The following is a 41,081-nucleotide window of genomic DNA, read 5'->3' as shown; positions in this document are numbered from 1 at the left end:
GAGGCCTGACTCTGATGCGAGCCCCGCCCGGAAGTCGGGCGGGGCTTTTCCGTGCCGTGATGGGAGCGCTCCCAAGCCTCGCGGATGGGACGAAGAGAGTCGCGTTTTCGCAGCTCATAGCCCCAGGATTGCGCTGATTTTCTCTTGTATATACAAGAGAATGCAAGTATGATGTATATATAGCCAAGCAGGAGGGAGAGGGGCCATGGGACAGCGCATCACCTGGGCACCGCACCAGCGCGAGAAGGCCGCCAAGGTCATTCAGCGCGGCACCATCTACCACATCCACCACGACGTCTACAGCGTGATGTCCAACGACGGCATGACCACCTACGTCACCACGCTCGACACGTGCACCTGCCCGGCCTACGTCAAGGGCGACGGGCTGCGCTGCTACCACCGACTCGCCGTCATCATGTACCGCAACCTTCCCGACGTCCCGGTGTCCGCCCGCGCGACCGAGCGCTACGCGCTGGACTCCGATGGCCTGCTCTTCTCCGTCATGATCTCGCCCCGCGACTCCGGCGATTGGACCGAGCGCCAGTACGTCGGCGGCGACCTCATCACCGCCCGCCACCTCACCGACACCGAGGCCGACTCCCTGCGTCGCCAGCTGGCGACCAAGGGCTTCACCCGTCGCTAACCAGACCAAGGGCGGCCGCACACCGGCCGCCCGGGAGGGACCCCTCAATGACCGCCATCGACGTCAACGCCGCCTTCACCACCGAGCGCGCCGACCAGCTGCGCAAGGCCGCCGACACTCAGGCCTCCGTGGCCCGCCGGGTCGCCGCTGGAGAGCTGTCCAACCTGGGCAACGGCCGCTACCGCGTGAACTCCGGATGGGACGCGGGCGAGATCCTGCACCTGACCCAGACCGGCGAGCTGCTCGCCCTGCACGGTCTGGACGAGACCACCGGACAGGCTGCCCTGTACACCCGCGAGCCCGCCTGGCACGGCCTCGGGGCCGTCGTCCCCGAGGGTGTGAGCGACATCGACGAGGTCCTCGCGCTCGCGCGCATCGACTTCGACGTCAAGCTCACCCCCGCCACCTACACGTGGGAGGGCCAGACCCGTCAGATCCCCGACCGCTTCACCACCGTCCGCGACGACACCGGCGCGCCGCTCGGCGTCGTGGGCAGCAAGTACGTCCCTCTCCAGAACCGGGAGGCGTTCACCTTCCTGGAGGACCTGACCGCCACCTACGGCGTGCTGTGGGAGTCGGCCGGGGCGCTGCGAGACGGCAAGAAGGTCTTCGTCAGCATGAGGCTGCCCGAGTCCATCCGCATCGACGCGGGCGGGGTCAACGACGAGATCGTGCCGTTCATCGCCGTGGTCAACGGCCACGACGGCAACTCGCCGTTCCGCGTCATCACCACCCCGTGGCGGCCGGTGTGCTCCAACACCGAGCGGTTCGCGGTCCGTGACGCGCACACGAGCTGGACGGTGCGCCACACCGCCTCCGCCCGTGAGCGGCTGGACGAGGCCCGCCGGACCCTGGGGCTCACCCTGAACTACTACGGCGAGTGGGCCGAGGAGGAGACCCGTCTCGCACACACCGAGATGGCACTCAGGGAGTTCCACGCCGTCGTGGACGACCTGTGGACGCCGCCCGGGGACGACGCCTCGGTGCGCGCCCGCAACGCTGCCGACAAGCGCCGCGACGAACTGACCGCCCGATTCCACATGGAGTCCGACCGCGTGGGCCGCACCGCCTACGCGGCCGAGCGTGCCATCACCGGGTGGCTGGACTGGGACCGCCCCGTCCGCCCGGGCGGCGCGTTCGCCGGGGACGCCTACGCCGCGCGCGCGACCTCCTTCCTGGAGGGCAGCGCCGACGAGACCAAGTCCCGCGCCCACAAGCGGCTCATGCTGGTGCGCCGCTGACCACCACGGCGGGGCCGGTTCGCTTCCGGCCCCGCCACCTCACCTAGGGTCCGGCCACCAGCCGGGCCCGGAGAGGACAAGCCGTGCCCCACGTGTCCGCCTTCGACGACCCGGGCGGGTTCGAGGCGCTCATCGCCGAGATGAAGCAGCGCGCGGCCCAGGCCCGCGCGCGCGAGCTGCCGCGCCGCCGCCTGGCCGCCACCACCTACCGGTTCCGCCTGCGCCGCACCACCACGCGAGAGAAGGGAGTCCGCCGATGAGTCCGACGTCGGCGCGCATGCGCAAGCTGATCGAGGCATCTAGTCAGGCCCAGCTGGCCGAGGCGCTCATGTCCGTCCTGGATGAGCACCGCCCCGACAAGGACGGCGACTGCGAGGGTTGCTATGAGCCCCTCGCGGAGCACCGACGCGACTACTCCTGGCCGTGTGCGACCGTCTCTACCGCGCTCGGGCACCTCCCCGGCGGCGAGTACGTCGAGGCGCACGCGGCCGAGCTCAGGAAGGCACCATGGTGAACTTCAACATCCCCCTGCCGGGCTCGGCTCGGCAGGTGACGCTGATCGACAGCGACACGGCCAACAACCTCGCCCATGCCTGGGGGCATAGTGACCTGGCGGCCAAGGTCGCTCCAGCTCTGACCTGCACGGAGGCCGACACCTTCGCCGAGATGCTCGCCCAGTGCGGAGACACCGAGAGCGCCCAGGTCTGGATCCTCGAACACGCCCGCTCTGACGAAGAGGGGGATCGCCACTACCACCTGCGCGACGACTCGCATCCCGCGCCGGATCCGGCCGAGGCCCTGTCGCCCACGCTGCGCAAGGCGCTGGCCCTGTTCGTCACCGTATGGGAGTCCGGTGAACTCGCCGAGGAGCTTGGGCCAAGGCTCCAGTGCGAAGAGGTCAAGGCGCTGGCGACCCTGCTGACGGCCGCCGGAGAGCCGGACTCGGCCCGCGTATGGGAGGACTTCCACGCCGAGCAGGACGACGCGGGCGACTCCCACTACCGAGGCGCGGCCGACGACGTATCCTTGCCCTAGACCCCCGCCGCGCGCGGTGGTGCGACCTCCCGCGCCGCTGGCGGGATCAGACGCCCCGGGGACCGGGTGTGACAACCCCCCGGGGCGTCACTCTGCGCGCGGCCGCGCTCCGCGCCGGAAAAGGAGAAGCCCGCGAGCGGGCTTCCCGTGCCCCGCGGCCGGCGGCCGCCTCGGATGCCCGAGGCGCCGACCGCCGCCAGGTCCGCGCCGCGGCGCGGACGGACAAGGAGCAACCGCCCTCCTTCGTCGGGCGGTTGCGCGCGCCCCGCCGCCGCGATGGCCGCGGCCTCCGTCACACCCCCTACGGAGGTCGCTATGGAATCCAACTCCGAGTTCGTCTACCGCCTGGTCCGCACGGCCTACCAGATGCTGCTGTCCCGGGGCTACTCCCCGGCGACGGCCCGTACCCTGGCCGCCCACGCCGTCTACGACATCCTCGCGGCCGACGCGCCCCACCTGATCGACGCCTTCCTCTCCGAGGAAGACGACGCCCAGGGGCGCGACGGCGCGGACCCGCTCCTGTAGCCACTCGCCAAGCCCCCGGCTGACGCCGGGGGCTTTTCTCGTGCCGGAGCGGGCCACGGATGTCTGCGACAGCGGCGGCCAGGGGGCCGACGCCGGGAGCCCCGGTCCGCAGCGGTAGGCCGCGCGTCCTGCGGCGGCGAACTCGGGTGGATTCCGCGACCTCCTGGGGGCGCGCCGGTCGGCACGCTATCGCGGCTCCCGGGGCGCGCATTCAGCGGCGCGTGCGCGCCGGGAGCCGAAGGCCGCCGGAGCCCCCGGCCCCGCGCGGCCGGGCGTCGGCGCGGGCATGGAGCCCCGGCCCTCCTTCGTCGGGCCGGGGTTGCGCGCGGCCGTTCGTCGGGATGGCCGCGACCTTGTCACACCCCAAGGAGGTCGCTATGGACGCCCACGAGATCCTTCACACCATCCTTCGCACCTACGCGACGATGCGGGTCAACTATGACCAGCCGCCTGCCATCTGCATCGACGCCGCGATGTTGGCCGCCTGCCAGGCCGCCGTGCCCACCGTTCCGGACGACCTGTCCGGCCTCTTCGAGGACGGCCAGGGTCCGGACGGCGGGTCCTCGCTCTGAGGCGACGAAGCCGACCCCCGGCTGACGCCGGGGGTCGTTTCGTGTACGCCTCAGGGCTCGGAGCGGCCCGGCAGGCTCTGGTGTGCGTTGCGCATCGTCGCGGTGCTCCGGCTGGTGGGATCTCGGGCGTCCGCGACCTCCGGGTGTGCCTGCGGCACGCTATCCCGACTCGGCGGCCGCGCGCGGCGCCTCGGCGGAGCTGAGATGTGTAGCTGCACATCTCAGGATTCCCCCCCAAAAAAGAGTGTATATACAAGCTTGTTCGGGTATGATGTAAGTACAACAAAATAGCGGAGCATAGGGGCCGACCCCGCCACCAGCGGGGCGGTCGCCACCACCAGCCAGGTGGTGGCCCAACCGGGGAGAACCCGACCCGCACCCAGCGGGCGGGGATGGACCCCGGGAGGCCATGGAACGGACGCCTCCCCGGACCGGCCGCGCGCCGGGGCCATCGCTTCCTACCTCAGGGAGGCACCATGTCCGTCCTCTTCACCCCCGCCGGTCACCTCACCGGGCCCTGGGCTGAGTTCGCCAACCGCAACGCGGTCGACGTTCTCGACCTCCTCGGGCTCGACCGGGAGGACCTGTGCGGGCAGGCTCCGGCCGAGGACTTCCTCGGGCGGGTCCTGATCGCTCGCGGGCTCCTCGACATCGCCAACGGCGACGAGGGGCGACCGGACCTCATCGACGGCCCGGTCATCGACTGCGGGCGCGTACCCGGCTACCTCGCCGCCCGGCTCGCCGAGCTGGAGGAGGTCGCCGAGTGGGCGCACGCTCACCATCTCCCCGTGGCGTGGGGCTGACCCCGCCAACCCCGCCGTGGCCCCGCGCCACGGCGGGCCTCTGGAGGCCTTCGTGATCACCGCGACCGTGCCCGCCCTGCGCCAGGCGCTCGCCGCGACCAAGCTCGCCTGCGCGCCCCGGCCCGTCATCCCTATCCTGACCGGCGTCCTCATCCGCGCCGAGGCGGGACAGGTCAGCCTCACCACCACCGACTACGACCACGCCGTCACCGCACACGTGGACGGGGCGAGCGCCACCGCGGACAGCGTGACGTGCGTGCCCCACGCCGTCCTCGCGGACCTGCTCGCCGGACTCACCAAGGGCACCGGCGCACACAAGCTCGCCACCACCACGGTGACCCTGGCGCCGCACCCGAGCCAGCCGGTGCTCTCCCTGCTCGGCTATGAGGTGCCCATCGAGAGCCTGCCTGCCGAGGACTTCCCCGAGCTGCCCGACCTCGACCAGGCGCCCGTCACGGTGGCGGGCTCCGTCTTCACCGACTCCCTCGCCCGGGTCATGGTCGCCCACGACCCCACCGTCGAGATCGAGGTGCTGACCGCCGCCTGCCTGGAGAGCCGGGATGGCCAGCTGCACATCACCACCGCCAACCGCTACCGCCTGGCCACCGCGCGCCTGCCCCTGGAGGGCTACGCGGGGGAGTTCGCCGCCCTGGTCGATGGCACCTTCCTGACCAAGCTCGGCAAGCTGCTGACCGGCGCGACGGTCACCGTCGAGGTCGACCGACGCGAGGAAGGGGGTGGCTTCGTGCGCCTGCGCAGCGGCGACATCACGGCCCTCCTGCGGCTGATGGAAGGCGAGTACGTCACGTGGCGCGCCTTTCTCCCCGAGTCCTGGCCTGACGGGCCCAGCACCACCCTGACCACCGACCGCGCCGCATTGGTCGAGTTGACCGACAAGGCCGCCGTCATCGCCAAGGCCAAGGGACGCCGGATGGCGCCTGTGGTCCTGGACGCCAACGACACGGGTGTCACCGTCGGCCCCGAGGACGCCACCGTGACCCCGCGCCTGCGCGCCGAGCTGGCCAACGGCAGTGGCGCCTACCGCATCCGCGCCAACCCCGCCTTCTTGCGCGCGGCCCTGGCGGCCATCCCGGGGGAGCGCGTCACCCTGTACGCCCGGTCGGCGACGTCGACGCTGGACCCGCCCGTGGTGTTCACCGCCGCCGACCACGACCCGACCCACTACCAGCACGCGGTTATGCCGATCCGCAGCTGAGGGCGGAAAAGGCGTAACGCTTGATCCGCCCGCCTTGGTACTGTTTTTGAAACGCCGCCCGGTGCGCAGGCCCCGGATACTTCTTTTGGTAAGAGACTCCTCCGGTGCCATTTTGGAACTCGGGCGGCGTACAACTTCATACTTCTCTCCCGGTGCGCAGATGCCGGTTACTTCGATTCGGGATCGGGTGGTTGCGGGTTCGAGTCCCGTCGTCAGTCGCGAGGCTGGCGTAGCTCAACTGGCAGAGCACCTACGTGTCCGGCGTCGACTCTGATCTCGGGAGGGACCTTCGCCTCGGGCTGCCGGTGCGCAGGCAACGGATACTTCGCCTCTTAAGCGGGTGGTCGCGGGTTCGAATCCCGTCGCCGGTTTAGCGACTGGTGTAGCTCAGTGGCCAGAGCACCTACGTGCCCGTCGCCGACTCTGATCTCGGCAGTCCAAGGCGAATTCATGGCCCCTCCCTCCATTCGCAGGAAGGGGCTATTCGTCGTGCCCAAGTTCAATTCGCGAGGCACCCGGCCGGTCGGCCGCGGGCCCGTCGTCACCGAGCGGATCGCCAGCGGCCGCACCCACGGGGGAGGCGCTGGCTACGCGCGCGAGGCCAAGGGGGAACTCTTCCTTCTGTCCGTGTCGAACATGGTGGGGGAGGCCACCTTCTATGAGCGGGCCAGCGAGCGCGACGAGCGCTTCCGCCAGCTCGTCGGAGCCGTCGCCGTAGCCGACCCCACCTGGATGGTCGGCTTCGTCGGCTGGCTGCGCACCGAGGCCAACATGCGCAGCGCCGCAGTAGTCGCCGCCCTGGAGGCGGCCCGCGCCCGCCGGGCGGCCGGTCTGCACGGCCACAGCCGACGCATGGTCGACGCGGCCATCCAGCGGGCCGACGAGCCCGGAGAGGCCCTGGCCTACTGGACCTCGCGCTACGGCCGCTCGATCCCCAAGCCGGTCAAGCGGGGGATCGGTGACGCCGTTCTGCGCCTGGGCACCGAGTTCAACTACGTCAAGTGGGGAGGCGAGGGCAAGGGCTTCTCCTTTGCCGATGTCCTCAACCTCACCCACCCCGGCGACCGCAAGGGAGGCTCGCAGGGCCACCGCTTCCGCGGGCCCTGGCAGCACGACCTCTTCGGGTACGCCGTCAAGCGCCCGCACCAGCCCGACGCCGCCATCCCCGACTCGCTCGACCTGCTGACCCGGCGCGACGTCCTGCTGTCCCTGCCGGTCGACGAGCGCCGTCAGGTGCTGGAAGACCCCGAACTGCTGCGCCGGGCGGGCATCACCTGGGAGGCGCTCGCGGGCTGGCTCCAGGGGTCGATGAACGCCGCGGCCTGGGAAGCGATCATCCCGAGCATGGGCTACATGGCCCTGATCCGGAATCTCAGGAACTTCGACGAGGCCGGAGTGAGCGACGCGGTGGCCGAGCAGGTCTGCGCCAAGCTCACCGACCCCGACCAGGTTCAGCGCAGCCGCCAGCTGCCCATGCGCTTCCTGTCCGCCTACCGCGCCGCGCCGAGCCTGCGCTGGGGGTACGCGCTGGAGAAGGCGCTCAACCTGTGTCTGACCAACGTGCCGCCCTTGCCCGGGCGCACGCTCGTCCTCGTGGACCAGTCCGGGTCGATGAGCACCCGGATGTCGGGCCGCTCGGAGCTGACCTACGCGGACGCCGCGCAGATCTTCGGCGCCGGACTCGCCCTGCGCGCCGAGGCGGCCGACCTGGTGCAGTTCGACACCGACCACGCGGTCGTGCCCATGCGCCGTGGCGACTCTGTGCTGCGCATCGCCGAGCGGTTCTGGGGCCCGCGCGGAGGCACCTGGACCCGCCACGCGGTGCAGGCGCACTACCGCGGCCACGACCGCGTGGTCATCGTGACGGACGAGCAGGTCTCCCACCGCTCCGGTAGCCCCATCGAGCAGCTGCCGAACACCGTGCCCATCTACACCTGGAACCTCGCCGGGTACCGCCACGGCCACGGCCCGAGCGGAACAGGCAACCGCCACACCTTCGGCGGGCTGAGCGACGCGGCCTTCCGCATGATCCCGCTCATCGAGGCGGGCCGGGCCGCGGCCTGGCCGTGGGAGCAGGGCTGACGCTCGCACCGGTGGGCGGCTCCCCCATGGAGCTGCCCGCCGGTTGCCAACCCCTTCGGCCCTATGTAGAGTTTCTATATGGCACAAGACATCAGGCTTACCACCACGGTGGCCAAGGTGCTGAGGGCGTTCCTGGAGGACGTCGACCGACCCCGGTACGGCTACGACCTCATGGAGGACACCGGACTGGCCAGCGGCACCTTGTACCCCATCCTGCTGCGCTTGCAAAAGGCAGGCATCCTCACCGCCGAGTTCGAGGACATCGACGAGGCGAAAGAAGGCCGTCCTGCGCGGCGCTTCTACACACTCACCCCCGACGGAACCGCACGCGCTAGGGTTTCCATGGCTGAACTCCATGCGCAGATCTGGGGCAGCCCGCAGCGCTCCTGGCGGCTCAGCCCCGAGGGCGGCATGGCATGAGCGCGCTGTTGATCGCCCTCGGAGGCGTTGTTGTGGGTGCCATCATTACTGCTGCTACGGACCTCATCAGCGAGGAGTTCCGCGGGCGGCTCGACCGGCTCCCGCAGAGCCTCGTGCGGCTGGCGGGCCGGCGCCTTCCCGGGGAACTCCGGGAGGACATGACTCGGGAGTGGCTTGCCGAGCTGCACGAGTACCTGCATGGCGATGATGCAGTTCCCGTCACCCGGCTCTACAAGGGCATCAGATTCTCCCTGAGCCTGCACAGGGCCGCACGCACGACCCAGAGGTCTGAGGCACCGATGATGCTTCGGATCGCCAAGGACTTCAGGTTCGATTCCCTGGCGTTTATGCTGAGCTCCGTCCTCGTGGTCGTAGAGTTGATCGCTCTTCAAGCTGGTCTTCCGGCGCCGTTCATGCCTTGGAGCGGTTACCTGCTGTTATCAGCGATGGCTTTGCTTGTCTCCCTTGTTCTCACGCTTTTTGCGACCTATGTGATGTGGAAAGCAGTCGTCCACCGACGTCGACTGCTTGCTCAGATAGCGGAGACCGAGTCCCTCTTGGTGAGGATTCAGGCGCTGACCGTCAACCCGCACTGCGAGACAAGCGCACGCGAGCTCGGAGATTGCATGGTGACGGCCTCGTGCATTCAGCACAACTCTCAGCAGATGCTCGTCGAACTCCAGGGACATGAAACCCCCCGGCTTCCCTGGCCGTGGAGGCGCCTCTTGTAGGACTGGACATGGAGGCAAAGCGCCCCGTCATCGCGTTCGATGACGGGGCGCTTTGCTGTGGGCCAAAGGGGCAGAGCGTAACGCTCACCGACATGGCCCTGACTAGCATTTCCGGGGTCCACATGCAGGTCTCGATACCGCCAGGAGGCCACGATGGGCGTATTCGACAGGCTGCTCCCCCTCCGGGTCGTGTGCACGGCGCGCGTTCCGCGGGTGACTCTCCTCAGCTCCAGGCCCGGTCTGGAGGTGACCATCACCCGCCCGCCGTGGATGAGCAGCACGCAGCTGCGGGAGATCACGGACGTCGTTCGCGCCACCGAGGCCTTCAGTGGTCATCCCCGGCCTCGTCCACGCATCGAGATCCACCTGGGCGCCAGCCCCGCTGCGGTCGACATGGCGCGCGCGATGCTCGCCTCCGAGCGGCGCGCGGCGAAGTACCTAGGTAGTGCCCGATGAGCGCCCTGCGCACTCTCCTGCACACCACGGCCGACAGCCCGCTGTGCAGGGCTTATCCCGACTGGTGGGACAGTCTCCTGAAGTGGATGAAGGCCGAAGGTCTGCGCCCCGACGACGTCGTAGAGATCACGGTCACCGACAACGACGGCGACCTGAGCGCCTACGTCGTCGAGCTGCGGCGCGGTCCGGCCGGCCAGGTGTTGGGCAATCGCGAGACCGGCCCCGTCACAGCCACCCGCACGGTTCAGGTCGACACCACGCCCCCGACGATCGGCGGGTCGCTTTGACTCCAGCTGAGCGCATCGCCGACCTGGCCGAGCAGCTGGTCGACGGTTGGCGCGAGCGCGTCGAGTACAACGCTCACGTCACCGTGCACACCGACGCCTGCCGCGCCGAGCGCCGCCTGCTGGAGCACGGCGACGACTCCGACAAGGCCAACCCCATCCCGCCCCGGCCCGGCGCCCTGCGCCACCACAGCTGCCACTGCCCGCGGCGCCTGGAGGCGCGCGCCGAGTCCCGCATGCAGCCCGCCCTCCTCGCCCAGCTCCGCGAGCTACGCGAGCGCCCCACGGACGGCGAGACCTCCGCACGCACCGCCCCGGAGTCCACCCCGCCCGGGCCGCTCGCCGCCCTGGAGCTGCTCGCCACCATCCGCGGCGAGGCCAACACCCTGGCCGCCCGTGCCCGGGCGGCGCTGGGGTACGACGTCGCGCCGCGGCGCCAGCGCTCCGAGGCGGCCCTGCGCGGCCTAGTCTCCCTCGCCGTCCACCTGGGCGAGGACTCCGAGCTGGCCCAGGAGATGGTGCGCGCCCTCGCGCGCCTGCGCGCCATCGCCCGTGTCCTGCTCGCCTATGACGCCCCCACCACGTTCCTGCGCGACGTGGTCTGCCCCGAGTGCGGCGGCCGCCTGCGCGTGGCCGCCGACGCCAGCACGGACGTGCGCTGCGCCGGGGGAGAGGTCGCTGGGCCAGCCCGCCCGGGCGAGCCCTGGCCCGTGCGCGCGCCCGGTTGCGGCGCGGTCTGGCGCCGCTGGCAGTGGGCGGACCTGCTCAGCAGCGAGGAAGAGAGACATGACTGAGGACCTCGCACGACTGCTCGACCGGTTCGCGGCCTCCGCCCCGGTCGCCGCCTCCTACGCCCTCGGGTGCCTGCTGATCGCGGCCCTGGGCGCACTCCGCGCGCAGACCGTCGCCGACTGGGTACCCATCGGCTTGTGGACGCTCGTGGGTCTGGAGACCCTGCGGGGCAACTACTGGAAGAGCCTCGCACGCGAGCGTGAGCGAGGTGGCGTCTGATGGGCTTGAGCACCTCGCATGACTGCTGGGACGGCTCCTACGGAGGCTTCGGCCAGTGGCGCAACGCGCTCGCCGTCGCCGCCGGCTACCAGCTCGTCGAAGTCGGAACCGAGTCCGGCTTCACCTACGTCTCCGCGGACCTGCCCGATCACGCCGGTCCCCTCGCCGACCGCCTGGAGGAGCTGCTGCCTGCCCTCGCAGGCGTCGGCGCCCCGCCGCCGCCCGGCCAGACGCGCGTCGTCCCGCTCGGACACACGCCCGTACTCCCCGAGACGGTCACCCGCTGGGTCCTGGCCACCCACCGCTTCATCGCCGGACTCCGCGAGGCCGCCAGGGCCGGCGAGCCCGTCGAGTTCCACTGAACAACCCGACCGCCGCGAGGCCCTCCCCTCGCGCTCCTCGATGAGGTGACCCGATGCCCAAGAACGGCGACGACTTCTTCCGGCGCGAGCCCGAGCTGTGGGTGCCCCGCCCTCGCCCCAGTCGCGCCTTCGGTGTCGGCTTCGTCCTGTGGTTCGTCTTCTGCGGAGCCGTGGGTTTGGGCTCCCTCGGCGTGCTCATCTGGGCCATCATCACCTGGATCACGTCGTGAGCGCACCCTGCGACGGCTTCGGTAGCCCCATCGACCTCGGCGACACCATCATCACTACCGACCGGGGCTACACCACGACCCCGCCCCTCCTCCAAGGCCGCGTCGTCCGCTTCACGCCGTCCAAGCAGATCGTGGAGTACGAGGTGACCGCGATCGCCGACGCCACATCCCTCACCAAGGTGGGGGATGTGCGCAAGGCCCGCATCGAGCGCGTGCGCGTCCTGGGCCGCGCCGAGGACGGCGAGCCCCGGTGATCGGCATGCACATCGCGCCCTTGGCCGAGGAGCGCGTCGCCCTCCTCGGCCCGTGGTATGCCAACGAGGACGCCGAGCGTCGCGACGAGATCGTCGCCGCGGTCCGCCCCCTCATGCCCGCCGCGCTCAGCGCCGCCCTCACCCTGGGCTTCGAGGACCGCCGCCAGGCCGCACTGGCGGCGACCGACACCCTCGCCCAGTACGGCGATGACCTCCAGTACGGCTCCGGCTCCGGCATCGACGCCCTGGCCACCGTCATCGCCGCCCTCGCCGCCCAGCCCGGCGGCGTAGACCTGGTGGGCTACCACTGGTGCCGCGAGCACACCCTCTGTGAGGCGGTGGATGCCGGGTGAGCGTGGACAAGCAGGGTGCCCGCAAGAACTCGGGGTCGTACTACACACCCGAGAACCTCGTGCATCTCCTCGTGGTCGGATCCCAGCACCACGACCAGGTCGAACGGATGAAGGCCGAGGGCAACTACCGGCCGATCTCAGGTGTACTCACCGAGCTCATCCACGAGCGGCTCATGGCCGGAGGCGACCCAGAGCAGGTCCTCCTCGGCCTGACCGTGTGCGACCCGTGCGCCGGTGCCGGAGTCTTCCTCCTCTCCGCAGTGGACACCATCACGGCCTGGCTGGTCATGGTGCGCTCCGGTGAGCTCAACCCACCCGCGCCCGTGTGGGACCAGGCCCGCCGCGACGTGGTCGAGCGATGCATCTACGGAGTCGACCTCAACCCCATCGCGGTCGACCTCACCCGCGCGGCCCTGCACGTGCGGGCGCTCCTCCCACACACCGCGAACCCGTTCCTGGCCCACCACGTCCGGCACGGCAACGGACTCGTCGGCGCCACCCCGAAGCAGATCAAGGACGGCGTCCCCGACGTCGCGTTCACCGCCATCGAGGGCGACGACCCCAAGGTTGCCGCAGCTCTGCGCCGCCAGAACAAGGCCGAACGCGCACGCCGCGCCGAGACCAGCACCACGGTCATGGACGGCCCAGCCCAGGAAGGGCTGTGGTGACATGACCCAGCGCACGTACTTCGAGGAGGAAGGCCCCACCTGGTCGTGGTGGGGGCGCCCGCCGGTAGACGAAGACCCCGAGGTCCCGGCCGACGACGTCCACACCATCCGGTGGGGATACAACCTGGCCGACCTGGACCAGCTCGCCCGTGTGTCCACCATGCGTTCCCGCGGAAGCTACGGCGAGTGGGCCGACCGATACGAAGCCTCCTACTCCGCCATCATCGAACGCCTTTTCGCGAGCTCAGAGCGCCCCGACCAGCACGATCTACTCACGGCGGGCACACGAGGAGCCATCTCCTACGGAGAGCAGGAGAAGCACCATCGCGGCTACTCCCGCAAGAAGGACGACACCCAGGCCGCGTTCGTGCGGTACTGGGATTGGGTGGCCGCCCACACCGCCTCCCCTGAGGGAGCTGTGGTGGAGCGCACCGCCCTGTGGCAGATCTGGCCCCGACTGAGCGACCGGGACCGCCGGACACTGCTCGCTCTCGCGGCGTCCGGCGACAAGTATCGGGCCGCCGAGGCCCTGGGGATTAGTCCCGTCACCATCAAGAAGCACCTGCGGGTCGCACGCGCCGCGTTCCTTTGGTTCTGGCACGAGGGCGAGTCGCCGTCTCGCGCCCCGTGGAAGGCCGCCCACGCCCGGGCCAAGGCGGTCGACCAGCTGGGCAGGCCCCGGCTGACCGTGGAGCAGGTGGATCAGATCCGGGCCCGGATCGCGGCCGGTGAAACCTACGCCCGAATCGGCGCCGACTACGGCATCGGCACCAGCGCAGTCAGCAGGTACGTGCGCGGTGAAGGCCGCCCGGTCGACCCGGCAGCGCCATGACCGTCGAACTCATCGCGCAGCTCGTGGACGAGGTGGCGGAAGTGTCCACGGTGATGCGGCTACTCGTCAACCAGGTCGCCGCCCAACGCGGCCGCGCCGTCCCCTGGGTCGTCGACCTGTCCGACGACACGGCGGAGAAGGTCATCCCTCTGCTGGACGCCCTTGGCGACGTCAGCGACTGGGGGGCCGCCCAGCTCGGGGAGGCCTACACCCAGACCCTGACCGCCGTCCAGCGCGCGGAAGGGGGCGTCTACTACACGCCCGAGGGCGTCGCTGACGCGATGGCCTGGGCGGCCCTCTCGCCACGCCTGGGAGATCGTCGCCAGGTACGTGTTCTCGACCCGGCCTGCGGCGCCGGGATCTTCCTCGAATCGGCGGCCTGCGTCCTGTCGGGACGCACCCACCACATCGCCCCCGAGGTGATCTCCTCCGCGGTCTACGGCACCGACATCGACCCCGTGGCAGTCGAGATCGCCAAGAGCGCCCTGTGGCTCCGCAGCGACGGCACCCGACCCATCACCTGGTTGGACGGCAACATCACGTGCACCGACCCACTCGCCGGTGGCACCCCGCCGCATCTGGGCATCGCCCCAAGGCACCTGGTGGTCATCGGCAACCCGCCCTACAAGGGCCACGCCGGCGGCGCGGCGCCGTGGATCGAGGCCCGCCGCCGTCCCGGCGAGAACCCATCCACCCGTCCGTCCCTGGATGAGTTCCGCGACCCCGCCAGCCGCGGTGGCAATCACCTATCCAGCATGGCCATCTACTTCTGGCGATGGGCGCTCTGGCGCTGCTTCGAGGCTCGCCCTGGTAGCGGAGTGGTCGCCTTCATCACCCCCGCCTCCTACCTGGATGGCCTCTCCTTCGCCCGCATGCGCCGCTTCATCCGCGAAGTGGCCGACGAGGGATGGCTCATCGACATCTCACCCGAGGGCCACCAGCCGCCCATCAGGAGCCGAATCTTCCCCGGCGTGCAAATCCCGCTCGCCATCACCGTGCTGGCCCGCCGCGGCGCCGCAGACCGCACTGAACCCGCCCGCCTGTACCACCTCAAGGCCGAGGGCACCACGCAGGCCAAGACCCAGACGATCCAAGCAGCGTGCGCGCACATCGCCAAGCACTCGCCACCCGCTCAGGAAAAGGAGACCGCCGTGGAGCACACGTTCACCCAGGAGGGCAAGGGCACCAAGAGCACGCTCATCCTCACAGACCTCGCCGGTCGGGCGATGCTCAGCATTACCGCCACCTCAGAGACCCCCGACATCTCCGCTCGGTTGGGAATCGACATCGAGGACGCATCTGAGATGCGCCGCCTGGCCGATGCCGCCGCGGCCATCGCCGCGGACATGGAGCGGCGCAGCGGGAAGGCGGGTGAGCTCGCCCGTGCCTGAGAACCCGCACCCCGACCTCGTCACCGTCCTCATCCCCGACCACGAACAGGGCGGCTACACCGTCCTGGCCGCGCACGTCGTGGTGACCACCCAGGGCGAGACCCGTGAGGAGGCCCTCGCCGCCCTCGATGAGGCGCTCGCGCTGTACATGGAGAACGAGGGCGCGCTCGAAGAAGCAGACCCCGACAGCCCTGAGAGCCGAAAGAAGTGACCGCCATGGCGACAGCCGGAAAGCTCAACGGCACCCACGTCCCGCGCGGCGTATTTGCCCAGCTCGCCCTGGAGGTACTCAACGCACTGCGGCGCGCCGGGTACGAGATCTCCGAAGGCGACCGCCCCGTGCGCGCGGGCGGCCTGCCCATCGAACGCCTGCCCGAGCGGCTCGTTCTGGAGCAGCCCATCACCCTCACGGGCGTGCGCGTGGTCGCCTGCACGCGTGAAACCGTCCCTCATGGCGTCATGCACACGCTGAGCCCGTTCGTCGACCTGGAACTGGACCTGCGGGACGCGCGGGTCATCCAGGAGCAGCCGTGACCATCGTGGAGTTCATCAACGCGCGCCTGGACGAAGACGAGAACCTCATTGAGTTCGGCGCCCGGGCCCACGTCGCGATGGAGCCCTTCAGTGGACGGCACCTGTGGAAGGAGATCGAGGCGAGGCGGGCCATCCTCGCCGACGCGCTCGCCGAGAAGCACGCCGTCGTAGAGGACTCCTGGTACACCTGCCCGGCTGCCACCGAAGAGCGCGACGGCGGAGAGTGCGGCAACGACGACCTGGCCGACGCGCCATGCGAGTGCGGTCGTGACAACCGCGTGGGCCGGTTGCTCTCTCGGCTCGCGTTCGTCTATGCCGACCACTCCGACTACGAGGAGGGCTGGAAGCCATGAGCGCAGCGAACGCCGCCCGTCCGCACCGCCTGTGGTGGTGCCCGCCCTCCGTCCTCACTCGGCCGTGGAAGCCCGCGGTCCTGGTGGGCACCGACGAGTACTGCAACCCGACCGCGGCACTCACCCTGCCCGGGCTGGGCATGTGGACGCTCTGCTACCGCCCCGGACGGCTCAATACCGAGCCCTGCGACAACCCCAACACCTGTGAGCACTGACCCGAACGGAAGGCCCATGGCAGACCTGACAACCCAGACCATCCAGAAGCACACCCTCGTGCTCACCGACGAGGAACTGGAGGCCCTGCGCGCCGCGGCCAGGGCGGCCCGCCAGAACGACCCCGACAACGAGATCGCGCCCATCTGGTGGAGGCTGGAGCGCCTCGGACTGAGCTCACTGCGCAGCGAGCCGACACGCAGGACGCCCTCCCGCGAGGCCGCCGCGACCAACGCCGCAGCGTCGCTTTCGGCCGCAGGAGACGAGCACTGATGTACACCCACCGCACGAGACCCGCCGCCGTGGCGGCGAGGCAGTGGACCGGCGAGAACGTCCAGCAGATGCGAGCGTTCGCCAAGGGCAACTTCGACGCCGTGGGCGACGAGGACCGCCAGTACGTCGACGACCCCGAGTGGACGGCGCAGGTCATGGAGGACCGACACTCCACCTGGGTCGGTCTCCACGCCGGCGACTGGGTCATCCGCGACGCCAGCGGCTTGCGTCGGTGCAAGGACGAGGAGTTCCGTCAGACCTACATGACCGGGGACGCCTTCGCCTCGGCGGTCGCGGCCGCCGTCCGGTCCTTCGACTTCGGCAACTACGGCCTGGACGAAGTCGACGACGTCATCGACGAGGAGTGGGCTGACCGCCTCGCTGCTCACATCACCGCCACCCTGGAAGGCAACTCGTGACCGCCATCGCCGGACTCGTCCACGAAGGTCGCGTCCACCTCGCCGGAGACGCCGCGGGCGTGGGCGGCTACTCCCTGACGATCCGCAAGGACGTCAAGGTCTTCACCCACCCCCAACGCGAGGTCGGCCGCCCCGAGATCCCCGACCACTGGGTCATCGGCTACACCACGAGCTTCCGTATGGGGCAGATCCTCCAATACCACCTCTCGCCGCCGGTCGTGCCCGAGGGAGTGGACCTGCACCGCTTCATGTGCACGACCTTCGTCGACGAGATGCGCAAGACCTTCAAGGAGGCCGGATGGGCCCGGGAGGAGTCCGGCATCGAGGAGACCGGGACCTTCCTGGTGGGCACCTGCGGCCGCCTCTTCATCGTCGACAGCGACTACCAGGTGGGCGAGGCGGCCGACGGCTACGCCGCGGTCGGCTGCGGATCCGATCTGGCGCTCGGCGCGCTGTACGCCACTGCGGACTCCGACCTGGATCCGCGGGGGCGCCTGGAGCTCGCCCTGCGCGCGGCCGTCCGGCACAACGCGGGCGTCGCGCCGCCCTTCACCTTCGTCTCCGCGGGAGGACACTCATGATCCAGATCGCCAGTGGACAGCCTGACCGGCCGACGATCTTCCGCTACGAGGTGCCCGTCGACGACCGGTGGCACACTCTGCGCCTCTCCGGGGAGATCCTGCACGTCGCCGCTCGCCGCGCCAACGCGGTCGAGCTGTGGGCGATGTCCACCGACGACGGGAGAGACGGTGTCGACCGGGAGTTCCGCGTCGTCGGCACCGGCCTCCTGCTGCCCGAGGGTCGGCACACGTACCGCGGCACCGCCATTGTCCCTGGAGGCCTACTGGTCTGGCACCTGTTGGAGTGGACGAACGCCCGCTCGGGGTGAGGGCGCGCGAGTGTCGCCCCTGGCCACTAGCCTTGACTCATGAGCGCTGACACGCCTGCCGAAAACACACGCTTCTTTCATCCTTTGGGAGCCCGCCTGGACGGAGAGCCGGCTGACGACACCCTTTTTGAGGGCGTTCCTCAGTGGATGGAGCCTGCTCTTCGCGATTGGCTTGACCTCTTCTTGCAGTCGGATGAAAAGCTCTCTCGGAATGTCGTTCTTGAACTGCGCTGGAGGCTCACAAGAAGTAGCAGCTACATGTCAAGAATTCGTGCTGCCGAGGACGAAGATCTACTGGATGCAGTTGATGCTGCCACTCAGCTTCACCGATACGGGAAAATACTAGACGGGCGCCTAGTAAAAGGTGTCAATATGGCCAACGAGCCAGACCATGTACGCAAGCTCTACCGGCAACTTCTTGAGCTTGAGGAAATTCTGTCTCGCAGCGGCTCCTTCCTGCGGCTTGACCTACCCACTCGCCGTCTTGTGCGGCGCGTCGAAGCTTCATCTCAGCTTGCCTTTGACAGGGTTCGAGAGCAGGCTCCAGATAATGCAGCAACTCTGTTGGAGTCGGCCTGGGTGCACGCCTACGGCCGGAGCCCCAATCCGGACCAGTCCTATGTGGAGTCGATCAAAGCCGTCGAGGCAGTGATCAACCCTCTGGTCATACCAAACCAGAAAGTGCCAACTCTCGGAATGGCAATGGGAGATCTACGTGCTCAGGCCAAAAATGACGAGTGGTCCCTGGAGATTGGTGATGCTGTCAAGCAAAAGGAGAACGTGGAACGTTTCATTGGCATGATGGAGCTCCTTTGGAAGAACCATGAGTCGCGTCATGCCGGTGGACCAAGCGCCCGCGTCCAGGAGCAGCACGAGGCCGAGGCGGTCTTGCACCTGGCGATCCTGATCGTGCAGTGGGTCAACACCAACGTGCTGAAGAAGGTGTGAGCGCGATGTCCATGTTCGATGCCACCGAAGACGAGGCACGTCGCGTCTACGGACTGATGCTCGTCAAGGCGGACAACGCACGCGAGGACCGCACGGCCAACTCGTTTCAGCAAGCGGGCTGGACCCAGGTCCACAACATGCTCGCCGAACACGCTCCTGACGAGAGCCGCACGGAGTGCGCATCCTCTGAGTGCACCACCTGGCCCTGCAAGCCAGTGCGAGCGGCGGTCGGGATGGCGCAGAATCCCGGCTTCTGGCAGTGACGCACCCATCCGACATGGGAGGAACGACCGTGTACGAGTATTCCGGCCTGGCGACGATCACCACGCCCGCGGGCACCGAAGTAGAGCTCGACATCGAGCTCTACCAGAACAGCCCCGGGGAATGGATGGGTCACGCTTCCACCACAGAGACCGCCGCCCTGGCCGCCAGCTTCGACTCAAGTGAACCTTGCACGATCACCCTGGCGAACGGGAACTCGGCGTCCTTGTGGCTCACTCGCCTCGACCCGTCCGGCGCCGTCTCCTTCCGGGGAGCCGGTGCGCCCCCCGCCGTCGATGAGTAGCAACCTCAGACTGCTGAAAGCCCTCCGAACCTTCCCCTGAGCTGGAAAACTGGAAGGCCACGGCCCTGTCTCCTCGCTCGGCCTTCCGGTCCCGCACTCTCGGAGCTCCCGATGAACAGCACCACGCAACAGCACGTGCGCAAGATCCTGCTGGCTTGGCGCCGAGACGAAGCCGCTGTCCTACGGCGCATCGATGAACTCGCCACCGAGGGATTGCGTGTCGTCGTGATCGACGACACCGGAGTTATCACCGATGCGCGCACCAACCAGGTCCTGCTAACGGGCCACGAGACCGAAGCTGAAGCGGACCTGATTCGGGGAGACGAGGACTGGCTCGACAGGGACTACATCTGGGAGACCGCCAGTCCGCCCGTGGTGGAGCCCACCGGGGGACTCCCGGCCAGCCTGTGCAACGCGCTGGAAGAATGGTTGGCCCAGGAAGCCACGCCAGCAGAGGAGGTCGCAGAGTGGATCGGGTGGACTCCGGAGCAGGTGGAGGAGTGCCGTCGGGCGTGATGCCTGTCGGTTGCTGCATCCGCGAGGCGACCGAGAGGGATGCCAAGCCTGTCTACTCGTTCGTGCGAAGCAACGACGCGCTCTTCGAGGTCGACATCTACATGCGGGGTTTGCTCCCCGGAGAGACCTGCGTTCTTGTGGCCGAGAACAGCGAAGGTGCCATCGTGGGCTGGCTTGAGGGACTCGTGGACGGCGCCTACAGGGGGGCCGGCGCGGACCCGATTTTCCCGGAGCCCCACGGCTACGTCCAGGCCATGATGGTCAGTCCTGCCATGCGCAGGAGAGGGGTCGGCAGCGCGCTTCTGGAGGCGTTCGCCCAGCGGGCTCGCTCCCAGGGGTGCGAATGGATGTTCCTCCTGCCCGACGAGACCGACGACCCGACAGAACGGGTGCGTTTCTTCGAGTCCGTCGGACTCACGGCTGTGAACGACCCCAGCGAACGCTTCCCGGCGATGGCTGCTCCACTCATTCGCATCCTCGGAGGGCACTGAATGCTTCGCCTGATCGACCCGGAGTTCCGTGTGCGCGAGGTCCGGTACTACGACTACGAAGCGATCGTCGAGTTGGTGCAGGAGAACGCACCCCACTTCGACGTGACGAACTACCAGATGGACAGGCCCGTGGAGGAGCACGCGATCTTCGTTGCGGAGGACTCCGACGGCAGGATCCTCGGTTGGATCGAGGGCCAGACCGACAGCCACTACATCGGCCCCGGCACGGATCCAGTTCATCCCAAGCCCCATGGCAACGGGCTCTACCTCGTGGTGGACGCCTCGGCCCGCAGGATGGGGGTTGGCCGCGCTCTGACGCGCGCTTTCGCTCAGGCCTGTGCTGACGCCGGGTGCACCTGGATGTTCATGCTCCCGGACGAGAACGACGGCGTCGAAGGGCGCCTGGCCTTCTTCAAGACCCTCGGGTTCGTGGACCTGGCCCCTGGCGATGATGAGCATGCCGCTTGGGGGATGCCCCTGGCGTCGCTACTGGAAGGGTGACCCCTGTGGCAAACAAGAACCCGCAAGGACGGAGAGTCTCGCCTTCGTGGGCGATTCTATCACCAGCAGCCCGAGGCGCCCTACTCAAGCCCATTCAGGAGGCTACACAGCCACTCGCCGATACTCTCGCTGCCCCTCTGCGGGAAATGTTCGACGAGCAAGCTCGTCAGTTCAGCGACCGGGTTTGGCGGTCTTTGTCGCATGCCTACCCTGAGGCCGATCCGGAGCTGCGCAAGCTATCACCCGAACAGGCCAGTGAGTACATCAAGGTCTACGAGAACTCCGAACCGGAGGTCAAGGAGCGCGCCCAAGAAGAGGCGCTTGCCTGGAATGAGTGGCACTCGACTCAGCTCACCTTCGTCATCGACACTCTGACAACGCAGAACGAGGACGCCAAGGACTACAACTGGCGTATGGCCGCCATCGCCTGGGTTGGACTGGGACTCGGGATCGCCAGCGCGCTCTTCTCGGTTTGGGCTTACCTCAACCCGCTTCAGCCCTGAGGAGGAACGTGATGCAGCCCCGACTGGTCGACACTGAGGCCGCCGAGCTCTATACCGGCCGCCCGCGCACGACCCTGTACCGCTGGGCCCACGAGGGGCGGGTGACCAAGTACGGCACCCGCGGGAAGGGGCGCGCGCTGTGGAATCTGAACGAGCTCCCGGCCTGCCCGGAAGGAGGGACTCCTCCGCCACCGCCGCCACTTCCGGCCCGGGAGTTGACATCGGCCTGATCAAGGCCGAAACTGAAGACGCGTCCAGTGTGCCCGGTGAGCCCCCGCTCCCGGGCTTTTTCGTTTCCTGGACACTGAGGCCTATGTGACACATCGTCACTAGGGTCTCCGGTTTTTGCAGGTCGCATCTATGCGGGCTGTGATCACCGCTGGTCCCCGTCGCGTGGCTCGCCCCTCACCTCCTGGAGGGACGAGCGGCGGCGGTGGGCGACCGGACCCCACGCGAGGCGGGGTGCGGCCGCCCGGGTAGGCGGTACCCGGGCGGCCTCCGGGCCCGCACGCCAAGGCCCCCTGCCCTACCGGACAACATCCTCGACGTGCGGGCGCCCTGATCTGGGACCTGCGTAATCACCCTCTCACACAGACGTCACTTCCAGCCCGCCAGACACGCGGCCGTGGACTGGACGGAGGGTGAACATGGGTCGAAGCAGGGGACGCTCGGGTCGCCCCTTCGTCCGTGCGGCCGCGCGCCTGCGCTCCATGCCGGGCGGCGACGTCTGCACCTACTGCGGGCGGGTCATCGACCTGACCCTGCACCACAACGACCCGATGGCCTGGACCGCGGACCACATCATCCCGCTCGACGCGGGCGGCGACCCCACGGATCCGACCAACCTCCAGCCCATGCACCGCTCGTGCAACTCCCGCAAGGGCACGGGCCACATGCCCGAGGTGCACGACACCTCGCGGCCCTGGTGATCCCATGACCCTGTATGTGATCACCGGTCCACCCACGGCGGGCAAGACCACCTGGGTCCTGGGCAAGGCCAAGGCCGAGGACATCGTGATCGACTACGACCGCATGGCCCAGTCGCTCGCGGGCAATGGCGCCTCCACCCACGCACACCCGCCGCACCTGGCCGACGTCGTGTGGCGCGCGCGCCAGGGCGCGATCAACGGGGCGCTGCGCCACGTGCGCAAGCACGACGTCTACCTGATCCACAGCCAGCCCAACGCCAAGGCTCTGGCGCTGTACGCAGAGCACGACGCGAAGGTGATCACCATCGACCCGGGTCGATCGGTGGTCGAGGCCAGGTGCAAGGCCGAGCGGCCGCCCGGGGTGCTCACTGCCGTGGGTCGCTGGTACGCGGCCCGCGAGCGCGCGCAGGCGGAAGGCGCCGCACCGGGCGCTGGCGCCGCGGCGGCCGGTGAGCCGTGGGAGTCGAAGGCCACCGACACCTCGCGGGACTGGTGACCGGATGCCACCTGCCCCTATCACATTCGGTGAGGGGTACCCCCTAAAAAATGACGATCTGTCACCGTGGCTGACCCCGGATCGCCCCTCGCTCGCATTTTTCCCCGAGAGTTTTTCCAGGTCAGGGGGAGCGATGGACAGCCTTTCGGAGATCGTCACGCAGGGTGATCGTCGCCGCTCCCTCGAAGCCCTGCGCGACCGCATCGGCGCCGCCCTGGACGCGGCCGAACCCAACGAGGTCGCGCCCCTCTCGCGCCAGCTCATGATGGTCCTGCGCGAGATCGACGAGCTGCCCGACGCCGACAGGAGGGACAGCGTTGACGATCTCGCCGCCCGCCGTGCTGCTCGGCGCGCAGACGCCGCGCGTGCACGTGAGCCCGCCGCGGATGAGCAGCGCGGGCCAGGAGGCGATTGAGCTCGCCGCCACCGCGGGACTGGAGCTCGACCCCTGGCAGCGCCTGACCCTGGACGACTCCCTGGGGGAACGCGCGAACGGCACCTGGGCGGCGTTCGAGGTCGGCCTGCTGGTCGGCCGCCAGAACGGCAAGGGGTCGGTGATCGAGGCCCGCGAGCTGGCCGGCCTGCACCTGTTCGGCGAAGAGCTGATCACCCACACCGCGCACGAGTTCCGCACCTCCAAGGAGGCCTTCCGGCGGATCCTGCGGCTACACGAGGCCAACCCCGACCTGGACCGGCGGATCAAGCGGGTCAGTCACACCCACGGCCAGGAGGGCATCGAGCTCCACGGCGGGCAGCGCCTGCTCTTCGCCACTCGCACCGGAGGCGGCGGCCGCGGTTTCAGTGGCGATCTAGTGATTTTCGACGAGGCCTACAACCTCGGCGACGACCACATGGCGGCCCTGTTGCCGACCCTGGCTGCCCGCCCCAACCCGCAGGTCTGGTACACCACGTCGGCCGCGGACAAGACGCTCGCCCCGTGCGAGGCCATCTCGCGCGTGCGCCGCCGGGCCCTGGCCGGGGACACCGAGCGGCTGGCGTACCTGGAGTGGTCGATCGACGGGTGCGACGAGTTCTGCCCGAAGGGCTGCACGCAGCACGACGACCCCGACGATCCGGTCAACTGGGCCAAGGCCAACCCCGGCCTGGGCATCCGTCTGAACATGGAGTTCATCGCCAGCGAGCGCACCGCGCTGGGCCGCCGGGAATGGTTGCGCGAGCGCCTGGGCGTGGGCGACTACGTGGCCGACGCCTCCAGCTGGAAGGTCATCTCCAAGGAGCGCTGGGAAGAGCTCATCGACGCCCGATCGGCGCCGCTGGACCCGGTGGCCTTCGCCGCCGACATCACCCCCGAGCGCACCTCGGGCTCCATCGGCGTCGCGGGCCTGAGGAGCGACGGCGCCATGCACCTGGGCGTCATCGACCACCGCGCGGGCACCGGGTGGATGGTCAAGCGCCTGGTGGAGCTGGTGGAGAAGTGGGGCCCCTGCGCCGTGGTGATCGACGGCCGCGGCCCGGCCGCCAGCCTCATTCCCGACCTGGAGGCCGAGGACGTGACGGTCCTCAAGGCGACCTCTTCCGACATGGCGCAGGCCTGCGGCGCCCTGTACGACGACCTCGTCAACGACCGGGCGCGCCACCAGAACGCGGCGCCGCTCAACGCCGCGGTGGCCGCGGCGACCAAGCGCAAGCTCGGCGACTCCTGGGCTTGGGCCCGCGAGTCCACCTCGGCGGACATCTCCCCGCTGGTGGCCGTCACCCTCGCCCGCTGGGGGCACACGATCAAGGCCCATGAGGCTCCCGACGAACCCGAGGCCCTCCAGGGCTCGCTGATGGCGTGAGGAGGCGGCCGTGGTCGCGATGCTCAACAAGGTCCCGCTCGCGCGCATCTCCGCCCGCGCCGGGAGCCCGGCGCACCTGGGGCGGACCCTGCTCACTCTGCTCGCCGCGATGCTGTACGGCCTGGGCTGGCTGTTGGGCACGGCCGCGCGCGGCCTGCTCACCGGAGTGGCCGCTGTGCTGTGGGCCGTGGGGTACGGCGCGCGGTGGGCGGCCGCCGCGGTGGCGGTCGGCTGGCAGGACGCCTCGACGCCGCGCCACGGCGGTGTCTGATGGGTCTGCTCGACCGCGTCTCCCGGCACATGCGCGGCGAACGCGCCTGGCCTGTGGGCGGCGTGGCCACGCCTCCGGGCGTGGACTACTGGGGGCACCAGGACGAGCGGTTCGCTGGCGGGGAGGAGTACGGCGACTACGTCGCCACCTCGGCGCACGTGTACGCCGCGGTGAGCCTGCGGGCCCGGCTGATGTCGTCCCTGGAGCTGCGGCTGTACGCCGGGCGAGGGGCGAAGAAGCAGCAGATCGAGAAGGGGCCGGTCTACGACCTGCTCCAGCGCGTCAACCCCCACTGGACCCTGCGGCGCCTCATCCGGATGGACGAGATGGCCATGGGCATCTGGGGCGAGTCGTTCTGGGCGGTGGAGCGCGACTCCTCGGGTACGCCCTCGGAGATCTGGTGGCTCAAGGCCGACCGGGTGCGCCCCGTTGTCCACGAGACGAAGTACATCTCCGAGTTCATCTACGAACCCGTCTACGGCGGACAGCCGGTGCGGTTCCGTCCTGACGAGATCGTCTGGTTCCGCTACCCCAACCCCAACGACGAGTTCTCCCCGCTCTCCCCGCTGGCAGCCGCGCGCCTGGCCGCTGACACCGCCAGCTCGATGATGCGCGCCAATGCCAAGCTCTTCGAGAACGGGCTGCTCGCCGGGGGAGTGGTCGTGCCCGCCACGGACAAGGCCACCTTCACCGCGGAGCAGGCGCGCGACCTGGAGCGTGACCTGGCCCGGCGCTTCAAGGGCGTGGACAACGCCCACAGGTGGGCGGTGCTGCGCTACGAGGCCCAGCTCAAGGGTCTGAGTGTCACGCCTCAGGACGCCCAGTTCGTCGAGGGGCTGGATCTGACCCTGCGGGATGTGGGCAACGCCTACGGCATTCCGACGCCCCTGCTCAACGACGCCAAGTACGCGACCCTGAGCAACGCCCGCGAGTACCAGCAGATCCTGTGGGCGCACGCGCTGGTGCCCGACGCGGACCTGCGCGCCGACGAGATCACCGAGCAGCTGCTGCCGATGTTCGGCAGCCAGTTCGGCTACCGCTCCACCACCCACGTCGCCTGGAACTACGAGTCGGTGCCCGCACTCCAGGAGGCAGAGTCCGACATCTGGGGTCGCGACCGCCAGGCCATGGAGGCCGGCGCGATGACCATCAACGAGTGGCGGGCCAAGAAGGGCATGCCTGCGGTGCCGTGGGGCGATGTGTGGTGGGCGCCCGCGAACAAGTTCGCCGTCTCCGACGAGGAGTCGGTCCCAGCCCAGGAGTCGGCCGAAGGGCCTGCCCAGGAGCTGACCGAGGAACCCAGCGAGGACGAGCAAGAGCCGCCCGTCGAGGAGCCAGAGCCCGGCGAGAACGAGGGCGAGGACGACGAGGAGCCCCTCGACATCGAGCGCGCCTGGAACCAGGTGTTGGCCGCATTCAACGAGATAGGGAGTCCGCGATGAACCGCGGGTACGTGCGCGCCCACCTGGAGCGCGCTGAGGAAGGCAAGCCGCTGCGCTTCGTGGCGGCCACGGAAGGTCGCAAGGGCGATGGCATCGACCTGCGTATGAGCGGCGCCCGACTGGAGCGGTTCCGGGCCAACCCGGTGATCGGCTACAACCACTCCTACTGGGGGCGCCAGTCCCTGCCGATCGGCCGGGCCCCCACGGTGGAGACCGACGGCAACCGGCTGATGATGGACATCGAGTTCGACCCCGATGACGAGTTCGCCATGGAGGTCGAGCGCAAGTACCGCGGCGGCTTCCTCAACGCCGTCAGCATCGGCTTCGACGTGAACGAGTGGGAGAACGAGGCCGACAACTACTGGCGCGGCGGCGTGGCCACCGACTGGGAGCTGTTGGAGACGTCCGCCGTCCCGATCCCCATGGACGCGAGCGCGGTCGTGGAGTCGGGCCGGGGTCTGCGCTCGGACTGGGCCAACCTCGTGGCGAGCCTGCCGCCGGACCTCGGCGTGCGGGTTCTGCGCAACGCCGAGCAGCTGACGCGCTCGGTGGAGGTCACCGAGGAGCTCATCCGCCAGGCCGACCCCGTCACCCTGGCCGCGGCTATCGCCCGCTCGCTCGCGATGGGTCCGCTCACCAAGGCCCCCGTCGAGGACGTCTCCGAGGGGCCGACCCCCGAGGCGCTGACCGCCGCGCTGGCCGAGCGCGACGACTACGCCGAGCGCCTGCATGTAGCGCATTCCCAGCTCGCCGCGATCAAGGCTGAGCGTGACGTCCACGCCCAGAAGCTGGAAGAGCTCCAGGCGGCCCAGAGCGTCCCCGCCTTCGATCCCGCCGACGCCGCAGCTCTGCTCGGCGCCTTCGGTTAGAGACCACTCCCGGACCAGCCGCTTCGCGGCCTCCACACCCAACTCCCAGGCCACCCCACGGGGTGGCCTTTCGCATGGAAAGGAAGTCCAGCATGAGCGACACGCTCACCATGGAGGCGCTGGCGGCCGAGATCCGGCAGCGACTCACCGCCCACGAGGAGAAGATCAACGAGGCCACCGAGTCCGTGCGGGGCAGCCTGCCCAGCGAGGACGTGCTGGAGCTGCTGCGCTCGGACGAGGCCATCAAGAACTTCATCCGCGAGAACCTGGAGGGCATGCTCAACGACCCCGAGGTGCAGCGCAAGGTGCGCTTCGGTGGCGGCAAGTCCTCCGAGCAGCTGGTCGGCACCAAGTACGCGCGCATGGGTCTGAGCGTCTCCGACGTGGAGATGCTGCACGACATCACCCTGGCGGCGCGCAAGCGTGGCATGGGCAACGGCCCCAGCGAGGAGCTGGCCAACACCTTCAAGGCCGTCTCTGAGGGCCGCTACGAGGATGCCGCGGTGATCCGCTCGCGCGGCCACCAGCAGCTTTCGGAGATGCTGCGCGACGGCCGGATCGACCCGGTCGGCTACGAGCGCGCGGTGCGCGCGATGGACACCGCCGAGTCTGGCTACGGCCAGCAGCTCATCGGTGCCCAGTACGTCAACGAGCTCTGGCGCGGCGCGCAGGCCCAGGCTCGCGTCTTCGGCCTGGTGAACTCCTTCCACATGGAGGCGCCCACCGCCCACCTGCCGGTCCAGGCGACCCTGCCCACGGTGAAGTTCGTGGGCGAGTCCACCACGAGCGACGCAGCCAGCTACGGCTCCACCAAGACCGGATCCAACCGGGTGCAGGTGGACGCCAAGAAGCTGCTCATGCTCCAGATCTGGAGCTACGAGCTGGACGAGGACTCCCTGATCCCGTTCCTGCCCTTCCTGCGGGACGAGGCCACCCGGTCGTGGGCGCACCACATGGACTCGATCCTGCTCAACGGTGACACCACCAACGCCGCGACCGGCAACATCAACCTGGACGACGCCAACCCCGACGACGACCTGTACTACCTGGCGTTCGACGGCATCCGTCACTCCTCTCTGGTGGACAACACGGCCAACGCGGCGAACGTGGGCGGGGCGATCACCCTCAACCACTTCAAGGCCCAGAAGGGCCGGATGCTCGACGCGGCCCACAAGCACGACTGGTCCCACCCGCTGGACTCGGACGAGCTGGTCTACATCGCCGACCCCGAGACCGCCGACGCCGCGAGCTTCATCGACGAGGCGCTCACCGTCGACAAGATCGGGGAGCGCGCCACCGTGCTCAACGGCCAGCAGGCCCGCATCCTGAACCACCCGCTGATCGCGTCCATGGACGTGTCCAAGACCGAGGCCGACGGCAAGGTCTCCACCACTGCGGCGAACAACACCAAGGGCCAGCTGGTCTCCTTCAACCGGCGCGGATACGTGGTCGGCACCCGCAGCCAGATGATGGTCGAGACGGACCGGGACATCCGGACCCAGCAGAACTTCATCACTTGGTCGACGCGCGTGGGCCTGGGCCGCTACACCCCGACCGGGGCGGCGTCCGGCATCGAGCACACCGACGTGCTCTACAACATCGACCTGTAACGACGACCGGGTAGGGCCGGGCTCCACTGGGGCTCGGCCCTTCGCATGGAGGAGGACCCCATGGCGAGGGAACGCATCGCCACCTGGCCGTCGGCTCGCGCGAGCCGGTTCTCGGCCAAGCCGAACGAGACCCTGGCCGGTGCCCGGGTCATCACCGCCGACGAGGTGGAGACCTACAACGCCCTGGCGTTCGACCCCGGCGGCGCGGGACGCAACGTCGACCTGCCCGCAGAGGCCGGGTGCGAGGGCGCCTACCTCTACATCGCCAACACCGCCGACGCCGCGGAGGTCCTGACCATCCGCGACGACGCGGGCACCACCGTGTGCACCCCGACGCAGGCCGAGGCCGCGTTCGTGTGGTGCGACGGTGCGCGCTGGTACGGCCTGGTGGGGGCGTCGTCGTGACCGCCTACGTCGTCAACCACCCCTACACGGCAACCCGGGACGGCCGACGCTTCGGCCCGTGGGATACCGGCACGACCGTGGACCTGGACGAGGCCGACGCCGCCTGGGTCCTGCGGGACTCGCCCGGCGTCATCGCGCGCGTCGGGGAATCCGCCGAGCCAGCGAAGGACGACGCGGCCACGGAGAAGGAATCCGACCCCAAGGGCGAGGAGCCCACGGAGAAGGAGTCCGACTCCGAGGACGAGAAGCCCACTGAGGACGACGCGGCCGCGGAGAAGTCCGTGGAGCCTGAGCGCGCCAAGACCCCGGCCCGCAACCGACAGCACCGCGGCGGACGGAATCGGAGCAGCTGATGAACCCCAGTCGCATCGTCCAGGTCAGCGCTACCGGCGACGTGGTCACCACCAGCGCCTACCTGCGCGAGCTGGTCGTGACGGCTGCCGAAGCCGCCGCCACGGTTGAGGTGCGCGCCGGAGGTGCGGCCGGCGCCACCGTGCTCACCGTGGCGGCAGCCGCCGGGGCCACCGCGTCGGCCGAGGTCACCGACGCGTTGTGCTCCGGCGGCATCCATCTCACCCTGGTCGGCGCGGGCGCGCTGGCCACGGTCACGTTCGCCTGAGGCGGTAGGTCATGGCTGTCGTCAACGGCTACTGCTCCACCCAGGACCTGCGCGACCACCTCTCCGACCCGGGCACCAAGATGGACGAGGCCCTGCTGGAGCGCGCCGTCAACGCCGCCTCGCGCGCGGTGGACCGCTACTGCGGCCGCCGGTTCTGGCAGGATCCCGAGCCCGCGGTGCGGCACTACCGCGCCGAGGACGCGATCGAGATCGACGTCAACGACATCGCCACCACCACCGGGCTGGCGGTGGCCACCGACGACGACGGCGACGGCGTCTACGAGAACACCTGGACGCTGGACGAGGACTACGTCCTGGAGCCGGAGAACGCCGACGCCGACGGCGAGGCCTACGCCTGGTGGCGCCTGGCCGCCGTCGGCGCCCGGCGCTTCCCGGTCCCACTGACAGGCCGGACCTTGGACAGCCGCGGGCTCCGCGCGGTGCGCGACCGGCGCCGCCGCATTCAGGTCACGGCGACCTTCGGCTGGTCGCAGGTGCCCGACGACGTCGAACAGGCCACGATCCTCAAGGCCGCTCAGCTGGCCCGGCGCAAGGACGCGCCCTTCGGTGTCGCCGGCTTCGGCGACTTCGGCGTGGTGCGCATCGGCCGCTACGACCCCGACGTGGTCGGGCTCCTGCACCCCTTCGTCCGTATCGGCCTGTTGGGGGTGTGACATGGCGTCCCTGACCCAGATCCGCGCGGCGCTGGCCGACACCCTCAACCAGCTGGAGGACCTGGTCGCGTACAAGACCGTCCCGGACTCCCCGCTGCTGCCGTGCGTCATCGTCACCCCGTCCGAGGCCGACTACACCGTGTCGATGGGCCGGGGCACCGACACCTGGGAGTTCGACCTCTACGTCCTGGTCTCCCTGACCGAGGCCGGGATCGCCCAGGACGCGCTGGATGAGTACGTCGCCAGCTACGGCGACCGGTCCATCCGCCAGCACATCTGGCTCAACCGCACGCTCGGCCTGCCCGACGTGGACGCCCACGTCTCGCGGATGAACCAGTACGACGCGCGCTTCACCAGCATCGACATCGAGCACGTGGGCGCGGTCCTGCGCCTGGTCGTGCACACCCGAGGCAAGTAGGAGGGCTCGTGCCCAGATACCGGGTCGTCGGCGGGAGCCAGGTCGGGGGAGTCGACCCCGGTGGCACCGTCGACCTGAACCCCGCCGCAGTGAACATTTCGGCCCTGATCCGGGGTGGTCACGTCGCACCCCTGCCCGAGCCCGGCGGCGTCCGGCGCGGCAAGGGCGCCAAGGCCCGCCTGGCCCAGGGCGAACACGTCATCACCGCCTCCGCCGTCGAGCAGGACGAGACGCCCGAGGAGTCGGACGCCGAGGGAGGTGAGGACTGATGTCCTCCTTCGCTCTTCTGGACGCGACCGTCTGGGTCGGCGGCTACGACTTCACCGGCCACTCCAACTCGGTCAGCCTCACCACCGAGGTGGAGGAGCTCGACGTCACCCCCTTCGGGGCCGGTGGCTGGCGCAAGCGGATCGGCGGCCTGCGCTCGGCGAGCTCGGAGACCGCCGGGTTCTGGGAGGCCGCGCCGGACGAGCAGATGTTCACCAACCTCAGCCAGACCGGCTTGGCGGCGACCTTCAGCCCGACCGGCGACGAGGGCGGCGTCGCCTACTTCTACCAGGGCGCGGAGTTCTCCTACGAGGCCTTCGGCGCCGTCGGCGAGGCCTGCCCCTTCTCCATGGCGCTCTCGGGCAGCGAGGGCCACTCCGGTCTGGTGCGCGGGCGCCTGCTCGCCTCCACCACCACGGTGGACGCCACCGGACAGCTCGGCTCCATCGTCCAGGCGGGCGCCGTCGACGACGGCCAGTACCTGTACGCGGCGCTGCACACCTTCGCCGCCGGGACGACCATCACCGTGACCGTGGAGTCCGACGACACCGTCGGCTTCGCCGACCCCACCACGCGGGCCACCCTCGGGCCGGTCAGCGCCGTCGGTGGTACCTGGGCCGCGCGCGTGGCGGGCCCGATCACCGACACCTACTGGCGGCTGAACGTCAGCGCGATCACCGGCGAGCACACGGTCGCCGGCGTGATCGGCATCCAGTAGCCACCCTTCTCCTCTCCGGCCGCTCGGCCCTTCACCCAAGCCACCCATCGCGGTGGCTTTTCGCATGTCAGGGGGCATTTCTGCCATGGCCAGCTTCTCCTTCAAGGACGCCGACTTCGTACTGAACTCGGTGAACCTGTCCGACTTCACTCGGTCCGTGACCATCAGTGTCGAGGCCGAGGAGCTGGAGGACACCGCGATGGGCGACGACTGGCGCTCGCGCCTGGGCGGCCTGAAGTCGTTCTCCATCGACGTGGAGTTCAACCAGGACTTCGCCGCGTCCGCCATCGACCAGACCCTGTGGCCGCTGCTGGGCACGACCGTGGCCTTCACGCTCAAGCCCACCTCGGCCGCCGTCTCCGAGACCAACCCCGAGTACTCCGGGTCCGTGCTCATCACCGAGTACACCCCGCTGGACGGCGCGGTCGGCGACCTGGCCACCACCTCGGTCAGCTTCCCGGGCAACGGCACCCTGGCCCGGGCTGTGAGCTGATGGCTCGCGGCCGCCGGGACCCCGTCACCATCGAGGGGTTCGGCAACCTCAAGCAGCTCCAGAAGGCGCTGCGCGCCTACGGCGGCCCCAAGGCCAAGGAGCTGCGCCGCCGCCTGGCCAAGGAGCTGCGCGGTGTCCTCAAGCCCGCGGTCCCGGCCGTGCGCGGCGCGGTGCGCCGCATCCCGAGCAAGGGCCAGAACAAGCGGCGCGGCCGCCGCTCCCTGCGCTCGGATATCGCCCGCGCGACCACGCTCAAGATGCGTGCCCAGGGCAAGTTCGTCGGCGCCGAGATCAGCATCCGCCCCGACAAGATGCCCGACGACCGGCGCAACCTCGCCTCCTACATGGAGGGCGAGTCGCCCTTCAACCGCTGGCGCCACCCCATCTTCGGCGACCGCAACCGGTGGGTCCAGCTCCAGCCGCGTCACCAGTTCTTCTACAAGGCCGTCGAACCGCACCTGTCCACGATGCGCGAAGCAGCGGACCGCATCGTCGTCGACGTCGCCGCTGACCTCGAAAAGGAGATCAAGACACGATGATCATCAAGCTCATGCACCACGACGCCCCCACTCAGGAGTGGGAGTGGTCCGGCGCGCCCACCCTCTCCGAAGCCCGCCTGATCAAGGAGCGCACCGGGCTGACCATCAAGGGCTTCCTGGAGGGCTTCCAGGAGATGGATCCCGACGCCATCACCGCGATGCTCTACGTCCTGCACCGGCGCGAGGGCAAGGCCGTGGCCTGGGACGACATCGACTGCGAGATCGGCGACACCCCACGCCCGGGCGTGCCCGCCCTGTCCTTCGAGGTCGACGAGGACGAGCAGATCAAGGTGCAGGCCGCGGCCGCACTGGCGGAGAGCAGCGGCAGTGAGGGAAAAGCCCCTACTCCGCCCGCGGTCGTCCCCACCCCGCCGACGACCCCTGGCGTCGGGCTTGGCCCGATGAGCGCGGAGGTCTCGATGGCCAGCTCCGCACCTACGCCGTAAGGCTCCACGAGCACTTCGGCATCACCTACCTCACCGCCCAGGACCTTCCGGCGGACGTCTTCCTCGACTTCTGCGAGCAGATCGACAAGATCATCGCCGAAGAAAAGCGCGACGCCGCCCGGTCCAGACGCAGATGACCTGACCAGGGCGGGGGTGAGCCGTGGGCCGCACTGTCACCCTCTCCCTGCTGGGCCTGAACAAGCTCGGCAAGCCACTGGCCGCAGCGGCCAAGAACGTCTCCCAGCTGGAGAAACGGCTGGAGACGTTCAACGCCCGCACGGCCAAGGCGATGAACCGGACCGAGAAGTCCATCGGCAACCTGGACCGGCGCATCAACGCCTTCGGTCAAAGCGCCTCCATCGCCCTGAAGCCGACCGCGATCCTCAGCGCGGCCTCGGCGGTCACCGCCCTGGGCGCGGCCGTGGGTCCCGCCTCGGGCGCCCTGCTGGCCCTGCCTGCGGCCGCCGGTGCGGCCGGTGCGGCCGCGGCCACGCTCGCTGTCGGCCTGAGCGGCGTCGGCGAGGCGATGAAGGCGGTCGCCGACGAGGACGCCGAGGCGCTCGCCGAGGCCTTGGAGGACCTGTCGCCAGCGGCCCGGGAGTTCGTCCGCTCCTGGCAGGGGATCCGCGAGGGCTTCGAGCCCGTGCGCGAGGCGGTCCAGGAGGAGCTGTTCTCCGGCCTGGGCGAGGACCTCAAGAGCCTGGCCAAGGAGTCCGCCCCGGAGCTGGAGTCGGGGATGAGCGCGGTCGCGGCGTCCCTGAACGGTGTGGCCAAGGAGGCCATGGCCGCCGCGGGCACCGAGCTTTTCCGCGGCCAGATGGCCGACATCTTCACCGAGACGGCCACCGCCACCGACTCCTTCGGCAAGGTTGTCCCGCCGCTCATCACCGTGCTGGGTGAGCTCGTCAAGGCGGGCCTGCCCATGGTGACGGCCTTCAACGAGTGGGCGGCCGGAGGCTTGGAAGCCGCGGCCGCCTGGCTCACCACCGAAGAGGGCGCCGCCAAGATGGAGGGCGCGGTCGCCAAGGCCAGCGAGGTCCTGGGTCAGCTCTCGCGCATCGCGGGCAACCTCGGCGGCGGCCTGGGCGGTGTCTTCGGCGCCGCCTCCGCCGACGGCGAGTCCCTGCTCGACACCATCGAGCAGCTCACCCAGCGCTTCGATACCTGGGCCAACAGCACGAGCGGCCAGGAGGACCTGGCCACCGCCTTCGAGCTGCTCGTCGGGATCGCCGAGGACCTGCTCTCCATCCTCCCCGGGATCGCCGACGTCATCGGCCAGATCGCCGACGCCTTCAACAGCCTGAGCCCGGAGACGCAGGCCGCCGTCACCCAGTTCCTGGCTTGGTCGATCCTGCTGGCCCCGTTGCTGGGCAAGGTCACCGGTCTGCTCACCGGGGTCTTCGGCCTGGTCCGCGGAGTCGGCGTGCTCGCCGGCGGCATGCTCGGTGTCGTCGGCGGCACCGCGGGCTTCATCGGCGGCCTGGTCAAGGGCTCCGACGCGCTCGGCGAGAACGCCTCCAGGGCCTCGCGCGCCGGGGCGGCCCTGCGCACCTTCGGCAGCTCCGTGGCCAGCGGCATCAAGGGCATCGGCCAGTTCGTCGGCACCCTGGGCATGGTCGCCTGGGAGTACACCAAGATCGCCGCGAAGGCCCTCGCCGCGAAGGCCGCCCAAGCGGGCTCGGCGATCTGGACCGGGGTCAAGACCGTCGGCAGCTTCGCCGCGAACTTGGGCAAGACCGCGCTGGAGTACGGCAAGATCGCGGTCGAGGCGGCCCGGGCCAAGGCCGTGCAGGCCGGTCAGGCCATCATGACCGGCGCGAGCAAGGTCGGCGAGTTCGCCACCCAGGTCGGCAAGACGGCCATGGAGTACGGCCGGGTCGCACGGGAGTCCGCCAAGGCCAAGGCGGCCCAGGCCGGTCAAGCCATCATGACCGGCGCGAGCAAGGTCGGCGAGTTCGCCACCCAGGTCGGCAAGACCGCGACCGAGTACGGCCGGGTCGCCATCGAGGCGACCAAGGCCAAGGCCGCGCAGGCCGGGTCGGCGATGGCCAACGGAGCACGGAGCGCCGCGGCGTTCGCCGCGAACCTGGGTCGGGTCTCGCTGGAGTACGGCAAGGTCGCCGTCAAGGCGACCGCCGCCAAGGTCGCGCTTATCGCACAGAAGGTCGCTCAGGTTGCCATTACGGTGGCGACGCGCACCTGGACCGCCGTGCAATGGCTTTTGAATGTAGCGATGAGCGCCAACCCTATTGGGCTCATCATTGCCGGAGTCCTTTTGTTGGTGGGCGCAATTCTCCTTGCCTGGCGGCATTCCGAGACCTTTAGGGCAGTCGTCACCGCAGCCTGGGAAGGCATCAAGCTCGCCATTCTATGGGCGTGGGAAAATGGCATCAAGCCCGCGCTGATGGCACTGGTTGGATTCTGGCAGAACACACTCCAGCCAGCGGTGATGAATCTCTGGCACGGCGTGATCCAGCCAGCTTTCTCTGCCATAGGCGCAGTGATCTCGTGGGTTTTCAACAAGGTGATCATGCCGGTGATCAGGCTCTACATCGCCTACGTGCAAAACGTTCTGGTGCCGGTCGTCCTGTGGTTGTGGAACAACGTCATAGCGCCCGCCTTTCGGGGAATCGGAGCGGCGATCAGCTGGGCTTGGAACTCGATCATCAAGCCCGCGTTCTCAGCGATCAATGCTTTTATCTCCAATGTCCTCGGTCCTATTTTCCGGTGGCTCTGGAATAACGTAATAGTCCCGGCCTGGAATGGAATCAAGGCGACCATTTCCACGGTCTGGAATTCTGGGATCAAACCCGCGTTCAATGCCGTGAAAGAAGCCGTCGGCAAGGTGGCGGGTGCCTTCGAAACGGCGAAGGACGCCATCAAAACGGCCTGGCAGAAAGTCAAAAGTGCCGCCGGAGCGCCGATTAAATTCGTGATCGACACGGTGTACAACAAGGGAATTGTAGCCGTTTGGAATAAGGTCGCGGAAAAGGTCCCGGGCATTTCCGAAATTGACAAGATGTCCATTCCTCGTGGACTGGCGCGCGGTGGCGTGCTGCCCGGCTACTCCACCTATCACCAGGGCGACGACCAGCTCGTGCCCATGCGCCGCGGTGAGGGCGTCTACGTCGCCGAGGCGATGAAGGATCCCCGCGAGAGGGCGCGGCTGTTCGCGGTCAACCGGGCCGCCATGGCGGGCAAGTCGCTGGACCAGTTCCACGAGCCCGGCTTCTCGCGTGGTGGCATCCTCGGCGCGGTCTCCGGCTTCCTGTCGGGGGCGGCCGACAACTTCCGCGACGGCTTCTACAGCATCGCGAAGGGCACCCTCAACCCCTTCGTCGACCGTACTCGTGAGGCCGTCGGCAGCACGGGCTTCGGCGGCATGGCCGTCGACGTGGTCAGCCACTTCGTCGGCAAGATCCTCGACAAGTTCAAGCCGCTCGACGCCCTGCTCACCGGCGGCAACGCCGACAAGGTCATCAACCTGGCCTCCTCCAAGATCGGCAACTTCGGCGGCAACGACGCCAACAACGAGTTCACCAGGGCCTTCGGTATGTCCGGCCTGCCCTGGTGCGCGATGTTCGTGTCCAAGATCTTCAAGGACGCCGGCGCGAAGGGGGCCATCAACGACACCTGGTCCGCGGCCGTGGCCACCTTCAACAGCCGCATGACCAAGGTCCCCAAGAGCTCGGCGCGCGACGGCGACCTGGCCACCTACCGCGGCAACGGCCACATCAACATCGTCTCCGACGCCGCGCGCAAGCAGACCATCGGCGGCAACGAGTCCAACCGGGTCCGCAAGCAGACCGGCTACATGAACTCGGCCACCGCCATCCTGCGCTCGAAGTGGAACGGCTACGCCCGCGGCGGCGTCCTCGGCATCCTGGACCAGGACCGGCGCGAGAACGCCCTTGCCCACACCCCCGGCCTGACCCGGGCCCTGCGCGAAGGCGTCGGCCTCGGCCTGACCTGGCCCACCGCCCGAGCCCTGGGCGGGCAGGTCCACCCCGGGCACACGTACAAGGTCGGCGAGCGCGGCCCCGAGTACTTGACCATGGGCTCGCGCGCCCACATCACCCCCGCGGGGGAGGGCGGCACCACCTACCAGATCCACGTCACCGTGGGCCCCGGCGGCAACCCGGCTGAGGTCGGCAAGGCCGTCGTCGAGAGCATCCAGGCCTACGAGAAGCGCAGCGGCAAGCGGTGGCGCTCGTGAGTCACTACATCGCCAGCGCGACCGCCGGCGGCTTCCTCGCCGAGGTCACCGTGGACGTACCTGTACAGGCCGAGGACGGCGATCTGCTCGTCGCGCTAGTCACCGCGAACGACCAGCGCGACCTCACGGCCCCGGCCGAGTTCGAGCTGGTCGCCACGCACGAGTTCGAGGGCAACCAGGTCGCGAACTGGGTGGCTACCCGCGACGCCGCCAACGAGCCCAACAGCTACACCTTCACCTGGTCCGGAGACCACTGGCACTTCGTGGAGCTCCAGGTCTGGCGCGGCGTGGAGCTCATTGCCACCGCGCACGCCAGCGCCGGGGACGTCTCGGCGATCGACCTGCCGTCTGTGGAGGCCGAAGCGGGGGACGTCCTGCTCGCCTTCGGGTTCCACTGGGACGAGACCGAGCGGGCGTGGCCCTACGCGCTGATCCCGATCACCACCCTGCCCCGCTCCATCGCCAGTGCCTACACCACCGTCACGGCCACCGGCCCCACCGCCCCGCACACCCTGGCCGCGGCGGAGCCCGGCGTCATGGCCGCCACCGCCATCCTGCTGCGCCCCACCCCGACGCCGATCCTGGCGCAGAACCGGGTGTGGTCCTGCGGGTTCGAGCTTCAGAGCCTGCTGGACGGAGTGGAGTGCGATGGCGGCAACGGTCAGGTGGCCATCTCCACGGACATCGTCCGATCCGGACAGGCCGCCCTGCACTGTCACACCAGCGAGGACACGGCCTTCATCTCCCACCGGGTGGCGGCCACCGAGACCAGCCCCTGGTACCTGCGCGCCTACGTCTTCATCGCCGAGCTGCCCGACGTCACCACCTCCCTCCTCCAGGCCGTCGACGACGCCAACCTCGTCGTGGCCAGCGTGCGCCTCACCGCGAGCGGGACCTTGCAGCTGTGGGACGACGACGAGATCGCCGGCGCGCAGATCGGGTCGGACTCCGTGGCCCTGACCACGCAGACCTGGCACCGCGTCGAGCTGCGCGTGGGTCCGCTGGACTCCGGCGCCTCCGCGCGCCTGGACGGCGTGGAGTTCGCCGAGGCCGCCCTGCTCACCATCGGTGAGAACGTCAACCGCTTCCGCATCGGCGTGTGCTCGCCCGCCACGACGGACCTGTACATCGACGACTGCGCGGTCAACGGCGACGGCGAGCAGACCTGGCCCGGCGAGGGCCGCATCATCCACCTGCGCCCGGCGGGCCCGGGCGCACTCTCCCAGTGGCGCAGCACCACGGGCGGGGACACCTGGCAGACGGTGCGCGAGATCAGCCCGGACGACTCCGCCAGCTACGCCTGGCACTCGGCCAACGGCGCCGCCGCGGCCGCCGACTCCTTCGCCCTCACGCCGCGCCCGCCCGCTCTGCTGGACACCGACGAGGTCCTGTTGGTCCAGGTCGGCGCTCGGGTCGGCTCCCTCGGCGACACCGGCACCCGCGACCTGGCGCTCACCCTGACCAGCCCGGACGGGACCACGCTCACCGGGTCCACGCTGAGCTGCGCGCTCAACGGGTGGGTCACCCACGGCGTCAGCGACGCGCACCTGTACACCCTTACCTCCCAGGTGGACCCGGACGCCAGCGAGGAACAGCGCTGGACCCCGGCCCAGCTGGACGGGATCGAGATCGGCTACACCACGGTGACCTCGGCGACCGTGCAGCGCCGGGTGACCACCTTGTGGGCCCTGGTGGAGTACCGCGACGGAGGCCAGGCGCCACCGCCTGCGGAATCCGCGGACCCCTCGGGAGTAGAGGGCGCCTTCCCCGGCATGCCCACGCTCATCGTCGAGGCCAGTTTCTCCACCTCCGACGGCGGCCTGGTCTTTCATCTGGACGACGCCGATCGCGGTCGGCTGGACACCAACGTCCTAGCGGATGCGACCACCTTCACCGACATCAGTCCCTACGTGCGCGCGGCCAGCACCAGCCGCGGTTCCGACCGTGTCTCCTCCCCGGTCGTCACCTACGACGCCGGGTCGTGCACCCTGGTCCTGGACAACACCGACCGGCGCTTCGACCCCACCAACGTCGACGGCCCCTACACCAGCGGCGGCCGCTCCCAGGTCACCTCTATGCGCCCGATGCGCATCCGCGCGGAGTACGGCTCGACCACGAACCTCGTCGTCAACCCCGACTTCGCCGACGGCTACGAGGGCTGGGAGCCCAACGAGCAGACGACCCTGGCGGCCGTCGCCCCGCCCGTGCTTCTTTTCGGACCGCGGGCCCTGGAGATCACCCGCGTGACCTCCAACGCCCTGGACGCCCACGCGGCGGCCGCGATCTCCTCGGGCTTCATCGGCGGCACCATCGCCGAGGGTGAGCCGGTCACCATCAGCGCCTACATCTACCTGCCCTCGGCCGTCTTCGAGCAGATCACCGGCATCTCCATCGGCGGCCGCGGAGGCGGCCTCACCGACGCCGTGGCCACCGAGTTCGTCACCCTGCCGACCGAGCCCGACACCTGGCACCGCGTGCAGCTCACCGGCACCGTGGCCACGGACACCGTGCTCTACGGAGTGCAGATCTCCATCTGGACCGACAACTCCGTGGCGGACGGGACCGTGGTCGGCTATCTCAACGGCGTCCAGGCTGTGCCCGGGGTCGTCCCTGAAGACTTCGTTCCCAACCGCCGGGTCTATGACCTGGTGCGCGGCTACGCCGACGCCTGGCCGATCACCTGGTCCGACCCTCATGAGAGTACGGTCGAGGTCACCTTCACCGACGCCTTCAAGGTCCTCAACCAGCGCGAGCTCACCGCGGTCGAAACCCCGGTCGGCGCGAGCGAGGACGCCGGGGCCCGCATCACCCGCGTGCTGGACGCCATCGAATGGCCGGACGGCGACCGCGACATCGCGACCGGCGACAGCACTCTGCAAGCAACCCTGCTCGAAGGCGCCGCCCTGGAGCAGATGCAGGACGCCACCGCCTCCGAGATCGGCGAGCTGTACATGTCGGGCGCGGGCAAGGTGACCTTCCGCAACCGCACGGCGATCAGTACGGCCTTCCGCAGCATCCAGCCCCAGGCGCTCTTCGGCGACCGCGAGGGGGAGGTCCGCTACCAGGGCCTCACGTTGACCGCTGACGATGAGCAGCTGGCCAACATCATCAAGGCCGCCCGCGAGGGCGACGATGCCATCGAACAGGTCGTCACCGACGAGCAGTCCATCGCCCAGTACCAGGGCCGCACCTACGACGCCTCGGGCCTACTGCTGGAGACCGACGCCGCGGCCGCTGACTACGCGCACTACCTGCTCTACCAGAGCAGTGAGCCGGAGCTGCGCTTTGAGTCGCTGACCCTGAGCGCGCGCTCGGACCCCGGCCGCGCGATGCCGATGGCCCTGGGGCTGGAGATCGGCGACCGCATCCGGATCCGCCGACGACCCCCCGGCGGCGGTGTGCTCATCGAGCGCGACTGCTTCGTCCGCGGCATCCAGCACGAGATCTCTCCCGACAACTGGACGACGACCTTCGCGCTCCAGTCCGCCACCCGCGCCGCGTTCCTGGTCCTAGACGACGCCATCCTCGGCCAGCTCGACCACAACGCGCTCGGATT

59 protein-coding genes are annotated in these 41,081 nt (G+C 69.4%); all 59 read left to right on the top strand.

Going from position 1 to position 41,081, the window contains the following annotated elements; all coding sequences use genetic code 11:
- Positions 1–205: 205 nt before the first annotated feature.
- Positions 206–643 carry an SWIM zinc finger family protein gene (locus ACSIH6_RS31210; protein ID WP_435111926.1) on the top strand — a complete coding sequence of 146 codons (438 nt, stop codon included), beginning with the start codon at positions 206–208 and terminating at the stop codon, positions 641–643.
- Positions 644–690: 47 nt separating this feature from the next.
- The gene (locus ACSIH6_RS31205) at positions 691–1,884 is read left to right on the top strand and encodes a DUF932 domain-containing protein (RefSeq protein ID WP_435111925.1); all 1,194 of its coding nucleotides are present in this window, start codon (positions 691–693) and stop codon (positions 1,882–1,884) included.
- Between the two features lie 83 nt (positions 1,885–1,967).
- Positions 1,968–2,144 carry a hypothetical protein gene (locus tag ACSIH6_RS31200; RefSeq protein ID WP_435111924.1) on the top strand — a complete coding sequence of 59 codons (177 nt, stop codon included), beginning with the start codon at positions 1,968–1,970 and terminating at the stop codon, positions 2,142–2,144.
- Entirely contained in the window at positions 2,141–2,398 is a 258-nt protein-coding gene (locus ACSIH6_RS31195; protein ID WP_435111923.1) for a hypothetical protein, read from the top strand. The genes ACSIH6_RS31200 and ACSIH6_RS31195 overlap by 4 nt, the downstream gene beginning before the upstream one ends.
- Positions 2,392–2,919, top strand: a complete 528-nt coding sequence (locus ACSIH6_RS31190) for a hypothetical protein (protein ID WP_435111922.1) — start codon at positions 2,392–2,394, stop codon at positions 2,917–2,919. The genes ACSIH6_RS31195 and ACSIH6_RS31190 overlap by 7 nt, the downstream gene beginning before the upstream one ends.
- A 315-nt stretch (positions 2,920–3,234) precedes the next feature.
- Positions 3,235–3,444: a hypothetical protein gene (locus ACSIH6_RS31185; protein ID WP_435111921.1), complete on the top strand. Its 210-nt coding sequence runs from the start codon at positions 3,235–3,237 to the stop codon at positions 3,442–3,444.
- Between the two features lie 377 nt (positions 3,445–3,821).
- Complete coding sequence (locus ACSIH6_RS31180; RefSeq protein ID WP_435111920.1) at positions 3,822–4,016, top strand: hypothetical protein; 195 nt, start codon at positions 3,822–3,824, stop codon at positions 4,014–4,016.
- A gap of 476 nt (positions 4,017–4,492) precedes the next feature.
- Positions 4,493–4,819 carry a hypothetical protein gene (locus tag ACSIH6_RS31175; protein ID WP_435111919.1) on the top strand — a complete coding sequence of 109 codons (327 nt, stop codon included), beginning with the start codon at positions 4,493–4,495 and terminating at the stop codon, positions 4,817–4,819.
- A 52-nt stretch (positions 4,820–4,871) separates the two neighbouring features.
- A complete protein-coding gene (locus ACSIH6_RS31170; protein ID WP_435111918.1) occupies positions 4,872–6,035 on the top strand; it encodes a DNA polymerase III subunit beta in 1,164 nt (387 codons plus the stop codon).
- A gap of 489 nt (positions 6,036–6,524) precedes the next feature.
- The gene (locus tag ACSIH6_RS31165) at positions 6,525–8,117 is read left to right on the top strand and encodes a TROVE domain-containing protein (RefSeq protein WP_435111917.1); all 1,593 of its coding nucleotides are present in this window, start codon (positions 6,525–6,527) and stop codon (positions 8,115–8,117) included.
- Between the two features lie 78 nt (positions 8,118–8,195).
- A complete protein-coding gene (locus ACSIH6_RS31160; RefSeq protein ID WP_435111916.1) occupies positions 8,196–8,537 on the top strand; it encodes a PadR family transcriptional regulator in 342 nt (113 codons plus the stop codon).
- Positions 8,534–9,268: a hypothetical protein gene (locus ACSIH6_RS31155; RefSeq protein WP_435111915.1), complete on the top strand. Its 735-nt coding sequence runs from the start codon at positions 8,534–8,536 to the stop codon at positions 9,266–9,268. The genes ACSIH6_RS31160 and ACSIH6_RS31155 overlap by 4 nt, the downstream gene beginning before the upstream one ends.
- A 153-nt stretch (positions 9,269–9,421) precedes the next feature.
- Positions 9,422–9,724 carry a hypothetical protein gene (locus ACSIH6_RS31150; RefSeq protein WP_435111914.1) on the top strand — a complete coding sequence of 101 codons (303 nt, stop codon included), beginning with the start codon at positions 9,422–9,424 and terminating at the stop codon, positions 9,722–9,724.
- Positions 9,721–10,011 (top strand): hypothetical protein, encoded by a 291-nt coding sequence (locus ACSIH6_RS31145; protein WP_435111913.1) that lies wholly within the window; start codon positions 9,721–9,723, stop codon positions 10,009–10,011. The genes ACSIH6_RS31150 and ACSIH6_RS31145 overlap by 4 nt, the downstream gene beginning before the upstream one ends.
- Positions 10,008–10,802 carry a DUF7341 domain-containing protein gene (locus ACSIH6_RS31140; RefSeq protein ID WP_435111912.1) on the top strand — a complete coding sequence of 265 codons (795 nt, stop codon included), beginning with the start codon at positions 10,008–10,010 and terminating at the stop codon, positions 10,800–10,802. Before ACSIH6_RS31145 ends, ACSIH6_RS31140 begins: the two co-directional genes overlap by 4 nt.
- Entirely contained in the window at positions 10,795–11,019 is a 225-nt protein-coding gene (locus ACSIH6_RS31135) for a hypothetical protein (protein ID WP_435111911.1), read from the top strand. The genes ACSIH6_RS31140 and ACSIH6_RS31135 overlap by 8 nt, the downstream gene beginning before the upstream one ends.
- Positions 11,019–11,381, top strand: coding sequence for a hypothetical protein (locus tag ACSIH6_RS31130; RefSeq protein ID WP_435111910.1), 363 nt, complete (start codon positions 11,019–11,021; stop codon positions 11,379–11,381). The genes ACSIH6_RS31135 and ACSIH6_RS31130 overlap by 1 nt, the downstream gene beginning before the upstream one ends.
- A 53-nt stretch (positions 11,382–11,434) precedes the next feature.
- Positions 11,435–11,611, top strand: coding sequence for a hypothetical protein (locus ACSIH6_RS31125; RefSeq protein ID WP_435111909.1), 177 nt, complete (start codon positions 11,435–11,437; stop codon positions 11,609–11,611).
- Positions 11,608–11,865: a hypothetical protein gene (locus tag ACSIH6_RS31120; protein WP_435111908.1), complete on the top strand. Its 258-nt coding sequence runs from the start codon at positions 11,608–11,610 to the stop codon at positions 11,863–11,865. Before ACSIH6_RS31125 ends, ACSIH6_RS31120 begins: the two co-directional genes overlap by 4 nt.
- Before the next feature lie 5 nt (positions 11,866–11,870).
- Positions 11,871–12,218 carry a hypothetical protein gene (locus tag ACSIH6_RS31115; protein ID WP_435111907.1) on the top strand — a complete coding sequence of 116 codons (348 nt, stop codon included), beginning with the start codon at positions 11,871–11,873 and terminating at the stop codon, positions 12,216–12,218.
- Positions 12,215–12,886 (top strand): DNA methyltransferase family protein, encoded by a 672-nt coding sequence (locus ACSIH6_RS31110; protein WP_435111906.1) that lies wholly within the window; start codon positions 12,215–12,217, stop codon positions 12,884–12,886. The genes ACSIH6_RS31115 and ACSIH6_RS31110 overlap by 4 nt, the downstream gene beginning before the upstream one ends.
- A 1-nt stretch (position 12,887) precedes the next feature.
- Positions 12,888–13,718, top strand: coding sequence for a helix-turn-helix transcriptional regulator (locus ACSIH6_RS31105; protein WP_435111905.1), 831 nt, complete (start codon positions 12,888–12,890; stop codon positions 13,716–13,718).
- Positions 13,715–15,109 (top strand): N-6 DNA methylase, encoded by a 1,395-nt coding sequence (locus tag ACSIH6_RS31100; protein ID WP_435111904.1) that lies wholly within the window; start codon positions 13,715–13,717, stop codon positions 15,107–15,109. The genes ACSIH6_RS31105 and ACSIH6_RS31100 overlap by 4 nt, the downstream gene beginning before the upstream one ends.
- Positions 15,102–15,320, top strand: a complete 219-nt coding sequence (locus tag ACSIH6_RS31095; protein ID WP_435111903.1) for a type II toxin-antitoxin system HicB family antitoxin — start codon at positions 15,102–15,104, stop codon at positions 15,318–15,320. Before ACSIH6_RS31100 ends, ACSIH6_RS31095 begins: the two co-directional genes overlap by 8 nt.
- Positions 15,321–15,325: 5 nt before the next feature.
- Positions 15,326–15,643 carry a hypothetical protein gene (locus tag ACSIH6_RS31090; protein ID WP_435111902.1) on the top strand — a complete coding sequence of 106 codons (318 nt, stop codon included), beginning with the start codon at positions 15,326–15,328 and terminating at the stop codon, positions 15,641–15,643.
- Positions 15,640–15,996 (top strand): DUF6221 family protein, encoded by a 357-nt coding sequence (locus ACSIH6_RS31085; protein ID WP_435111901.1) that lies wholly within the window; start codon positions 15,640–15,642, stop codon positions 15,994–15,996. Before ACSIH6_RS31090 ends, ACSIH6_RS31085 begins: the two co-directional genes overlap by 4 nt.
- Entirely contained in the window at positions 15,993–16,211 is a 219-nt protein-coding gene (locus tag ACSIH6_RS31080) for a hypothetical protein (RefSeq protein WP_435111900.1), read from the top strand. Before ACSIH6_RS31085 ends, ACSIH6_RS31080 begins: the two co-directional genes overlap by 4 nt.
- Before the next feature lie 16 nt (positions 16,212–16,227).
- The gene (locus ACSIH6_RS31075; protein WP_435111899.1) at positions 16,228–16,482 is read left to right on the top strand and encodes a hypothetical protein; all 255 of its coding nucleotides are present in this window, start codon (positions 16,228–16,230) and stop codon (positions 16,480–16,482) included.
- Positions 16,482–16,901 carry a hypothetical protein gene (locus ACSIH6_RS31070; RefSeq protein ID WP_435111898.1) on the top strand — a complete coding sequence of 140 codons (420 nt, stop codon included), beginning with the start codon at positions 16,482–16,484 and terminating at the stop codon, positions 16,899–16,901. Before ACSIH6_RS31075 ends, ACSIH6_RS31070 begins: the two co-directional genes overlap by 1 nt.
- A complete protein-coding gene (locus ACSIH6_RS31065) occupies positions 16,898–17,482 on the top strand; it encodes a hypothetical protein (RefSeq protein WP_435111897.1) in 585 nt (194 codons plus the stop codon). Before ACSIH6_RS31070 ends, ACSIH6_RS31065 begins: the two co-directional genes overlap by 4 nt.
- Positions 17,479–17,790 carry a DUF7352 domain-containing protein gene (locus ACSIH6_RS31060; protein WP_435111896.1) on the top strand — a complete coding sequence of 104 codons (312 nt, stop codon included), beginning with the start codon at positions 17,479–17,481 and terminating at the stop codon, positions 17,788–17,790. The genes ACSIH6_RS31065 and ACSIH6_RS31060 overlap by 4 nt, the downstream gene beginning before the upstream one ends.
- A 39-nt stretch (positions 17,791–17,829) precedes the next feature.
- The gene (locus ACSIH6_RS31055) at positions 17,830–18,738 is read left to right on the top strand and encodes a hypothetical protein (protein WP_435111895.1); all 909 of its coding nucleotides are present in this window, start codon (positions 17,830–17,832) and stop codon (positions 18,736–18,738) included.
- Positions 18,735–19,001, top strand: a complete 267-nt coding sequence (locus ACSIH6_RS31050) for a hypothetical protein (RefSeq protein ID WP_435111894.1) — start codon at positions 18,735–18,737, stop codon at positions 18,999–19,001. The genes ACSIH6_RS31055 and ACSIH6_RS31050 overlap by 4 nt, the downstream gene beginning before the upstream one ends.
- A gap of 14 nt (positions 19,002–19,015) precedes the next feature.
- Positions 19,016–19,303, top strand: coding sequence for a hypothetical protein (locus tag ACSIH6_RS31045; protein WP_435111893.1), 288 nt, complete (start codon positions 19,016–19,018; stop codon positions 19,301–19,303).
- A 111-nt stretch (positions 19,304–19,414) separates the two neighbouring features.
- Entirely contained in the window at positions 19,415–19,819 is a 405-nt protein-coding gene (locus ACSIH6_RS31040) for a hypothetical protein (protein ID WP_435111892.1), read from the top strand.
- Positions 19,819–20,310, top strand: a complete 492-nt coding sequence (locus tag ACSIH6_RS31035) for a GNAT family N-acetyltransferase (RefSeq protein WP_435111928.1) — start codon at positions 19,819–19,821, stop codon at positions 20,308–20,310. The genes ACSIH6_RS31040 and ACSIH6_RS31035 overlap by 1 nt, the downstream gene beginning before the upstream one ends.
- Positions 20,311–20,811, top strand: a complete 501-nt coding sequence (locus ACSIH6_RS31030; protein ID WP_435111891.1) for a GNAT family N-acetyltransferase — start codon at positions 20,311–20,313, stop codon at positions 20,809–20,811.
- Positions 20,812–20,957: 146 nt separating this feature from the next.
- A complete protein-coding gene (locus ACSIH6_RS31025) occupies positions 20,958–21,314 on the top strand; it encodes a hypothetical protein (RefSeq protein WP_435111890.1) in 357 nt (118 codons plus the stop codon).
- A gap of 11 nt (positions 21,315–21,325) precedes the next feature.
- The gene (locus ACSIH6_RS31020; RefSeq protein ID WP_435111889.1) at positions 21,326–21,544 is read left to right on the top strand and encodes a helix-turn-helix transcriptional regulator; all 219 of its coding nucleotides are present in this window, start codon (positions 21,326–21,328) and stop codon (positions 21,542–21,544) included.
- A gap of 417 nt (positions 21,545–21,961) precedes the next feature.
- A complete protein-coding gene (locus ACSIH6_RS31015) occupies positions 21,962–22,243 on the top strand; it encodes an HNH endonuclease (protein ID WP_435111888.1) in 282 nt (93 codons plus the stop codon).
- A gap of 4 nt (positions 22,244–22,247) precedes the next feature.
- The gene (locus ACSIH6_RS31010) at positions 22,248–22,739 is read left to right on the top strand and encodes an ATP-binding protein (RefSeq protein WP_435111887.1); all 492 of its coding nucleotides are present in this window, start codon (positions 22,248–22,250) and stop codon (positions 22,737–22,739) included.
- Between the two features lie 133 nt (positions 22,740–22,872).
- Entirely contained in the window at positions 22,873–23,154 is a 282-nt protein-coding gene (locus ACSIH6_RS31005; RefSeq protein ID WP_435111886.1) for a hypothetical protein, read from the top strand.
- Entirely contained in the window at positions 23,057–24,538 is a 1,482-nt protein-coding gene (locus tag ACSIH6_RS31000) for a terminase large subunit domain-containing protein (RefSeq protein WP_435111885.1), read from the top strand. Before ACSIH6_RS31005 ends, ACSIH6_RS31000 begins: the two co-directional genes overlap by 98 nt.
- Before the next feature lie 10 nt (positions 24,539–24,548).
- Complete coding sequence (locus ACSIH6_RS30995; protein WP_435111884.1) at positions 24,549–24,809, top strand: hypothetical protein; 261 nt, start codon at positions 24,549–24,551, stop codon at positions 24,807–24,809.
- Positions 24,809–26,251: a phage portal protein gene (locus ACSIH6_RS30990; RefSeq protein ID WP_435111883.1), complete on the top strand. Its 1,443-nt coding sequence runs from the start codon at positions 24,809–24,811 to the stop codon at positions 26,249–26,251. Before ACSIH6_RS30995 ends, ACSIH6_RS30990 begins: the two co-directional genes overlap by 1 nt.
- Positions 26,248–27,120: an HK97 family phage prohead protease gene (locus tag ACSIH6_RS30985; RefSeq protein ID WP_435111882.1), complete on the top strand. Its 873-nt coding sequence runs from the start codon at positions 26,248–26,250 to the stop codon at positions 27,118–27,120. The genes ACSIH6_RS30990 and ACSIH6_RS30985 overlap by 4 nt, the downstream gene beginning before the upstream one ends.
- A gap of 92 nt (positions 27,121–27,212) precedes the next feature.
- Positions 27,213–28,730: a phage major capsid protein gene (locus tag ACSIH6_RS30980; protein WP_435111881.1), complete on the top strand. Its 1,518-nt coding sequence runs from the start codon at positions 27,213–27,215 to the stop codon at positions 28,728–28,730.
- A gap of 60 nt (positions 28,731–28,790) precedes the next feature.
- Positions 28,791–29,135, top strand: coding sequence for a hypothetical protein (locus ACSIH6_RS30975; RefSeq protein ID WP_435111880.1), 345 nt, complete (start codon positions 28,791–28,793; stop codon positions 29,133–29,135).
- Positions 29,132–29,488 (top strand): hypothetical protein, encoded by a 357-nt coding sequence (locus tag ACSIH6_RS30970; protein ID WP_435111879.1) that lies wholly within the window; start codon positions 29,132–29,134, stop codon positions 29,486–29,488. Before ACSIH6_RS30975 ends, ACSIH6_RS30970 begins: the two co-directional genes overlap by 4 nt.
- Positions 29,488–29,754 carry a hypothetical protein gene (locus tag ACSIH6_RS30965; RefSeq protein WP_435111878.1) on the top strand — a complete coding sequence of 89 codons (267 nt, stop codon included), beginning with the start codon at positions 29,488–29,490 and terminating at the stop codon, positions 29,752–29,754. The genes ACSIH6_RS30970 and ACSIH6_RS30965 overlap by 1 nt, the downstream gene beginning before the upstream one ends.
- Before the next feature lie 11 nt (positions 29,755–29,765).
- Positions 29,766–30,428 (top strand): hypothetical protein, encoded by a 663-nt coding sequence (locus ACSIH6_RS30960; RefSeq protein ID WP_435111877.1) that lies wholly within the window; start codon positions 29,766–29,768, stop codon positions 30,426–30,428.
- 1 nt (position 30,429) lies between these two features.
- Complete coding sequence (locus tag ACSIH6_RS30955; RefSeq protein WP_435111876.1) at positions 30,430–30,846, top strand: hypothetical protein; 417 nt, start codon at positions 30,430–30,432, stop codon at positions 30,844–30,846.
- A gap of 8 nt (positions 30,847–30,854) precedes the next feature.
- Positions 30,855–31,115, top strand: coding sequence for a hypothetical protein (locus ACSIH6_RS30950; protein WP_435111875.1), 261 nt, complete (start codon positions 30,855–30,857; stop codon positions 31,113–31,115).
- Entirely contained in the window at positions 31,115–31,831 is a 717-nt protein-coding gene (locus ACSIH6_RS30945) for a hypothetical protein (protein ID WP_435111874.1), read from the top strand. Before ACSIH6_RS30950 ends, ACSIH6_RS30945 begins: the two co-directional genes overlap by 1 nt.
- An 85-nt stretch (positions 31,832–31,916) precedes the next feature.
- Positions 31,917–32,324, top strand: a complete 408-nt coding sequence (locus ACSIH6_RS30940; RefSeq protein WP_435111873.1) for a hypothetical protein — start codon at positions 31,917–31,919, stop codon at positions 32,322–32,324.
- Positions 32,324–32,863: a hypothetical protein gene (locus tag ACSIH6_RS30935; RefSeq protein ID WP_435111872.1), complete on the top strand. Its 540-nt coding sequence runs from the start codon at positions 32,324–32,326 to the stop codon at positions 32,861–32,863. Before ACSIH6_RS30940 ends, ACSIH6_RS30935 begins: the two co-directional genes overlap by 1 nt.
- Positions 32,860–33,309 (top strand): hypothetical protein, encoded by a 450-nt coding sequence (locus ACSIH6_RS30930; RefSeq protein ID WP_435111871.1) that lies wholly within the window; start codon positions 32,860–32,862, stop codon positions 33,307–33,309. Before ACSIH6_RS30935 ends, ACSIH6_RS30930 begins: the two co-directional genes overlap by 4 nt.
- 160 nt (positions 33,310–33,469) lie before the next feature.
- Positions 33,470–37,525 (top strand): hypothetical protein, encoded by a 4,056-nt coding sequence (locus ACSIH6_RS30925; RefSeq protein WP_435111870.1) that lies wholly within the window; start codon positions 33,470–33,472, stop codon positions 37,523–37,525.
- On the top strand, positions 37,522–41,081 hold a 3,560-nt coding region (locus tag ACSIH6_RS30920), incomplete at its 3' end, for an RHS repeat domain-containing protein (protein WP_435111869.1). The genes ACSIH6_RS30925 and ACSIH6_RS30920, both read left to right, overlap by 4 nt.

The organism is Nocardiopsis synnemataformans (assembly GCF_965343085.1).
GTDB lineage: Bacteria > Actinomycetota > Actinomycetes > Streptosporangiales > Streptosporangiaceae > Nocardiopsis > Nocardiopsis alborubida.
This window is presented reverse-complemented; position numbering and strand designations above follow the sequence as displayed.

Excerpts from the sequence above, each read along its gene's own strand:
- ACSIH6_RS31040 (WP_435111892.1), top strand. The coding sequence starts at position 19,415 with ATGAACAGCACCACGCAACAGCACGTGCGCAAGATCCTGCTGGCTTGG.
- ACSIH6_RS31035 (WP_435111928.1), top strand. The coding sequence starts at position 19,819 with ATGCCTGTCGGTTGCTGCATCCGCGAGGCGACCGAGAGGGATGCCAAG.
- ACSIH6_RS31115 (WP_435111907.1), top strand. The coding sequence starts at position 11,871 with ATGCACATCGCGCCCTTGGCCGAGGAGCGCGTCGCCCTCCTCGGCCCG.
- ACSIH6_RS30940 (WP_435111873.1), top strand. The coding sequence starts at position 31,917 with ATGGCCAGCTTCTCCTTCAAGGACGCCGACTTCGTACTGAACTCGGTG.
- ACSIH6_RS30975 (WP_435111880.1), top strand. The coding sequence starts at position 28,791 with ATGGCGAGGGAACGCATCGCCACCTGGCCGTCGGCTCGCGCGAGCCGG.
- ACSIH6_RS31020 (WP_435111889.1), top strand. The coding sequence starts at position 21,326 with ATGCAGCCCCGACTGGTCGACACTGAGGCCGCCGAGCTCTATACCGGC.
- ACSIH6_RS30955 (WP_435111876.1), top strand. The coding sequence starts at position 30,430 with ATGGCGTCCCTGACCCAGATCCGCGCGGCGCTGGCCGACACCCTCAAC.
- ACSIH6_RS30960 (WP_435111877.1), top strand. The coding sequence starts at position 29,766 with ATGGCTGTCGTCAACGGCTACTGCTCCACCCAGGACCTGCGCGACCAC.
- ACSIH6_RS30980 (WP_435111881.1), top strand. The coding sequence starts at position 27,213 with ATGAGCGACACGCTCACCATGGAGGCGCTGGCGGCCGAGATCCGGCAG.
- ACSIH6_RS31030 (WP_435111891.1), top strand. The coding sequence starts at position 20,311 with ATGCTTCGCCTGATCGACCCGGAGTTCCGTGTGCGCGAGGTCCGGTAC.
- ACSIH6_RS31160 (WP_435111916.1), top strand. The coding sequence starts at position 8,196 with ATGGCACAAGACATCAGGCTTACCACCACGGTGGCCAAGGTGCTGAGG.
- ACSIH6_RS31125 (WP_435111909.1), top strand. The coding sequence starts at position 11,435 with ATGCCCAAGAACGGCGACGACTTCTTCCGGCGCGAGCCCGAGCTGTGG.
- ACSIH6_RS30945 (WP_435111874.1), top strand. The coding sequence starts at position 31,115 with ATGTCCTCCTTCGCTCTTCTGGACGCGACCGTCTGGGTCGGCGGCTAC.
- ACSIH6_RS31135 (WP_435111911.1), top strand. The coding sequence starts at position 10,795 with ATGACTGAGGACCTCGCACGACTGCTCGACCGGTTCGCGGCCTCCGCC.
- ACSIH6_RS31025 (WP_435111890.1), top strand. The coding sequence starts at position 20,958 with ATGTTCGACGAGCAAGCTCGTCAGTTCAGCGACCGGGTTTGGCGGTCT.
- ACSIH6_RS31205 (WP_435111925.1), top strand. The coding sequence starts at position 691 with ATGACCGCCATCGACGTCAACGCCGCCTTCACCACCGAGCGCGCCGAC.
- ACSIH6_RS30965 (WP_435111878.1), top strand. The coding sequence starts at position 29,488 with ATGAACCCCAGTCGCATCGTCCAGGTCAGCGCTACCGGCGACGTGGTC.
- ACSIH6_RS31185 (WP_435111921.1), top strand. The coding sequence starts at position 3,235 with ATGGAATCCAACTCCGAGTTCGTCTACCGCCTGGTCCGCACGGCCTAC.
- ACSIH6_RS31130 (WP_435111910.1), top strand. The coding sequence starts at position 11,019 with ATGGGCTTGAGCACCTCGCATGACTGCTGGGACGGCTCCTACGGAGGC.
- ACSIH6_RS31105 (WP_435111905.1), top strand. The coding sequence starts at position 12,888 with ATGACCCAGCGCACGTACTTCGAGGAGGAAGGCCCCACCTGGTCGTGG.
- ACSIH6_RS31075 (WP_435111899.1), top strand. The coding sequence starts at position 16,228 with ATGGCAGACCTGACAACCCAGACCATCCAGAAGCACACCCTCGTGCTC.
- ACSIH6_RS31055 (WP_435111895.1), top strand. The coding sequence starts at position 17,830 with ATGAGCGCTGACACGCCTGCCGAAAACACACGCTTCTTTCATCCTTTG.
- ACSIH6_RS30990 (WP_435111883.1), top strand. The coding sequence starts at position 24,809 with ATGGGTCTGCTCGACCGCGTCTCCCGGCACATGCGCGGCGAACGCGCC.
- ACSIH6_RS31145 (WP_435111913.1), top strand. The coding sequence starts at position 9,721 with ATGAGCGCCCTGCGCACTCTCCTGCACACCACGGCCGACAGCCCGCTG.
- ACSIH6_RS31045 (WP_435111893.1), top strand. The coding sequence starts at position 19,016 with ATGGGAGGAACGACCGTGTACGAGTATTCCGGCCTGGCGACGATCACC.
- ACSIH6_RS31180 (WP_435111920.1), top strand. The coding sequence starts at position 3,822 with ATGGACGCCCACGAGATCCTTCACACCATCCTTCGCACCTACGCGACG.
- ACSIH6_RS31100 (WP_435111904.1), top strand. The coding sequence starts at position 13,715 with ATGACCGTCGAACTCATCGCGCAGCTCGTGGACGAGGTGGCGGAAGTG.
- ACSIH6_RS31080 (WP_435111900.1), top strand. The coding sequence starts at position 15,993 with ATGAGCGCAGCGAACGCCGCCCGTCCGCACCGCCTGTGGTGGTGCCCG.
- ACSIH6_RS31010 (WP_435111887.1), top strand. The coding sequence starts at position 22,248 with ATGACCCTGTATGTGATCACCGGTCCACCCACGGCGGGCAAGACCACC.
- ACSIH6_RS31005 (WP_435111886.1), top strand. The coding sequence starts at position 22,873 with ATGGACAGCCTTTCGGAGATCGTCACGCAGGGTGATCGTCGCCGCTCC.
- ACSIH6_RS31090 (WP_435111902.1), top strand. The coding sequence starts at position 15,326 with ATGGCGACAGCCGGAAAGCTCAACGGCACCCACGTCCCGCGCGGCGTA.
- ACSIH6_RS31060 (WP_435111896.1), top strand. The coding sequence starts at position 17,479 with ATGATCCAGATCGCCAGTGGACAGCCTGACCGGCCGACGATCTTCCGC.
- ACSIH6_RS30935 (WP_435111872.1), top strand. The coding sequence starts at position 32,324 with ATGGCTCGCGGCCGCCGGGACCCCGTCACCATCGAGGGGTTCGGCAAC.
- ACSIH6_RS31190 (WP_435111922.1), top strand. The coding sequence starts at position 2,392 with ATGGTGAACTTCAACATCCCCCTGCCGGGCTCGGCTCGGCAGGTGACG.
- ACSIH6_RS30985 (WP_435111882.1), top strand. The coding sequence starts at position 26,248 with ATGAACCGCGGGTACGTGCGCGCCCACCTGGAGCGCGCTGAGGAAGGC.
- ACSIH6_RS31155 (WP_435111915.1), top strand. The coding sequence starts at position 8,534 with ATGAGCGCGCTGTTGATCGCCCTCGGAGGCGTTGTTGTGGGTGCCATC.
- ACSIH6_RS31070 (WP_435111898.1), top strand. The coding sequence starts at position 16,482 with ATGTACACCCACCGCACGAGACCCGCCGCCGTGGCGGCGAGGCAGTGG.
- ACSIH6_RS31195 (WP_435111923.1), top strand. The coding sequence starts at position 2,141 with ATGAGTCCGACGTCGGCGCGCATGCGCAAGCTGATCGAGGCATCTAGT.
- ACSIH6_RS31015 (WP_435111888.1), top strand. The coding sequence starts at position 21,962 with ATGGGTCGAAGCAGGGGACGCTCGGGTCGCCCCTTCGTCCGTGCGGCC.
- ACSIH6_RS31150 (WP_435111914.1), top strand. The coding sequence starts at position 9,422 with ATGGGCGTATTCGACAGGCTGCTCCCCCTCCGGGTCGTGTGCACGGCG.
- ACSIH6_RS30930 (WP_435111871.1), top strand. The coding sequence starts at position 32,860 with ATGATCATCAAGCTCATGCACCACGACGCCCCCACTCAGGAGTGGGAG.
- ACSIH6_RS31210 (WP_435111926.1), top strand. The coding sequence starts at position 206 with ATGGGACAGCGCATCACCTGGGCACCGCACCAGCGCGAGAAGGCCGCC.
- ACSIH6_RS31175 (WP_435111919.1), top strand. The coding sequence starts at position 4,493 with ATGTCCGTCCTCTTCACCCCCGCCGGTCACCTCACCGGGCCCTGGGCT.